Annotated in this window: 58 protein-coding genes, 1 tRNA gene and 1 pseudogene (2 of these 60 running past the window's edge); 39 read left to right on the top strand and 21 right to left on the bottom strand. The window is 74.7% G+C overall.

What is annotated here, in order from left to right:
• Positions 1-1,039 carry the 3' portion of a DNA repair protein RecN gene (gene recN / locus QOZ88_RS12285; protein WP_306000041.1) on the top strand. It extends 737 nt beyond the left edge of the window, so only the last 1,039 of its 1,776 coding nucleotides appear in the window; its start codon lies off the left edge, out of view; its stop codon occupies positions 1,037-1,039.
• A gap of 64 nt (positions 1,040-1,103) precedes the next feature.
• A complete protein-coding gene (locus QOZ88_RS12280) occupies positions 1,104-1,820 on the top strand; it encodes a class I SAM-dependent methyltransferase (protein ID WP_306000040.1) in 717 nt (238 codons plus the stop codon).
• Positions 1,821-1,999: 179 nt separating this feature from the next.
• Here QOZ88_RS12280 and QOZ88_RS12275 read toward each other — a convergent pair whose 3' ends face one another.
• Positions 2,000-2,824 (bottom strand): TetR/AcrR family transcriptional regulator, encoded by an 825-nt coding sequence (locus tag QOZ88_RS12275; RefSeq protein WP_306000039.1) that lies wholly within the window; start codon positions 2,822-2,824, stop codon positions 2,000-2,002.
• Between the two features lie 165 nt (positions 2,825-2,989).
• Between QOZ88_RS12275 and steA the strand changes: the two genes are divergently transcribed.
• Genes steA through QOZ88_RS12235 form a run of 8 tightly spaced genes read left to right on the top strand, consistent with a single transcriptional unit; the run spans position 2,990 to position 13,426 of the window.
• The gene (steA, locus tag QOZ88_RS12270) at positions 2,990-4,177 is read left to right on the top strand and encodes a putative cytokinetic ring protein SteA (RefSeq protein WP_306000038.1); all 1,188 of its coding nucleotides are present in this window, start codon (positions 2,990-2,992) and stop codon (positions 4,175-4,177) included.
• A complete protein-coding gene (locus tag QOZ88_RS12265) occupies positions 4,174-5,121 on the top strand; it encodes a copper transporter (protein WP_306000037.1) in 948 nt (315 codons plus the stop codon). Before steA ends, QOZ88_RS12265 begins: the two co-directional genes overlap by 4 nt.
• Positions 5,118-5,957 carry a hypothetical protein gene (locus QOZ88_RS12260; RefSeq protein WP_306000036.1) on the top strand — a complete coding sequence of 280 codons (840 nt, stop codon included), beginning with the start codon at positions 5,118-5,120 and terminating at the stop codon, positions 5,955-5,957. The genes QOZ88_RS12265 and QOZ88_RS12260 overlap by 4 nt, the downstream gene beginning before the upstream one ends.
• Positions 5,954-7,576: a murein biosynthesis integral membrane protein MurJ gene (gene murJ / locus QOZ88_RS12255; protein ID WP_306000035.1), complete on the top strand. Its 1,623-nt coding sequence runs from the start codon at positions 5,954-5,956 to the stop codon at positions 7,574-7,576. The genes QOZ88_RS12260 and murJ overlap by 4 nt, the downstream gene beginning before the upstream one ends.
• The gene (locus QOZ88_RS12250) at positions 7,569-8,717 is read left to right on the top strand and encodes a glycosyltransferase family 4 protein (RefSeq protein ID WP_306000034.1); all 1,149 of its coding nucleotides are present in this window, start codon (positions 7,569-7,571) and stop codon (positions 8,715-8,717) included. Before murJ ends, QOZ88_RS12250 begins: the two co-directional genes overlap by 8 nt.
• A 41-nt stretch (positions 8,718-8,758) precedes the next feature.
• Positions 8,759-11,113: a hypothetical protein gene (locus QOZ88_RS12245; RefSeq protein ID WP_306000033.1), complete on the top strand. Its 2,355-nt coding sequence runs from the start codon at positions 8,759-8,761 to the stop codon at positions 11,111-11,113.
• Positions 11,088-12,824 (top strand): CTP synthase, encoded by a 1,737-nt coding sequence (locus tag QOZ88_RS12240; RefSeq protein ID WP_306000032.1) that lies wholly within the window; start codon positions 11,088-11,090, stop codon positions 12,822-12,824. Before QOZ88_RS12245 ends, QOZ88_RS12240 begins: the two co-directional genes overlap by 26 nt.
• A complete protein-coding gene (locus tag QOZ88_RS12235; RefSeq protein ID WP_306000031.1) occupies positions 12,824-13,426 on the top strand; it encodes an NUDIX hydrolase in 603 nt (200 codons plus the stop codon). The genes QOZ88_RS12240 and QOZ88_RS12235 overlap by 1 nt, the downstream gene beginning before the upstream one ends.
• An 88-nt stretch (positions 13,427-13,514) precedes the next feature.
• Here QOZ88_RS12235 and QOZ88_RS12230 read toward each other — a convergent pair whose 3' ends face one another.
• Positions 13,515-14,141, bottom strand: a complete 627-nt coding sequence (locus QOZ88_RS12230) for a hypothetical protein (RefSeq protein WP_306000030.1) — start codon at positions 14,139-14,141, stop codon at positions 13,515-13,517.
• A 243-nt stretch (positions 14,142-14,384) separates the two neighbouring features.
• Here QOZ88_RS12230 and ald point away from each other — a divergent pair, with 243 nt between their 5' ends.
• The 7 genes from ald (at position 14,385) to QOZ88_RS12195 (ending at position 21,060) form a co-directional block, all read left to right on the top strand.
• The gene (gene ald / locus QOZ88_RS12225; RefSeq protein ID WP_306000029.1) at positions 14,385-15,500 is read left to right on the top strand and encodes an alanine dehydrogenase; all 1,116 of its coding nucleotides are present in this window, start codon (positions 14,385-14,387) and stop codon (positions 15,498-15,500) included.
• The gene (xerD, locus tag QOZ88_RS12220) at positions 15,497-16,450 is read left to right on the top strand and encodes a site-specific tyrosine recombinase XerD (RefSeq protein WP_319946888.1); all 954 of its coding nucleotides are present in this window, start codon (positions 15,497-15,499) and stop codon (positions 16,448-16,450) included. Before ald ends, xerD begins: the two co-directional genes overlap by 4 nt.
• Before the next feature lie 210 nt (positions 16,451-16,660).
• Positions 16,661-17,566, top strand: coding sequence for a ParA family protein (locus QOZ88_RS12215; protein WP_306000028.1), 906 nt, complete (start codon positions 16,661-16,663; stop codon positions 17,564-17,566).
• Positions 17,567-17,642: 76 nt separating this feature from the next.
• A complete protein-coding gene (locus QOZ88_RS12210) occupies positions 17,643-18,158 on the top strand; it encodes a hypothetical protein (RefSeq protein ID WP_306000027.1) in 516 nt (171 codons plus the stop codon).
• A gap of 73 nt (positions 18,159-18,231) precedes the next feature.
• Positions 18,232-19,074 carry a segregation and condensation protein A gene (locus QOZ88_RS12205; protein WP_306000026.1) on the top strand — a complete coding sequence of 281 codons (843 nt, stop codon included), beginning with the start codon at positions 18,232-18,234 and terminating at the stop codon, positions 19,072-19,074.
• Complete coding sequence (gene scpB, locus QOZ88_RS12200) at positions 19,071-19,904, top strand: SMC-Scp complex subunit ScpB (RefSeq protein WP_306000025.1); 834 nt, start codon at positions 19,071-19,073, stop codon at positions 19,902-19,904. The genes QOZ88_RS12205 and scpB overlap by 4 nt, the downstream gene beginning before the upstream one ends.
• Before the next feature lie 310 nt (positions 19,905-20,214).
• The gene (locus QOZ88_RS12195) at positions 20,215-21,060 is read left to right on the top strand and encodes a pseudouridine synthase (RefSeq protein ID WP_306000024.1); all 846 of its coding nucleotides are present in this window, start codon (positions 20,215-20,217) and stop codon (positions 21,058-21,060) included.
• Between the two features lie 16 nt (positions 21,061-21,076).
• Here QOZ88_RS12195 and QOZ88_RS12190 read toward each other — a convergent pair whose 3' ends face one another.
• Positions 21,077-21,694, bottom strand: a complete 618-nt coding sequence (locus QOZ88_RS12190; protein WP_306000023.1) for a LysE/ArgO family amino acid transporter — start codon at positions 21,692-21,694, stop codon at positions 21,077-21,079.
• A 73-nt stretch (positions 21,695-21,767) separates the two neighbouring features.
• Between QOZ88_RS12190 and QOZ88_RS12185 the strand changes: the two genes are divergently transcribed.
• Positions 21,768-22,658: a LysR family transcriptional regulator ArgP gene (locus QOZ88_RS12185; RefSeq protein ID WP_306000022.1), complete on the top strand. Its 891-nt coding sequence runs from the start codon at positions 21,768-21,770 to the stop codon at positions 22,656-22,658.
• Between the two features lie 12 nt (positions 22,659-22,670).
• Here QOZ88_RS12185 and QOZ88_RS12180 read toward each other — a convergent pair whose 3' ends face one another.
• On the bottom strand, positions 22,671-25,061 hold the full coding sequence (locus tag QOZ88_RS12180) for a beta-xylosidase/alpha-l-arabinosidase (RefSeq protein WP_306000021.1): 2,391 nt from the start codon (positions 25,059-25,061) through the stop codon (positions 22,671-22,673).
• Between the two features lie 30 nt (positions 25,062-25,091).
• Positions 25,092-26,096 (bottom strand): LacI family DNA-binding transcriptional regulator, encoded by a 1,005-nt coding sequence (locus QOZ88_RS12175; protein WP_306000020.1) that lies wholly within the window; start codon positions 26,094-26,096, stop codon positions 25,092-25,094.
• Positions 26,097-26,402: 306 nt separating this feature from the next.
• Between QOZ88_RS12175 and QOZ88_RS12170 the strand changes: the two genes are divergently transcribed.
• The 8 genes from QOZ88_RS12170 (at position 26,403) to QOZ88_RS12135 (ending at position 33,443) form a co-directional block, all read left to right on the top strand.
• Positions 26,403-27,713 (top strand): ABC transporter substrate-binding protein, encoded by a 1,311-nt coding sequence (locus tag QOZ88_RS12170; RefSeq protein WP_306000019.1) that lies wholly within the window; start codon positions 26,403-26,405, stop codon positions 27,711-27,713.
• A 58-nt stretch (positions 27,714-27,771) separates the two neighbouring features.
• Positions 27,772-28,650 carry a carbohydrate ABC transporter permease gene (locus QOZ88_RS12165; RefSeq protein WP_306000018.1) on the top strand — a complete coding sequence of 293 codons (879 nt, stop codon included), beginning with the start codon at positions 27,772-27,774 and terminating at the stop codon, positions 28,648-28,650.
• The gene (locus tag QOZ88_RS12160; RefSeq protein WP_306000017.1) at positions 28,647-29,609 is read left to right on the top strand and encodes a carbohydrate ABC transporter permease; all 963 of its coding nucleotides are present in this window, start codon (positions 28,647-28,649) and stop codon (positions 29,607-29,609) included. Before QOZ88_RS12165 ends, QOZ88_RS12160 begins: the two co-directional genes overlap by 4 nt.
• Positions 29,610-29,635: 26 nt before the next feature.
• A complete protein-coding gene (locus QOZ88_RS12155; protein ID WP_306000016.1) occupies positions 29,636-30,712 on the top strand; it encodes an ABC transporter ATP-binding protein in 1,077 nt (358 codons plus the stop codon).
• A 132-nt stretch (positions 30,713-30,844) separates the two neighbouring features.
• Positions 30,845-31,207, top strand: coding sequence for a chorismate mutase (gene aroH / locus QOZ88_RS12150; protein ID WP_091932722.1), 363 nt, complete (start codon positions 30,845-30,847; stop codon positions 31,205-31,207).
• Between the two features lie 28 nt (positions 31,208-31,235).
• Positions 31,236-31,940, top strand: coding sequence for a (d)CMP kinase (cmk, locus tag QOZ88_RS12145; RefSeq protein ID WP_306000015.1), 705 nt, complete (start codon positions 31,236-31,238; stop codon positions 31,938-31,940).
• Entirely contained in the window at positions 31,937-33,283 is a 1,347-nt protein-coding gene (gene der / locus QOZ88_RS12140; protein WP_306000014.1) for a ribosome biogenesis GTPase Der, read from the top strand. Before cmk ends, der begins: the two co-directional genes overlap by 4 nt.
• Before the next feature lie 86 nt (positions 33,284-33,369).
• Positions 33,370-33,443: transfer RNA gene (locus QOZ88_RS12135), tRNA-Pro, on the top strand.
• Here the strand turns inward: QOZ88_RS12135 and QOZ88_RS12130 are convergent.
• From QOZ88_RS12130 to QOZ88_RS12100, 7 genes are all read right to left on the bottom strand, one after another.
• Positions 33,409-33,861, bottom strand: coding sequence for a phosphotriesterase family protein (locus QOZ88_RS12130; protein ID WP_306000053.1), 453 nt, complete (start codon positions 33,859-33,861; stop codon positions 33,409-33,411). The genes QOZ88_RS12135 and QOZ88_RS12130 overlap by 35 nt on opposite strands.
• 82 nt (positions 33,862-33,943) lie before the next feature.
• On the bottom strand, positions 33,944-34,180 hold the full coding sequence (locus QOZ88_RS12125; RefSeq protein WP_091932710.1) for a hypothetical protein: 237 nt from the start codon (positions 34,178-34,180) through the stop codon (positions 33,944-33,946).
• Positions 34,181-34,214: 34 nt separating this feature from the next.
• A complete protein-coding gene (locus QOZ88_RS12120; protein ID WP_306000013.1) occupies positions 34,215-34,478 on the bottom strand; it encodes a hypothetical protein in 264 nt (87 codons plus the stop codon).
• Positions 34,479-34,597: 119 nt separating this feature from the next.
• Positions 34,598-35,011: a PRC-barrel domain-containing protein gene (locus QOZ88_RS12115; RefSeq protein ID WP_306000012.1), complete on the bottom strand. Its 414-nt coding sequence runs from the start codon at positions 35,009-35,011 to the stop codon at positions 34,598-34,600.
• A gap of 218 nt (positions 35,012-35,229) precedes the next feature.
• Positions 35,230-36,282, bottom strand: a complete 1,053-nt coding sequence (locus QOZ88_RS12110; RefSeq protein ID WP_306000011.1) for a DUF3500 domain-containing protein — start codon at positions 36,280-36,282, stop codon at positions 35,230-35,232.
• Entirely contained in the window at positions 36,282-36,512 is a 231-nt protein-coding gene (locus tag QOZ88_RS12105) for a hypothetical protein (protein ID WP_306000010.1), read from the bottom strand. The genes QOZ88_RS12110 and QOZ88_RS12105 overlap by 1 nt, the downstream gene beginning before the upstream one ends.
• Before the next feature lie 301 nt (positions 36,513-36,813).
• On the bottom strand, positions 36,814-36,948 hold the full coding sequence (locus QOZ88_RS12100; protein ID WP_306000009.1) for a hypothetical protein: 135 nt from the start codon (positions 36,946-36,948) through the stop codon (positions 36,814-36,816).
• Positions 36,949-37,144: 196 nt separating this feature from the next.
• Here QOZ88_RS12100 and QOZ88_RS12095 point away from each other — a divergent pair, with 196 nt between their 5' ends.
• Both QOZ88_RS12095 and QOZ88_RS12090 read left to right on the top strand, forming a co-directional pair.
• On the top strand, positions 37,145-38,428 hold the full coding sequence (locus QOZ88_RS12095; protein ID WP_306000008.1) for an ATP-grasp domain-containing protein: 1,284 nt from the start codon (positions 37,145-37,147) through the stop codon (positions 38,426-38,428).
• Positions 38,421-40,460 (top strand): CocE/NonD family hydrolase, encoded by a 2,040-nt coding sequence (locus QOZ88_RS12090; protein ID WP_306000007.1) that lies wholly within the window; start codon positions 38,421-38,423, stop codon positions 40,458-40,460. The genes QOZ88_RS12095 and QOZ88_RS12090 overlap by 8 nt, the downstream gene beginning before the upstream one ends.
• On the opposite strand, the gene QOZ88_RS23185 is transcribed toward QOZ88_RS12090, so the two are convergent.
• Positions 40,423-40,647, bottom strand: a complete 225-nt coding sequence (locus QOZ88_RS23185; protein WP_406568225.1) for a hypothetical protein — start codon at positions 40,645-40,647, stop codon at positions 40,423-40,425. The two genes, QOZ88_RS12090 and QOZ88_RS23185, sit on opposite strands and share 38 nt — an antisense overlap.
• Before the next feature lie 148 nt (positions 40,648-40,795).
• A pseudogene (locus QOZ88_RS23180) lies at positions 40,796-40,984 on the bottom strand (NADP-dependent phosphogluconate dehydrogenase); the annotation flags it as partial.
• Positions 40,985-41,178: 194 nt separating this feature from the next.
• On the opposite strand from QOZ88_RS23180, the gene QOZ88_RS12085 reads away from it, so the two are divergent.
• Complete coding sequence (locus QOZ88_RS12085) at positions 41,179-41,973, top strand: DUF427 domain-containing protein (protein WP_306000006.1); 795 nt, start codon at positions 41,179-41,181, stop codon at positions 41,971-41,973.
• A gap of 12 nt (positions 41,974-41,985) precedes the next feature.
• Here QOZ88_RS12085 and paaE read toward each other — a convergent pair whose 3' ends face one another.
• From paaE to paaA, 5 genes are all read right to left on the bottom strand, one after another.
• A complete protein-coding gene (paaE, locus tag QOZ88_RS12080) occupies positions 41,986-43,062 on the bottom strand; it encodes a 1,2-phenylacetyl-CoA epoxidase subunit PaaE (protein WP_306000005.1) in 1,077 nt (358 codons plus the stop codon).
• Positions 43,062-43,559, bottom strand: coding sequence for a 1,2-phenylacetyl-CoA epoxidase subunit PaaD (paaD, locus tag QOZ88_RS12075; protein WP_306000004.1), 498 nt, complete (start codon positions 43,557-43,559; stop codon positions 43,062-43,064). Before paaD ends, paaE begins: the two co-directional genes overlap by 1 nt.
• A gap of 5 nt (positions 43,560-43,564) precedes the next feature.
• Positions 43,565-44,473, bottom strand: coding sequence for a 1,2-phenylacetyl-CoA epoxidase subunit PaaC (gene paaC, locus QOZ88_RS12070; RefSeq protein WP_306000003.1), 909 nt, complete (start codon positions 44,471-44,473; stop codon positions 43,565-43,567).
• Between the two features lie 77 nt (positions 44,474-44,550).
• On the bottom strand, positions 44,551-44,916 hold the full coding sequence (paaB, locus tag QOZ88_RS12065) for a 1,2-phenylacetyl-CoA epoxidase subunit PaaB (RefSeq protein WP_091932680.1): 366 nt from the start codon (positions 44,914-44,916) through the stop codon (positions 44,551-44,553).
• The gene (paaA, locus tag QOZ88_RS12060; protein WP_306000002.1) at positions 44,913-45,887 is read right to left on the bottom strand and encodes a 1,2-phenylacetyl-CoA epoxidase subunit PaaA; all 975 of its coding nucleotides are present in this window, start codon (positions 45,885-45,887) and stop codon (positions 44,913-44,915) included. The genes paaB and paaA overlap by 4 nt, the downstream gene beginning before the upstream one ends.
• A 114-nt stretch (positions 45,888-46,001) precedes the next feature.
• Here paaA and paaK point away from each other — a divergent pair, with 114 nt between their 5' ends.
• Positions 46,002-47,351: a phenylacetate--CoA ligase PaaK gene (gene paaK, locus QOZ88_RS12055; protein WP_306000001.1), complete on the top strand. Its 1,350-nt coding sequence runs from the start codon at positions 46,002-46,004 to the stop codon at positions 47,349-47,351.
• Positions 47,348-47,968, top strand: coding sequence for a TetR/AcrR family transcriptional regulator (locus QOZ88_RS12050; RefSeq protein WP_306000000.1), 621 nt, complete (start codon positions 47,348-47,350; stop codon positions 47,966-47,968). The genes paaK and QOZ88_RS12050 overlap by 4 nt, the downstream gene beginning before the upstream one ends.
• A gap of 13 nt (positions 47,969-47,981) precedes the next feature.
• Here QOZ88_RS12050 and paaI read toward each other — a convergent pair whose 3' ends face one another.
• Together paaI and QOZ88_RS12040 are read right to left on the bottom strand one after the other, a co-directional pair.
• Positions 47,982-48,404 carry a hydroxyphenylacetyl-CoA thioesterase PaaI gene (gene paaI, locus QOZ88_RS12045; RefSeq protein ID WP_091932672.1) on the bottom strand — a complete coding sequence of 141 codons (423 nt, stop codon included), beginning with the start codon at positions 48,402-48,404 and terminating at the stop codon, positions 47,982-47,984.
• On the bottom strand, positions 48,401-48,604 hold the full coding sequence (locus QOZ88_RS12040; RefSeq protein ID WP_305999999.1) for a hypothetical protein: 204 nt from the start codon (positions 48,602-48,604) through the stop codon (positions 48,401-48,403). The genes paaI and QOZ88_RS12040 overlap by 4 nt, the downstream gene beginning before the upstream one ends.
• A 165-nt stretch (positions 48,605-48,769) precedes the next feature.
• On the opposite strand from QOZ88_RS12040, the gene QOZ88_RS12035 reads away from it, so the two are divergent.
• The 8 genes from QOZ88_RS12035 to ftsR form a co-directional block, all read left to right on the top strand.
• Complete coding sequence (locus QOZ88_RS12035) at positions 48,770-50,851, top strand: elongation factor G-like protein EF-G2 (RefSeq protein WP_305999998.1); 2,082 nt, start codon at positions 48,770-48,772, stop codon at positions 50,849-50,851.
• A 182-nt stretch (positions 50,852-51,033) separates the two neighbouring features.
• A complete protein-coding gene (locus QOZ88_RS12030; RefSeq protein WP_305999997.1) occupies positions 51,034-51,702 on the top strand; it encodes a CDP-alcohol phosphatidyltransferase family protein in 669 nt (222 codons plus the stop codon).
• Positions 51,699-52,598 carry a DUF881 domain-containing protein gene (locus QOZ88_RS12025; RefSeq protein WP_305999996.1) on the top strand — a complete coding sequence of 300 codons (900 nt, stop codon included), beginning with the start codon at positions 51,699-51,701 and terminating at the stop codon, positions 52,596-52,598. The genes QOZ88_RS12030 and QOZ88_RS12025 overlap by 4 nt, the downstream gene beginning before the upstream one ends.
• 4 nt (positions 52,599-52,602) lie before the next feature.
• Positions 52,603-52,935, top strand: coding sequence for a small basic family protein (locus QOZ88_RS12020; protein WP_091932660.1), 333 nt, complete (start codon positions 52,603-52,605; stop codon positions 52,933-52,935).
• Positions 52,932-53,693 (top strand): DUF881 domain-containing protein, encoded by a 762-nt coding sequence (locus QOZ88_RS12015; RefSeq protein ID WP_305999995.1) that lies wholly within the window; start codon positions 52,932-52,934, stop codon positions 53,691-53,693. The genes QOZ88_RS12020 and QOZ88_RS12015 overlap by 4 nt, the downstream gene beginning before the upstream one ends.
• Positions 53,694-53,747: 54 nt before the next feature.
• Positions 53,748-54,152: a glycine cleavage system protein GcvH gene (gcvH, locus tag QOZ88_RS12010; RefSeq protein WP_305999994.1), complete on the top strand. Its 405-nt coding sequence runs from the start codon at positions 53,748-53,750 to the stop codon at positions 54,150-54,152.
• Positions 54,153-54,413: 261 nt separating this feature from the next.
• Positions 54,414-54,929 carry an oxoglutarate dehydrogenase inhibitor Odhl gene (gene odhI, locus QOZ88_RS12005; RefSeq protein ID WP_091932657.1) on the top strand — a complete coding sequence of 172 codons (516 nt, stop codon included), beginning with the start codon at positions 54,414-54,416 and terminating at the stop codon, positions 54,927-54,929.
• A gap of 76 nt (positions 54,930-55,005) precedes the next feature.
• Positions 55,006-55,725, top strand: the 5' portion of a protein-coding gene (ftsR, locus tag QOZ88_RS12000) for a transcriptional regulator FtsR (protein WP_305999993.1). It continues 15 nt past the right edge of the window; the window shows 720 of its 735 coding nt (coding positions 1-720); its start codon is at positions 55,006-55,008; the stop codon falls past the right edge of the window.

The following is a 55,725-nucleotide window of genomic DNA, read 5'->3' as shown; positions in this document are numbered from 1 at the left end:
CGCGGCCGACGAGGCGCGGATGGCCCTGGTCGGCGACGTGACCGGCGACCTGGGCGCCGGCGAGGTGCCGCAGGATGCCACCGCGGCGCTGGCCATCGCCGAGCGCGCCCTGGCCGGCTCCGACGACCCGACGCTGGTCATGCTGGCCCAGGATCTCGCGGACGCCGTCGCCGTGGTCTCCGACGTCGCGGGCCAGCTCGCCGGCTACGTGGCCGACCTCGACGCCGACCCCGCCCGCCTGGCCGAGGTGCTCGACCGGCGGGCCGCCCTGACGGCGCTCGTGCGCAAGTACGCCGACCCCGGTGCAGGTGTCGCCGGCGTGCTGGTCTGGGCCGAGGACGCCGCGCGCCGGCTCTCCGAGCTCGACGTCTCCGACGAGGCGCTCGAGGCGTTGGCGACCGAGCGGGACGCCGCCCGCGCGGAGGTCGATCGGCTGGGCGCCGGGATCTCGGCGGGGCGGCGCGCGGCCGCGGAGGGATTCGCCACCGAGGTCGGCGACGAGCTGGCGGGCCTGGCGATGAAGAGCGCCCAGGTCTCCTTCAGCATCGACAGCCACCCCGACGACCCGGGCCCCGAGGGCATCGACGAGGTCGCGCTGCTGCTGGCCGCCCACCCGGGGGCGCCGCCGCGGCCGGTGCACAAGGGCGCCTCCGGCGGTGAGCTCTCCCGCGTCATGCTCGCCATCGAGGTCGTCTTCGCCGGCGCCGACCCGGTGCCGGTCATGGTCTTCGACGAGGTCGACGCCGGGGTCGGCGGCCAGGCCGCCGGGGAGATCGGGCGGCGGCTGGCCCGGCTGGCCCGCGACCACCAGGTCGTCGTCGTCACCCATCTCGCCCAGGTCGCCGCCTTCGCCGACACCCACCTGGTCGTCGACAAGGCGCCGGACACCGGCGCCGGGGTCACCGCCACCGACATCCGGTCCGTCGACGGCGAGGACCGCGTGCGGGAACTGGCCCGGATGCTCTCCGGCCTCGCCGACAGCGACACCGGGCAGGCGCACGCGCGGGAGCTGCTGGCCGTGGCGGCCGCCGCCCGCTGACCGGCGTTCCCCGGAGCGGGTGAGCGGGGGAGTGCCGCGCGATCCACCGGGGTAGGGGGCGTCGGTGACGTGCTTCTCCTCGACCGACGAGTCCGCGCACTACGGCTTCTCGGTGTGCATGCTGCTCAGCCAGTACCGCGACCAGCTCGGATGGGTCGAGGAGGGGGTCGACGAACTCGGGACCGGTGACGCCACGGCCATCTCCGACGTCGTCCGCGCGCTGCCCGGACTCCGGGTGCGCAGCTACGACATCAGCGCCCCGTCGGTGGCGCAGGCCCGCGCGAACATCGCCGCGCGGGGCGTCGCCGACCGGTACACCGTCGAGCTCGGCGACTTCTTCGACCAGGCCGATTCCGCGGGAGGCCGTCCGGCCCGGACCGTGATCGCCAACCCGCCCTACATCCCCGCGCCCGACCGCGACATCCTGATGCCCGAGCTGTGGGGCGGGGTGCGCGGCAACGACCTGGTGCTCCAGCTGCTCAAGGTCGGCTACACCGACGTGATCACCGCCGTCGCCAGCTACTCCGACCCCGAGACGACGGTGCGCACGGCCGAGGAGCTCGGCTACCGGGTGGCCAACTTCCTGGCCATGGGGCTGGACTACGGCCCCTACAGCAGCGAGCCCAAGGTCCGCGAGCACATCCACCGGCTCTGCGCGGACGGGCACGGCTGGGCCGGCGACGACGGCTACATGGTCGCCATCGCGCTGTTCACCCGCGACCAGGCGCTCCCCGGCGACCGCGGCGACCAGCTGCTGTGCTCACTGCAGATCGCTGCGTGATCTGGACCGCGGCTGTGACCTGGTGATCCTCCGGATCACACCGCGGCCAGGTGCCGTGCCCGACCTGCCTTGAGCCGATCCCTGCGCCGGCTCGGGGAGCCTCCGGCTCCCGCTCGCCGGCTTGCCTCGCAGGGGCGGCTCTGTGGCCACCTCGGGGACCCTCCGGGCCCCCTCGTCGGTCACCTCCGCTTGGCGTAGCCGGCGAGGCCGAACTGCAGCAGGGCCAGGCCGCGCCGGCCCTGGTGGCGCAGCTCGGCCGCCAGCTCGGGGCCGCTCACCCCGGCGAGGACCCGGTCGCGCGCGAGCTCCAGCAACGAGGCGTACAGGCCCAGCACAGCGTGCGCGGCCAGCCACGGCTCGATCTGGCCCAACCGCGCAGCGGTCTCCTCGGCGATCAGGTCGGCCAGCGAGGTGGTGAGCTCGCCCAGGATCTCCCGCTCGCGCACCTGCAGCGTGCGGCTGCCCCGGATCACCCGCGCCATGCGGGCCACCCCGTCGGCGGCCTCGGGCGTGCCCAGCAGGCTCACCGCGGCGACGACGAAGCTCCCGGCGGCCGCGGCCACCGACTCACCGGCCGGCCGCCGGCGCACCGCGTCCAGCAGAGCCGCGCGCATCGGCGGGTCGGCGTCGAAGACCAGCCCCTCCTTGACCGGGAAGTGGTTGAAGACGGTCTTCTCCACCACACCGGCGCGCTGGGCGATCTCCACCACGCTGACCGCGTCGAACCCCCGCGCGTCGAACAGGTCCGTGGCGGCGTCGACGATGCGCGCCCGGGTCTGCTGCCGGCGGTGCTCGCGGATGCCCTGCCCCCGCGGCTTCCGGCGACCGCGGGGCCGGTCCCCGGCGTCCCCCTCGGCGGGCTGCCCACGCGGGGGAGCGGGGGGCGCGACCGGCTCGGGCGCCGGCACGGCCCGGATCACCGCCGCACCGGCAGGCGCGGGAGCGCTCTCCTCGACCTGCGGGAGGGACGCTGCGGTCGTCAGGGCTCCGGCCACTCCAGTCACACGCGCAACGCTAGTCACGACTCGGTAACGGTTCCGCGCAAGCGGCCGACCCGGCGCGCCCGGCGTGTCGGGCAGAGGTGGTGTCGGACACGTTGCGTGACCAGGGGGTTGCCGAGGCGCGTCGGAGGATCGGCCCGTCCGCCGAGCGTGGCAGCATGCGATGTCATGCGCATCGGCACCGTTCGCCGCGGCCGGGCTCAGGAGGCGGGTCCCGGCACCGCCGGCACCGTCCGCCTGGACCGGCGCACCAAGAACCTGACGAAGCGGTTGCGCCCCGGCGACATCGCCGTCATCGACCACGTCGACATCGACCGCGTGAGCGCCGACGCGCTGGTGGGCTGCAAGGTCGCCGCCGTGGTCAACGCCGCGCCCAGCATCTCCGGCCGCTACCCGAACCTGGGCCCGGAGATCCTGATCAACGCCGGCATCCCCCTGCTCGACGACGTCGGCAAGGACGTCTTCGCGAAGGTCAAGGAGGGCGCCGAAGTCCGCGTCGAGGACGGCCGCCTGCTCGACGCCGAGGGCGCGGTCCTCGCCGAAGGCGCCGAGCACGACGCCGACACCGTCGCCGCCGCGATGGCCGACGCGAAGGCCGGTCTCTCGGTGCAGCTGGAGGCGTTCGCCGCCAACACCATGGAGTACATGAAACGCGAGCGCGCGCTCCTGCTCGACGGCGTCGGCGTCCCGGACGTGGCGACGACGATCGAAGGCCGGCACGTGCTCGTGGTCGTCCGCGGCTACGACTACAAGGAGGACCTGCACGCCCTCCGCTCCTACATCCGCGACTACCGCCCGGTCCTCATCGGCGTGGACGGCGGCGCCGACGCGCTGGTCGAGGCGGGCTACTCGCCGGACATGATCATCGGCGACATGGACTCGGTCAGCGACGACGTGCTGCGCTCCGGCGCCGAGGTGGTCGTGCACGCCTACGCCGACGGCCGCGCCCCCGGGCTGGCCCGCGTGCAGGACCTCGGCGTCGACGCCATCACCTTCCCCGCGGCCGCCACCAGCGAGGACATCGCGATGCTCCTGGCCGACGAGAAGGGCGCCACGCTCATCGTCGCCGTCGGCACGCACGCCACGCTCGTGGAGTTCCTGGACAAGGGGCGCGGGGGCATGGCGTCGACATTCCTCACCCGCCTGCGGCTGGGCGGCAAGCTGGTCGACGCCAAGGGCGTCAGCCGGCTCTACCGCAGCCGCATCTCGACGACCGCACTCGTGGTCCTGGTGATCGCCGCCTTCGTCGCGATCGGGTCGGCGCTGGCCCTGTCCGCGGCCGGGCGCGTCTACCTGGACCTGCTGCTCGACCAATGGAACAGCTTCATGTTCTGGCTGGAGAACCTCATCGCGTGATCGACTTCCGTTACCACCTGGTCTCTCTGATCGCGGTCTTCCTCGCGGTCGCCCTGGGCATCGTCATCGGGACGACGGCGCTCAACGAGCCGATCCTCGCCGACATCGAGAACCAGGTGGCCGACCTCGAGCAGGACAAGCGGGACCTCGAGGACCGCACGCAGGAGCTCGAGGCGCAGCTGGACACCTCCGCGGAGTTCGAGGAGGCCGTGGACGACGCGCTGGTCCAAGGCACGCTCACCGACCGCTCGGTGCTCCTCGTCCCGACCAACGACACCGTCACCCCCGAGACGGTCGAGGCGGTCACCGCCCTCATCGGCGAAGCGGGCGGGTCGGTCAGCGGTGTGGTGCGGCTCCAGCCGGAGTACAGCGACCCGGCCACCGGGGCCGCGCTGCAGAGCTTCGTGACCGGCCCGGGACGGCCGGCCGGCCTGCAGCTGCCCGAGAGCGGTGACACCGGCGTCCTGGTGGGCTCGCTGCTGGCGCAGGTGCTCATGATCCCGCCGGACGGGCCGGCGCCCGACACCGCCGCGGTCTCCTCCGTGCTGGCCGGCCTGGCCTCCCTGGACGTGCTCGTCCCCGAGGGCGCCTCGGTCACGCCCGCCGACCACGCCGTGCTGCTCACCGGCAGCGGGTTCACCGGTGACGACGCCGACGCCCGCAACGCCGCCCTGATCGCGCTGGCCAGCGCCCTGGACGAACAGGGCCGGGGCGCGGTGATCGCCGGCGACGCCCCGTCGGCCCGCCCCAACGGGCTGATCGGCGCGGTGCGCGCGGACCCGGCGCTCGCCTCCGCCATCTCCACGGTCGACAACGTCGGCACCGTCGTCGGCCGGATCAGCACCGTGCTCGCGCTCGGGCAGGAGTCGCAGGGCACCTCGGGCATGTACGGGACCGGCGAGGACACCCAGCCGGTGCCGCCGCTGCCCGCCGCCGCCCAGTGAGCGCGCGGCGCACCGCGCTGCTCGCCGTCGCCGGGGCCGGAGCGGCCCGCGGCGCCCTGGCGGCGGCCGCCCGGCTGGCGGCCCGCCCCGCGGGTGCGCCGTGGCGGCGCACCAACTACGCCGGCCGCCCGGTCAGCCTCCTCGGCGGGCCGGCGCTCGCGGCCGCTGCGACGGCGTCCGCCGCGCTCGGTGCTCCGCCCGGCACCCGGGCCGCCGCGGTGGTGGTCGGCGCCGCGTCCGGCCTCGTCGGCGGCTACGACGACCTCGCCGGCGCCCGGCCGGAGCAGGCCCGCGACAAGGGGCTCGCCGGCCACCTGCGGGCGCTGCGCGAGGGCCGGGTGTCCGCCGGCGCGGTGAAGGTCGCCGGGATCGGGGCCGCCGCCGCGACGGCGGCCCTGCTGACCCGCGGGAGCGGTCGCGGCGCCGGTGCGCTCGTCGACGGCGTGCTCACCACCGGTCTCGTGGCCGGGACGGCGAACCTGCTCAACCTGCTCGACCTGCGGCCGGGGCGCGCGGCCAAGGTGGGCGTCCTGGCCGCGGCCGCCGGCCTCGGCGGGCCCGCCGGGAGGCTGGCCGCCGGGCCGCTCGGGGCGACTCTCGCCGTGCTGCCCGAGGACCTCGGCGAGCGGGTCATGCTCGGTGACAGCGGGGCCAACGCCCTCGGCGCGCTGCTGGGGCTGCGGCTCGCCGCCGTCGGCTCGCGCGCCGTCCGGGCCGGCGCGCTGGTCGCGGTCAGCGGCCTCACCCTCGCCAGCGAGCGGGTCAGCTTCACCCGCGTCATCGAGGCCACGCCGGGCCTGCGCGAACTGGACCGCCTCGGCCGCCGTCCCTCGTGACCGGGCGGCAGGTGGCCCGCGGGGTGGCCGGCGCCGCCGCGCTGATCGCGGCGCTCACCGTCCTGTCCCGGCTGGCCGGCTTCGGGCGCACGCTGGTCTTCACCAACACGGTCGGCCCGGGCAGCACCGGCGACACCTACCTCGCGGCCAACAACGTCCCGAACATCGTCTTCGAGGTGGTGGCCGGTGGTGCGCTGGCCAGCCTCGTCGTCCCCATGCTCGCCGGCGGCATCGCCGCCGGGGACCGCGAGCAGGTGCGGCGCACGGCGTCGGCCCTGCTGGGCTGGACGCTGCTGCTGCTCGTGCCGCTGTCGGTGCTGGTGGCGGTGCTGGCCGAGCCGATCGCGCGGCTGCTGCTCGGCGCCGAGGATCCCGAGCAGGTGGAGCTCGCCGCCCGCTTCCTGCTGGTCTTCGCCCCGCAGGTCCTCCTGTACGGCATCGGCATCGTCCTCACCGGCGTGCTGCAGGCCCACCGGCGCTTCGCCGGCCCGGCGCTCGCGCCGCTGCTGTCCAGCGTCGTCGTGGCGGCGGCCTACCTCGCGTTCGCGGCCATGGGCGGCGGGACGGAGGTGGCGGGGTTGTCCACCCCGGCCGAGCTCGTGCTCGGCGTGGGGACGACGCTCGGCGTGGTGGCGCTCAGCCTGAGCCTGCTGGTGCCGCTGCGGGGGCTGCGGCTCGGGCTCCGACCGTCGCTGCGCTTCCCGGTCGGCGCCGCCCCGCGGGTCCGCCGGCTCGCCCTCGCCGGCGTCCTCACCCTCGCCGGCCAGCAGCTGGTGGCCGCCGTCGCCATCCGGCTGGCCAACAGCGGGGCGCCCGAAGGCACCCAGGTGGTGTACGTCGCCGGCCTGACCGTCTTCCTCCTGCCGTGGGCGGCGCTCGCCGTGCCGCTGGCCACCTCGGCCTACCCGGGTCTGGCCGAGCGCGCCGAGGTCGGTGACGAGACCGGATACCGCCGCGCGCTGGCGCCGGTCGTCCTGCTCACCGTCGCCGCCTCCGCCGTCGCCACCGCGGCGCTGGTCGCCGCGGCCGGCCCGGTGGCGCGGGTGTTCTTCGCCGGCGGCACCGATCGCGAGGTGGCGGCGCTGCGGGACACCGTGGTGGCCTTCGCGCCCGGCCTGCTCGGCTACGCGCTGGTGGCCGTCCTCACCCGTGCGCTCTACGCCCGTGGGCTGTGGAAGGCACCGACCGTGTGCGTCCTCGGCGGCTGGCTGCTCGCCGTCGCCGCCGACGTCGTCCTGGCCGCCGTGCTGCCCCCGGCGGACCGGGCCGCGGCGCTGGCCCTCGGCCACACGCTGGGGGTCACCGTCGCCGGTGCCGGGCTGCTGGTCGTGGTGCTGCGGGTGGCCGGCCGGCCGGCGCTGCACGGCCTGTCCCGGGGCGGCCCGTCCGCGGTGGCGGCGGCGGTCCTGGCGGGTGGGGCCGGTCTGTGGCTGGCCCGCGTCCTCGGTGCGGACCCCGTGCCCGACGGGGTGCTGGCCGCGCTGGGCGCCGGCGTCGTCGTCGGGGGCGTCGTGCTGGTCGTGGCGCTGGCCGTCATGATGGGCACGGCCCGCGCGCAGCTGGTGGGGGCGCTCCGGGAGTTGCGGTCGACGGGTGAGCAGGAGGTGCGCAGTGGCTGAGACGCCCCTGCGGGACCGCTGCATCACCGAGGTGCTGGCCACCAGCACCGGAGGCGTGGGCACCCACGTCCGCTCGCTCGTGGCGCCGCTGCGGGCATCGGGTGCCGAGGTCGACGTGTGCGGCCCGGCCGCCACCGACGTGCTGTTCGGCTTCAGCGGCCGCGGCGCCCGGTTCACCCCCGTGGAGATCTCCGCCGGGCTGGCGCCGGCCGCCGACGCGCGCGCCGTGCAGTCGCTCCGCCGGGCGCTGGCCGGCAGCGACCTGGTGCACGCCCACGGCCTGCGCGCCGGGCTGGTCGCCGCGGCCGCGCGCCGGCTGGCCGACGGCACGGTGCCGCTGGTGCTCACCCTGCACAACGCCCTCCCCGAGGGCGGCGGGCTGCGGCGCCGGGTGCTCGAGCGCGCCGAACGGGCCACCGTGCGAGCCGCCGACGTGGTCCTCGCCGCCTCGGCCGACCTCGCCGAGAACGCCCGCCGGCTGGGCGCCCGCGACGTGCGGGTCGCGCCCGTCTCCGCACCGCCGCTGCCCGCGGCCACGCGCACCCCGGCGGAGGTCCGCGCCGGCCTCGGGCTCGACGACGACCGTGCGCTGGTCGTCGCCGTCGGCCGCCTGCACCCGCAGAAGGGCTACGACGTCCTGCTCGACGCGGTGGCGCGCTGGTCGGCCGACGAGCGGGTGCGCCCGGTGCCCTCGGTGGTCATCGCCGGCGACGGGCCGCTGCAGGACGAGCTGGCCCGGCGCATCCGCGCCGAGGCGCTGCCGGTCACGCTGCTGGGCCGCCGGGACGACGTCGCCGACCTGCTGGGCGCCGCCGATCTCTGCGTGCTCCCCTCGCGCTGGGAGGCGCGGTCGCTCACCGCGCAGGAGGCCCTCCGCGCCGGGGTGCCCCTGGTGGCCACCCGCACCGGCGGGCTGCCGGAGCTCCTAGGCGACGCCGCCGAGCTCGTCCCGGTCGGGGATGCCGTGGCCTTCGCCGAGGCCGTGGTGCGGGTGCTCTGCGACAGCGCGCACGCCGCGGACCTCGTCGCGGCCGGGCTGCGGCAGGCCGCCGGCTGGCCCGACGAGGCGGGCACCGCCGCGCAGCTGGTCGGGGTCTACCGGGAGCTGCTCGGCACGCCACCGGCCCGGCCGGCGACATGAGCGGGCCGGCCGCGCGGGGGGGCCGCTGCGCAGCGGCGCTCGTGGCCCTGGTCCTGCTGCTGCTGGTCGGTCTCCCGTCCGCCGCGGGGGCGGCGGCCGGTCCGGAGGGTCACGCCGCCGACCGCGTCGTCGTCGTGGGCGTGCCGGGGCTGACCTGGGCCGACGTGGACCCCTCGTCGACGCCGCAGCTGTGGGCGCTGGCGGAGGAGTCGGCGATCGGGGCGACGTCGGTGCGCGCGGCCCGGTCCACCAGCTGCCTGCTGGACGGCTGGGCCACGCTCGGGGCCGGCAACCGGGCCCGGTTCCCGGGCACCGACGAGGGGCTGCCCCCGGTGCCCCTGCCGACGCTGCCCGACCCCGAGGCCCCCGACGGGGACACGGCTCCCGAGGAGGAGGCGCCCCAGGAGCCCCGGCTGGACACCTCCCTCACCCGCTGCGGTCTCCAGGAGCGGGTGGCGGCGGTGGCGCTGGGCGACCCGCAGGCCACCGTCGCCCGGACCGCCGAGGACGAGGGCACCGTCCGCTTCGGCGCGGAGCCCGGCGCGCTGGGCGAGGCCGTCGGCTGCGCCTCGGTGTCCGGTCGGGCCGCAGCCCTGGCGGTGGCCGCGGACGGGGTGCCCCTCACCACGGTGCCCGTGCTGCCGGCGGACCCCGGCGAGCTGGTGGAGCTGCTGACCGCCTGCCCGCTGACCCTGGTCTCCCTCGACCAGCTCGCCGACGCCGGCGCGCCCGGTGCCGAGCCGACCGACGACGGCACCCGGCCCGAGCCGCGGGCCTCCGCGCTGACCCGGATCGACGACGCGCTGGGCCGGCTGCGCGCGGGCCTCGACGCGCTGCCCGGCGACACCCTGCTCCTGCTGGCCGGCATCTCGGAGGTCAACGACGGCCGGCCGCAGCTGCACGTCGGCATGGCCGCAGGGCCGGGGTTCGACGTGGGCTGGCTGACCTCGGCGAGCACGGGCCGGGTGCCGTTCGTGCAGCTCATCGACGTGGCCCCGACCGTGCTGCGCGCACTGGGCCTCGACCCGCCGGCGTCGATGAACGGCCAGCCGTGGCGGAGCACGGGCGAGCGGCCGCCGCTGCCCGAGGCCGTGGCCGAGCTGGAGCGGGTCAACGTCGCGGCGATCACCCACTACCGCAACACCGGGGTCTTCTTCTGGACCTTCGTGGTCGTCGGTGCGGCCGTCGTCGGGCTGGGCGTGCTGGTGGTCGGTAGCGGACGGTGGGGCGCCCGCCCGGGCAGCTGGCCGCCGATCCGGCGGGCCCTGCGCCTGCTGTGCCTCGCCGCCGCCGGGCTGCCCGTGGCCACCTTCCTGGCGGGGGCGGTGTCCTGGGAGCGGGCCCCGGCGCCGCTGGCCGCCCTGGTCACCGCCGTGGTCGTCGCCGACCTGGGAGTGCTCGCGGTCGCCGCCCTGGGCCCCTGGCGCCGGCGCCGGCTCGGCCCCGCGCTGGCGGTCCTCGCCCTCACCCTGGTCACCCTCGTCGGCGACGTGCTCACCGGCTCGCCGCTCGAGCTGAACGGGCCGCTGGGGTACGACGCGATCGTCGCCGGGCGGTTCACCGGCTACGGGAACCTCACCTTCGGGCTGCTGTCGGTGAGCGCGCTGACGGTCACTGCGGCGCTGGCCGCCGCCGTCGGGCGCCGGTCACCGGCCGGGCGGGCACGCCGCCGCACCGCCGCCGTGGTGCTGGGTGCCGGGCTGCTGACCGTCGCCGTCATCGGGGCCCCGCCGCTGGGCCGCGACTTCGGCGGCGTCCTCGCGGCCCTGCCCGGGTTCCTGCTGCTGGCGATGCTGCTCGCGCGCGTGCGGGTCACCGTCGTCCGGCTCGGGGCGATCCTCGCTGCGGCGGTGGTCGCCGTCAGCACGGTCGCGGTGCTGGACTGGGTCCGCCCGCCGACGGAGCGCACCCACCTGGGCAGGTTCGTCGAGCAGGTGCTCACCGGGGAGGCGTGGACCGTCGTCAGCCGGAAGGCGCAGGCCAACATCGGCATCCTGCTGGGCAGCCCGCTGGCCTGGATGCTGCCGGTCGCGCTGGTCGCCGCCGTCTGGTTGCTGCGGCCCGGCGGTCCGCTGCGCAGCGTGCCGGCGGGGCCGGGGCGCGCACCGCGGGGCCCGGCCGGCCTGCCGCTCGAGGACGCCGCCGTGTTGCGCGCCGCGCTGGTGTCGGTCGCGCTGAGCCTGACGATCGGGGCGGTGGTCAACGACTCCGGCGTCGCCCTGCCCGCGACCGCGGCGGCCCTGCTGGTGCCGCTGCTGGTGTGGCTGGCGGTCGGGCCGGACCCCGGCTCCACCGGGGCGGGCGAGTCCGCGGGTGGCGCTCCGCACTCCGGCCGGGCCGACGGCCCCGACCGTGTTACGGTCGTCTCCCGTGGGTCGACCGTCGGGAACACGTGATCACTCGGGTAGCAGCCTCCTGCTCCACAACAACCAGCCGACGAAGTTCGTCTTCGTCACCGGCGGGGTCGTCTCCTCGCTCGGCAAGGGGCTGACCGCCAGCTCGCTCGGCACGCTGCTGGCCAGCCGTGGCCTCCGCGTCACGATGCAGAAGCTCGACCCCTACCTCAACGTGGACCCGGGCACGATGAACCCGTTCCAGCACGGCGAGGTGTTCGTCACCGAGGACGGCGCGGAGACCGACCTGGACATCGGTCACTACGAGCGCTTCCTCGACACCGACCTCTCCGGCCGGGCGAACGTCACGACCGGGCAGGTCTACTCCGACGTGATCGCCAAGGAGCGGCGCGGGGAGTACCTGGGCGACACCGTGCAGGTCATCCCGCACATCACCAACGAGATCAAGGCCCGCATCCTCGCCGGCGCCGACTCCGCCGAGCGGGTGGACGTCGTCATCACCGAGATCGGCGGCACCGTCGGCGACATCGAGTCGCTGCCCTTCCTCGAGGCCGCCCGCCAGGTGCGCCACGAGATCGGCCGGGACAACTGCTTCTTCCTGCACATCTCGCTGATCCCGTTCATCGCCCCCTCGGGTGAGCTGAAGACCAAGCCGACGCAGCACTCGGTCGCCGCCCTGCGCAGCATCGGCATCCAGCCCGACGCGCTGGTGTGCCGGTCGGACCGGGACATCAACGAGGGCCTCAAGCGCAAGATCAGCCTGATGTGCGACACCGACGCCGAGGGGGTCATCTCCTGCCCCGACGCGCCGTCGATCTACGACATCCCGAAGGTGCTGCACCGCGAGGGTCTCGACGCCTACGTCGTCCGCCGGCTGGGCCTGCCCTTCCGCGACGTCGACTGGACGGTGTGGGGCGACCTGCTCGACCGGGTCCACGCGCCCAAGCAGACCGTCACGATCGCGCTCGTCGGCAAGTACATCGACCTGCCCGATGCCTACCTGTCGGTCACCGAGGCGTTGCGGGCCGGCGGTTTCGCCCACCGCAGCCGGGTGCAGATCCGCTGGGTGCCCTCCGACGACTGCGAGACGCCCGAGGGCGCGGAGAAGGCGCTGGCCGGCGTCGACGGCGTCTGCATCCCCGGCGGCTTCGGGGTGCGCGGCATCGAGGGCAAGCTCGGTGCCATCCGGCACACCCGCACCAACGGCATCCCGACCCTGGGGCTGTGCCTGGGGCTGCAGTGCATGGTCATCGAGACCGCCCGCAACCTGGCCGGCATCGAGGGCGCGAACTCCACCGAGTTCGACCCCGAGACGCCGGCCCCGGTCATCTCCACCATGGCCACCCAGCTCGACGTCGTCGCGGGCCGGGGCGACATGGGCGGCACCATGCGGCTGGGCAGCTACCCGGCCAGCCTGCAGCACGGCTCGGTGGTGGCCGCCGCGTACGGATCGACCGAGATCACCGAGCGGCACCGGCACCGGTACGAGGTCGCCAACGCCTACCGCGACCGCCTCACCGAGGCCGGCCTGGTGTTCTCCGGTACCTCGCCCGACGGCACGCTGGTGGAGTTCGCCGAGCTGCCCCGCGAGGCGCACCCGTTCTTCGTCGGCACCCAGGCCCACCCGGAGCTGAAGAGCCGCCCGACCCGGCCGCACCCGCTGTTCGCGGCGTTCGTGCAGGCCGCCGTCGACTACCAGGAGTCCGCGCGCCTCCCGGTGCCGGTGGACGAGGCGGAGAAGGTCGGCATCTGATGGGCGCGGGGGAGCCGGACGCCCACGAGTACCACGTCCTGGCCTCCGAGCCGGTGTACGAGGGCCGGGTCATCAGCCTGGTCAAGGACACCGTGGCGATGCCGGGCGGCGGGGACAGCGTCCGCGAGGTGGTCCACCACCCGGGGGCGGTGGCGGTCGTGGCCCTCACCGACGCCGGCGAGGTCGTCCTCCTGCGGCAGTACCGGCACCCGGTCGGCGGCTACCTGTGGGAGTTGCCGGCCGGGCTGCGGGACGCCGACGGCGAGCCGCCGCTGGAGACGGCCAAGCGGGAGCTCGCCGAGGAGGTGCGGCTCTCGGCGGCCCGCTGGTCGCTGCTGACCACGCACTACAGCTCGCCCGGCTTCTGCGACGAGCAGGTGCTGGTGTACCTGGCCGAGGAGCTCACCGACGTCGACCGCCCCGAGGGCTTCACCGTGGAGCACGAGGAGCTGGACATGACCGTGGAGCGGGTGCCGCTGGCCGACGCGGTCCAGCGGGTGTTCGACGGCGGCATCCGCAACGTCGCGGCCGTCGTCGGGCTGCTGGCCGCCGCCCAGGTGCGGGCCGCCGGCCCGCGGCTGCGCCCGGTCGACGCCGGCTGAGCCCCCGGCCCGAGGGTTTAGCCGGACCACCTGACGTGCAGCCTCGCCGTGGTCCGGCTGCACGTCGGGCGACGCGGGTGGACCTCCCTCAGCGCGGGCTTCCCGGGTCCACGGGCGGCAGGCGCAGGCCGAGCCGGGCCAGCTCGAGCCCGGCCAGGGCGCGCACGGCGGCCGGGTCGCCGCGGCGCCACGCGGCACCGGTGCCGCCCGGGAGGGCGGCCAGGTCCGGCAGGGGGGCGGTGGCGAGTGCGCGCGCCCCGAGCAGCTCCAGGTCGCCGGGGGCCGCGAGCATCCCGCGCACCGCCCCGGCGTCGCGGGCATAGCGCAGCCGCCAGGGCAGCCAGCGCAGCAGCATCCAGCCCACGGGCAGCAGGACGAGGACGACGGCGAGGATCGTCGCCAGCGTGCCGACGGCGTCCTGCGCCGACTGCCCGGCGCCCCGCACCGAGCCGCTCGCACCCGAGAGGGCGTCGAAGGGGGCGGCCAGCTCCCCACCGACCAGCGGGACGCCCTCGGCCGCCGACGCGGCCGAGTCCATGGAGCCGGCGACCGACCGGCCGAGGTCCTCGACCGCCCGGCCTGGGCCGGCGAGCAGCAGGACGGCGCCGTGCGCGGCCCGGGCCACCAGCACCCAGACCACCGTCCACGCCAGGAAGCCCAGGTCGGCGGCCAGCTGGCGCGCCCGGAGGGCGGGGTGCTCGGCGTAGAAGCGCATGGGGTGGCGTCCTCCGGGAGGGGCGGGCGGGCCCCGCCATCGTCGGCCAGTCGGCCGGTCGCGGCAGCCCGGCACCGGCCGCGACGGCGGGGACGGAGGGTCACGAAACGGCTTCCGGCCCGGGACGGAACCGGTCGGCGTGCCTACACTCCGCGGCGAGGCCCGCCCCGACCGGGCGGCCCACGACGTGGTGGGCCGGCCCGTCACCCTCGGGAGCGGCCGCCGGGACCAGGAGAGCCAGCGATGCGGGTCGGAGTTCCCCGAGAGGTCAAGAACCGGGAGTACCGGGTGGCGCTCACGCCGGCCGGCGTGACGGAGCTGACGCGCGCCGGGCACGAGGTGCTGGTGGAGCAGGGCGCGGGGGAGGGCTCCTCCATCCCCGACGCCGACTTCACCGCCGCCGGTGCCCGCATCGTCGCCGAGGCCGACGACGTCTGGGCCGACGCCGACCTGCTGCTGAAGGTCAAGGAGCCGATCGCCGAGGAGTACGGCCGCCTCCGCGCCGGCCAGACGCTCTTCACCTACCTGCACCTGGCGGCGTCGAAGGAGTGCACCGACGCGCTGGTCACCTCCGGGACGACGGCGATCGCCTACGAGACCGTGCAGAAGGCAGACGGCACGCTGCCCCTGCTGGCCCCCATGTCGGAGGTGGCCGGGCGGATGGCGCCGCAGGTGGGCGCGCACTGCCTGGAGCGGGCGCACGGCGGGCGCGGGGTGCTGCTCGGCGGGGTCTCCGGGGTCTACGCCGCCAAGGTCGTGGTGATCGGCGCCGGCGTCTCGGGCATGAACGCGGCGGCGATCGCCCTCGGCATGCAGGCTGAGGTCGTCGTCATGGACCGCGACATCGACAAGCTGCGGGCCGCCGACCGGATCTACCAGGGGCACCTGCAGACCGTGGCCTCCAACGCCTACGAGGTCGAGCGCGCCGTGCTGGACGCCGACCTGGTGATCGGCGCCGTGCTGGTGGCCGGGGCCAAGGCGCCCGTGCTGGTCAGCAACGAGCTGGTGTCCCGGATGAAGCCGGGGTCGGTGCTGGTGGACATCGCCGTCGACCAGGGCGGCTGCTTCGAGGACACCCGGCCCACCACGCACGACGACCCGACCTTCCGCGTGCACGACTCCGTCTTCTACTGCGTGGCGAACATGCCGGGCGCGGTGCCCAACACCTCCACGCACGCGCTCACCAACGTCACGCTGCCCTACGTCATGGCGCTGGCCGCCGAGGGTACGACCGCCGCCGTCCACCGCGACCCGGCGCTCGCCCACGGGGTGAACGTCGTCTCGGGCAGCGTGGTGCTGCCCGAGGTCGCCGAGGCCCACGGCATGGCCGCGGTCCCGCTCCAGGAGGTGCTCCGCTGACCAGCACGCTGTCCGCCGGCCCCGACGTCGACCGGGTCGTCACCGGCTACCTGGACCACCTCACCGTGGAACGGGGGCTGGCGGCCAACACCATCGCCTCCTACCGCCGCGACCTCCGCCGCTACTGCGAGTACCTGGCTGCGGCCGGGGTCCGCGGCGTGCGGGAGGTGGCGGAGTCCGACGTCGCCGGTTTCCTCGCCGCGCTGCGCCGGGGCGACGACGACCACCCGCCGCTGTCGGCGACCTCGGCCGCCCGCGCGGTGGTGGCGGTGCGCGGCCTGCACCGGTTCGCGCTCCTGGACGGCCTGGTGCCCGACGACGTCGCCCACGAGGTGCGGCCGCCCACCCCGGCGCGGCGCCTGCCCAAGGCGGTGCCGGTGGAGTCGGTCGTCGCGCTGATCGAGGCGGCCGGCTCGCTGGAGGGGCCGCGCGGGCTGCGCGACCGGGCGCTGCTGGAGGTGCTGTACGGCACCGGGGCCCGCATCTCCGAGGCGGTCGGGCTGGCCGTCGACGACCTCGACCGCGGGCAGAGCACCGTGCGGCTGGCGGGCAAGGGCGGCAAGGAGCGCGTCGTCCCGGTCGGCAGCTACGCCCTGCGGGCCGTCGAGGAGTACCTCGTGCGGGCGCGGCCGGCGCTGGCCGCGAACGGCCGCGCGGGGGTGCGGGGCGGCGCGCTCTTCCTCAACGTGCGCGGCGGCCCGCTGTCCCGGCAGAGCGCCTGGTCGATCCTCCGGACGGCGGCCGAACGCGCCGGGCTGGACGGGGAGATCTCGCCGCACACCCTGCGGCACTGCTTCGCCACCCACCTGCTCGACGGCGGCGCCGACGTGCGCGTGGTGCAGGAACTGCTCGGCCACGCCTCGGTGACGACCACCCAGGTCTACACGCTGGTCACCGTAGAGCGCCTGCGCGAGGTCTACGCGACCAGCCACCCCCGCGCGCTGACCTGACATCCGGAACCCGCTCAGTCTGTCAGTAGTTGCGTCTAGCTCGGCTTGAGCGGTCACACTGGTTGGCATTCGTCGCCATGTCGACACGTCGACGGCGTGCCGCCTTGGGAACCTTCCTCCATCTCCCTAGCGTCCTCATCACCCGAGCGGACAGGACGGCTGGCCGCACCCGGAACGTCCGGACGGGCACCGAGCTGGAGGCGACAACCCATGGCGATCCGAGCGGACGCGGCCTCTGCCGTCGCGCGCCCGCACGACACCGACCCCGAGATGGGGGCGGCCGCGCTGCGACAGGACCCGGCCCGGGCGCGCCAGCGGCGCCTCCCGGACCCCAAGCCCCTGACCGAGCACGGGCCCGCCCGCGTCATCGCGATGTGCAACCAGAAGGGGGGCGTCGGCAAGACGACGTCCACCATCAACCTCGGTGCCGCGCTGGTGGAGTTCGGCCGGAAGGTGCTACTCGTCGACCTCGACCCGCAGGGGGCGCTGTCGGTGGGGCTGGGCGTCCCGGCGCAGAACCTGGACCGGACGATCTACAACGCCCTCATGGAGCGGCAGACCAGCCTGCGCGACGTGCGGGTGGCCACCGACATCCCGGGCCTGGACCTGGTGCCGAGCAACATCGACCTCTCCGCCGCAGAGGTGCAGCTGGTCAGCGAGGTCGCGCGGGAACAGACGCTGCTGCGCGTGCTCGCCGACGTCGTCGACGAGTACGACTACATCCTCATCGACTGCCAGCCCTCGCTCGGCCTGCTCACGGTCAACGCGCTCACCGCCGCCCAGGGCGTGGTGATCCCGCTGGAGTGCGAGTTCTTCTCCCTGCGCGGGGTGGCCCTGCTCGTCGACACGATCGACAAGGTCAAGGAGCGGCTCAACCCGTCGCTGGAGATCAACGGCATCCTCGCCACCATGTACGACTCCCGGACCGTGCACTGCCGGGAGGTGTTCAGCCGCGTCGTCGAGGCGTTCGGCGACACCGTGTTCCAGACCGTCATCCAACGCACCGTGCGGTTCCCGGAGACCACCGTCGCCGGCCAGCCGATCACCACGTGGGCGCCCACGTCGACGGGCGCCTCGGCGTACCGCGACCTCGCCAAGGAGGTGCTGGCACTGTGATCGAGCGTGCGAGATCACACGGGTACGCAGCGACGTGGGTCATGCTGCCGACGAGCGCCAGCGAGGAGGTGTCGGCATGACGCGGAGGCCCGTCCTGCCCGGTGCCTCGGAGCTGTTCCGCCGCACCGACACCGCCTCGGGGCCCGAGGTCCCCGAGCGCCCCCGCCCCCCCCCCCCGGCGCGCGCGCCGGCGCGGCGCAGCGCCGCCCGCCGGGTGGGGGAGTCCGCCGCCGAGGCGGCCGCGTCGCTCACCCTCGTGCCCGGCGGTGCCCAGCCGGCCGACGACGACCTCGCCGCGTTCCGAGCCGCCCCCGCCGAGCCCGCGCCGGCCCCGGTGCTGCAGCCCCGGGTCGCGACCCGCGGCCGGCCGGCCCGCCGCACGGACCGGACCAAGCACGACGAGAAGATCACCGTCTACATCTCCGCGGACGAGCTGCTGGCCCTGGAGTCCGCGCGGCTGACGCTGCGCGCCCACCACGGGCTGGCCGCCGACCGGGGTCGCATCGTCCGCGAGGCGGTGTCGGTGCTGCTCGCCGACCTGGCCGAGCGCGGCGAGGACGCGATCCTGGTCCGCCGGCTCAAGGAGAAGTAGGAGGACCCCCCTGCCCCCCACCGCTCGCATGCTCGCGGCGGGTCCCTGCACGGGGGCCTTACCCTCGGCGTCCGTGAGCGGGAGCACCGGAGCGGTTCCGCCGGCCGACCAGGCCGGCGGGGCCGCTCCTGCCCGTTTCACCGTGCGACTGACCAACTTCGAGGGCCCGTTCGACCTCCTGCTGCAGCTGATCGGCAAGCACAAGCTCGACGTCACCGAGATCGCGCTGTCGCAGGTCACCGACGAGTTCATCGCCCACCTGCGGGCGCTCGGCGACGAGCTGGACCTCGACCAGGCCAGCGAGTTCCTCGTCGTCGCCTCCACGCTGCTGGACCTCAAGGCGGCCCGCCTGCTGCCGGCGGCGGAGGTCGACGACGAGGACGACCTGGAGCTGCTCGAGGCGCGCGACCTGCTGTTCGCCCGGCTGCTGCAGTACAAGGCCTACAAGCAGGCCGCGGCGTTCCTGCGCGAGCGCGAGGCCGACGCCGTCCGCCGCTTCCCGCGCGAGGCGGCGCTGGAACCGCGCTTCGCCGAGCTCGTCCCCGAGGTGCGGCTGGACATCACGCCGCAGCAGTTCGCGGCCCTCGCCGCGCGGGCGCTGGCCCCGAAGGCCCCCGAGACGGTCAGCGTCGCCCACCTGCACGCACCCCCGGTGAGCGTCTCCGAGCAGCTGCTGCTGGTGCGCAACCACCTGGTGCGGTCGGGAACGGCGAGCTTCCGGGCGCTCACCGCCGACTGCGGCCACACCCTCGAGGTGGTGGCCCGCTTCCTCGCGCTGCTGGAGCTGTACCGCCAGCAGCGGGTGGTCTTCGAGCAGCTGACGCCGCTGGGCGAGCTGCACGTGCGGTGGACCGGCGAGTCCGTCCCCGACCCGGCCGGCGCCCCGGCCCCCGACGCCGACGAGGAGTACCGGTGACCGACGACCGTGCCGGCCAGGTCCCCGCCCCGATCTCCTGGGAGGCGCTCGCCGCCGAGCTGGCCGCCACCCGCGAGCAGGCGGCCGAGCGCGGCGACGCCGACCCCGCCGCCTGGGACGCCGTGGCGGCGGAGCTGGCCGCCCGCGTGGCGGAGCGGCCCGTCGACGAGCAGCCGGTGCCGGCGGTGCCCGTCGAGGACGTCGCCGCCGTCCTGGAACCCGCGCCGGAACCGGAGCCCGCACCGGAGCCGGCCCCGGAACCCGAGCCCGCGGTGCTGCTGGACCCGGTGGAGCTGCGCGGCGGCCTGGAGGCCCTGCTCTTCGTGGTCGACGACCCGGTCGACGAGGAGACGCTGGCCGCGGCGCTGCGCTGCCCGCGCGAGCAGGTGCGGCAGGGGCTGGCCGACCTGGCCGCGGGCTACGACGAGCGCTCGGCGGGCATCGCGCTGCGCCGGGTGGGGGAGGGGTGGCGGCTCTACACCCGCGAGGACCACGCCGGTGTCGTCGAGCGGTACCTCGGCGAGGGCCAGCGCAGCAGGCTCACCCAGGCCGCGCTGGAGACGCTCGCCGTCATCGCCTACCGGCAGCCGGTCACCCGGGCCCGGGTGTCGGCGATCCGCGGCGTCGGGGTCGACGGCGTCATGCGGACGCTGATCGGGCGCGGCCTGGTGCGGGAGGTGGGTAGCGACCCCGACAGCGGCGGCGGGCTGTACGCGACCACGCCGCTGTTCCTGGAGCGGCTCGGGCTGGCCAGCCTCGCCGAGCTGCCCGAGCTCGCGCCGCTGCTGCCGGAGACGGCGACCTTCCTCGAGGAGCACCCCGACGCCTGAACGCGTCCGGGAGCGTTGTCCCCTCGAGGAGCTCCCGGACGCGCCTGAACGCGTCCGGGAGCGTTGTCCCCCTGGCGGGCAGTCGAGCGCCCGGGATGTCCGGCAGGGGGACACCGCCCGCCGTCTGCGCCGGGTGCTGGCTCGCCGCCGCCGCCGCCTGTGCCGGGCCCGCCGCCGTCCGCCGGGAGACCGCTGCAGCCGCCGCCCGCGCCGGACGCTGCCGACGGCGGGGTCGCGGGGAACGGGGGCGCCCGACGGATCCCCGCGGGCGGGCGGGCCCCGCCACCGCGGGATGGGACACTGGTCGGCGATGAACACGCCGACCCCGAACGACGAGAGCACCACCGCGGCCGGCGAGGGCTGGTCGGAGGACATGGAGCTGGCCCCGGCGCACCCCGGTGACCGGCCCGCGCCCGACGAGCCGGGCGAGCGGCAGGGGGAGCGGCTGCAGAAGGTGCTGGCACGGGCCGGCGTCGCGTCGCGCCGGGTCGTCGAGGAGATGATCGATGCCGGCCGGATCAGCGTGAACGGCGAGCAGGTGCGCGTGCAGGGCATGCGGATCGACCCCCTCCAGGACAGGATCGCGGTCGACGGCGCCCGCCTGGAGATCCGCGACGACCGCGTCACCTACGCGATCAACAAGCCCGCCGGGGTCATCACCGCGATGAGCGACGACCGCAACCGCCCGACCATCGGTGACATGGTGGGCGACCTGGCCCCCGGTCTGGTGCACGTCGGCCGCCTCGACCAGGACACCGAGGGCCTGCTGCTGGTCACCAACGACGGCGAGCTGGCCCATCGGCTGGCGCACCCCTCCTACGGCGTGCGCAAGACCTACCTGGCGCAGGTCTCGGGCTCGGTGCCCCGGGACATGCACCGCCGGCTGCGCGCCGGGGTGGAGCTCGAGGACGGCCCGGTGACGGTCGACTCGTTCACGGTGGTCGACACCCACGCCGGCCAGTCCGTGGTCGAGGTGGTGCTGCACGAGGGGCGCAAGCACATCGTCCGCCGGCTGCTCGCCCACGTCGGGCTGCCGGTCTCGCGGCTGACCCGCACCGCCGTCGGCCCGGTGCAGCTGCAGCGCATGCGCAGCGGCTCGATCCGGAAGCTGTCCCGCCAGGAGGTCGGCGCGCTGGAGGAGCTCATCGGGCTCTGACCGCGCCGCGACGGGCTCAGAGCGCCGAGGACAGCAGTCCCAGGCCGAGGGCGGCCATCACGACGGCGATGCCGGCGTCCAGGACGCGCCAGGCGGCCGGCCGGGCGAAGAGCGGGCGGAGCAGCCGCGCGCCGTACCCGAGCGCGCCGAACCAGACGAGGCTGCCGACGACGGCGCCCCCGGCGAACCACCACCGCCGGTCCCCGTGGCTCTCGGCGACCGACCCCAGCAGCAGCACCGTGTCCAGGTACACGTGCGGGTTCAGCCAGGTCAGCGCCAGGCAGGTGACGACCGTGGCGGCCAGGCCGGTCCGCCGGCCACCGGTGTCGACGGCGATCGAGGACGGGCGCAGCGCGCGGCGGGCGGCCAGCACGGCGTAGCCCAGCAGGAAGGCGGCGCCCGCCAGGCGGACGACGGTGATCGCGTCGGGGAGGCGCGCGCTCAGCCAGGAGTTGCCCGCGACCCCGGCGAGGATGAGCACCGCGTCGGACACCGCGCACACGGCGACGACGGCCGGCACGTGCTCGACGCGCAGACCCTGCCGCAGCACGAAGGCGTTCTGCGCGCCGATGGCCACGATCAACGAGAGGCCCAGCCCCAGCCCGGCCACCGCGGCCAGCAGTCCTGTCGTCACGTGCAGCCACGCTAGGCAGGGCCGTACCAGCAGTCCAGCTCATGTTTCTCAGGCGCCATTAGCATCGCTGTCCGTGGACGTGGACCTGGCGCAGCTGCGCACCCTGGTCGCGGTGGTCGACGAGGGCACCCTGGAGGCGGCGGCGCGGCGGCTGCACGTGACGCCGTCGGCGGTGTCCCAGCGGCTGCGCGCGCTCGAGGAGGCCACCGGCCGTGTGCTGGTGCGGCGCGGGCGGCCGGCGGCGGTCACGGCCGCCGGTGAGCCGGTGCTGCGCCTGGCCCGCCAGGTCGGCCTGCTCGTCGCCGACACCGGGCGGACCCTCGACCCGGAGGGCGCCGGGCCGCCGGTCGTCCCGCTGGCGCTGAACGCCGACTCGCTGGCCACCTGGGCGCTGCCGGCCCTGGCGCCGCTGGCCGGCGAGTTGCGCCTGGACCTGCACAGCACCGACCAGACCCGCACCAGCGCGCTGCTGCGCGACGGCACGGTGATGGGCGCGGTGACCTCCGACGCCGAGCCGGTGGCCGGCTGCCGGGTGACCCCGCTGGGCACCATGCGCTACCTGCCGTGCGCGGCGCCGGGCTTCCTCGACCGCTGGCTCCCGGACGGGCCCGACCCCGCGGCCCTGGCGCGGGCGCCGGTGGTCGTCTTCGACCGGAGCGACGACCTGCAGCACGCCTACCTGCGCCGCCACCTGCCGACGACGGCGGACGTGCCGGTTCACCACGTGCCCTCGTCGGCGGACTTCCTCACCGCGGTGGCCCTGGGCTTCGGCTGGGGCATGCTGCCGGAGCTCCAGCTCGAGGCCGCGGCGAGCGGGGACCGCGCCGTCCGGCCGTTCGACCCGGCGGGCGCCGTCGACGTGGAACTCCACTGGCAGCAGTGGCGGCTGGAATCCGAGCCGCTGGACCGGGTGGCCGACGCCCTGGTCCGGTCGGCGCGCGCCCGGCTGCGGGGCACGCGCTGACCGGACCGGTGCTCAGCGGACGGGCGCGACCTGCACCGGCGTGGTCAGGACCCGGTCGGGGCCGGCCTCCCGCACCGGCCCGGTCAGCCGCACCCGGGCGCGCAGCGGCAGGTCCTCGCTGGAGGTGCCCACCGAGAGCACCAGCTCGCCGGGCTCGACGACGCGGCGCAGGTCGCGGCCGGTGAACGCGGCCCGGTCGGCGTGCACCCCGAAGGTCAGGCGGGCCGATGCACCGGCCGCGAGCTCGACCCGCGCGAACCCGATCAGCCGGCGGACCGGCTGCACCACGCTCGCCACCGGGTCCGAGAGGTACAGCTGCACCACCTCGGCGCCGTCCCGGTCGCCGGTGTTGGTCACCGTGCACGACAACTCGACGGACCCGTCGGTGGCCACCTCGGCCGGGACCTCCCCGAGGTGCGCCCCGTCCAGCCGGACGTCGTCCACGGCGAAGGTGGTGTAGGACAGCCCGAACCCGAACGGGAACAGCGGCGTGGGGTCGGCGGAGCTGATGCCACCGGCGCGGCCGAGGGCCGGGCCGAGGTAGGTGGCGGGGGAGCCGCCCGGCGTGCGGGCGACCTGGACGGGCAGCTTGCCGGAGGGGTTGACCCGGCCGGAGAGCACACCGGCGACGGCGCCGGAGCCCTCCTCACCCGGGAAGAACGCCTGCACCACGGCGGCCGCGCGCCCCGCCACCTCACCCAGCGCGTACGGGCGGCCGCTCAGCACGACGACCACCACGGGGGTACCGGTGCCCAGCAGGGCGTCGAGCAGCTCCGCCTGCGCCCCGGGCAACCGCAGGTCGTCGGCGTCGCACCCCTCCCCGGAGGTGCCGCGGCCGAAGAGCCCCGAGACGTCGCCGACGACGGCGATGCAGACCTCCGCCGCCGACGCGGTGGCGACCGCCTCGGCGATGCCGCTCCGATCGGGCTCCTGCACCGGGCAGCCCTGCGCGGTGGTGACCGTGGCGCGGGGGTACTCGCTGCGCACGGCCTCGAGCAGGGTGGGCAGCTCGATGCCCAGCGGGACGTCGGGGTGCTGGACGCCGACGTGGTTGGGGAAGGCGTAGCAACCCATCAGCGAGAGGACATCGTCGGCGCACGGACCGACGACCGCCACCGATGACGGGTCGCGCAGCGGGAGCACGCCGCCGCCGTTGTCCAGCAGCACCACCGAGCGCTCGGCCATGGTGCGGGCCAGCGCGCGCAGCTCCGGGGGGTCGAGGTCCAGCCCGCCGTCGCGCAGCGCCGGCGGCTCGGGGTCCCACCCGGCGTCGAGCAGCCCGAGCTCGCCCTTCTGCCGGAGCACCCGCTCCACCGCCCGGTCGACCAGCGCCTCGGGCACCGCACCGGTGCGGACCAGCTCCAGCAGCGGCTCGCCGTAGCAGCGCACCGTGGGCAGTTCGACGTCGACGCCGGCGGCCAGGGCCTGCGCCGCGGCCTCGCCGGGCGAGCCGGCCACGCCCTGCGTCGACTGCAGGAAGGAGACACCGAAGTAGTCGGCGACGACCACGCCGTCGAATCCCAGCGTGCCGCGGAGCAGACCGGTGAGCAGCGCCTCGTCGGCGGCCGGGGGCACGCCGTCGACCGCGGAGTAGGAGTGCATCACCGAGCGGGCGCCGCCCTCGCGCAGCGCCATCTCGAACGGCGGCAGCACGACGTCGGCGAACTCGCGGGGCCCCAGGTGCACGGGGGCGTGGTTGCGGCCGGCGCCGGAGGCCGAGTACCCGGCGAAGTGCTTGAGGGTCGCGACGACGCCGGCGCCCTCCAGCCCGCGGGTGTAGGCGGTGCCCAGGACGGCGACGAGGTAGGGGTCCTCGCCGATGGTCTCCTCCGTGCGCCCCCAGCGGGCGTCGAAGCTGACGTCGAGGACGGGGGAGAGGCCCTGGTGCACCCCGACCGAGCGCAGCTGGGCCCCGATGGCGCCGGCCATCCGGTGCACCGTCGCGGGGTCGAACGAGGCGCCCCACGCGAGCGGGACGGGGAAGACCGTGGCCTGCCAGGCGGTGAACCCGGCCAGGCACTCCTCGTGGGCGATCGCGGGGATGCCGAGCCGGGAGTTCGCGACCAGGTCGCGTTGGGTCTGCGCGAGCACCCGCGCCCCGGTGGCGGGCTCCACCGGACCGGTGCCGAACACGCGGGTGAGCTGGCCCAGGCCCGGCTTGGTCAGCTCCTCCCACGGCGGCAGGGGCTCGCTGAACTCGTGCTGGTTGGGTGCGACGTCCTCGCCCTCGCCGATCGCCGTCCAGATGCCGTAGAGCTGGGCGACCTTCTCCTCGAGCGTCATGAGCGCCATGAGGCAGCGGATGCGCTCGTCGAGCGGGCGGGACGGGTCGGTCCAGTCGGCGGGCGGGGGGCCGGGCAGGGTGGCGGGCTCCGGGACGTCGGCGGCCGGGGGCTCGATCAAGGAGAGGGCTCCAGGGGGTGCGGGGGGAGGTCAGCGCGGGCGCGCTGCGGTCGAGGCGCGGGGGACCAGGGAGGTGGCCAGCTCCATGCGCTGGCTGTCCAGCTGCCCACCGGTGATCAGCTCGTGCAGCATCCGGCCGGCCATCCGCCCCATGTCGGCCAGCGGCTGGCGCACGGTGGTCAGCGGCGGGGAGGACCAGCGGGCCATGGGCAGGTCGTCGAAGCCGACCACGGAGAGGTCCGCGGGCACGGACAGGCCGGCCTGGCGGGCCGCCTCCAGGACGCCGAAGGCCTGCTCGTCGCTGCCGGCGAAGACCGCCGTCGGCGGGTCGGGCAGCTCCAGCAGCAGGCGGGCCTGGTCGTAGCCGCCCTCATGGTGGAAGTTGCCGTGCCGGACGAGCTCGGGGTCGACGCCGATGCCGGCGCGCTCGAGCGCGGCGCGGTAGCCGTCGATGCGGGCGCGGCTGCACAGGAAGTCCTGCGGCCCGCCGATGACCGCGATGCGCCGGTGGCCGAGCTCGACCAGGTGCTCGGTGGCGGCGAGCCCGCCGGCCCAGTTGGTCGCGCCGACGCTCGGCACGTCCTGCCCGGGCATGTCGACCGGGTCGATGACGACGACGGGCAGGTGCGAGCTGCCCAGGCGCCGCTGGTCGGCGGCGGTGATCCGGGAGGTGACGACGAGGGCACCCTGCCGGCCGCCGCTGATGACCGACTGCACCCAGTCTGCGCCGGGGTCGCGGGCGAGGGTGCCGACCACCACGTCCAGCCCGCTCTCGGTGATCCCGCGCAGGATCTCCACCGCCCAGGGGCTGTCGAGCGCGGTGAAGACGACGTCCACCAGCGGGCGGGGCGGCGCCACGGACCGGCGGGTGACGGGGACGTAGTTGTGCTCCTCGAGCAGGGCGAGGACGTGCGCCCGGGTGGCCGGCGAGACGTCCTGGCGGCCGTTGACCACCTTGGAGACGGTGGGGAGCGAGACGCCGGCCGCGGCCGCGATGCTCGCCAGCGTCGGCCGGCCCAGCTGGGGTGTCGCCACTGCCGTCCTCCTGAGGGTGTGCGCCTGCGTCCGATCCCACCGGACCACCGCCGGCGCGGCCCGTCCAGTGGCGCACGTCACCGGACCGGGAGCGGCGATGTTAACGAAACTTTCGGAGGGACGGTAGCCCGTCCGGTCGATCCGGGACGGTAGCCGGGCACCCTAAGATCCCGCTAGAGGTCGATCTCCGTAGCCAGATCAAGGCGCAGGAGCGGCGCCGTTGACACCGATGGTGACCTGCCTTACGTTCTCGCAACTGCTCGAAACTTTCGGTTTTCAACGACGAAACAGGAAGGTGGCGGTGGGATGTCCCTCCGGCGTCTGACCCGCGTGACCACTCAGGCGGGCGCTCTGGTCCTGGCAGGCGCGCTGGTCGCGGCCTGCGGCTCCTCCGGCCCCGCGGGCGGGGGTGGCGAGGGCGGCACCGGGCAGGTGTGGGCCCTCGAGGACGCCGCCCTCAACCCGATCGAGGAGGCCTCGATCGACCGCTTCAACGAGGGTTCGGACTCCGGTGAGCTGGAGCTGGCCACCTTCGGCAACGACCCCTACAAGCAGCGGCTGCGCGTCGCGCTCGGCTCGCCCAACGCGCCCGACCTCTTCTTCAACTGGGGTGGCGGCAACCTCAAGGAGTACGTCGACGCCGGCCAGGTGGAGGACCTCACCGGGCTGCTCGACGAGAACCCGGAGCTCCGCGACGCCTTCCTGCCCAGCGTCCTCGCCGGCGCCGAGCTGGACGGCAAGAACTACGGCCTGCCCATGCGCGGCATGCAGCCGGTGATGCTCTTCTACAACCAGGCGGTCCTCGAGTCCGCCGGCGTCGAGGTCCCGCAGACCTGGGACGAGCTGCTCACCGCCGTCGACACCCTCTCCGCAGCCGGTGTCACGCCGGTCGCGCTGGCCGGGACCCAGGCCTGGACCGAGCTGATGTGGATCGAGTACATCCTCGACCGCGTCGGCGGCCCCGAGGTCTTCCAGGCCATCCGCGACGGCGAGCCGGGCGCCTGGGAGGACCCGGCGGTCCTGGAGTCGCTGGAGATGCTCCGCGAGCTCATCGACCGCGGCGCCTTCGGGGACGACTTCGCCTCCGTCGGCTACGACGTCGGCGGCGCGTCGACGATCCTCGCCCAGGGCGACGCGGCGTTCCACCTTATGGGGTCCTGGGAGTACACCAACCAGCTCAACGACAGCCCCGAGTTCGTCGAGACCGGTGACCTGGGCTGGACCACCTTCCCGGCGATCGAGGGCGGCGCTGGCGACCCGTCGAACCTGGTGGGCAACGTGTCGAACTTCTACTCGCTGACCAGCTCGTCGGAGAACAAGGAGGCGGCGCGCGAATACCTGTCGACCGCGCTCACCGACGACCAGTACATCTCCGACCTCATCGAGGCCGGTGACGTGCCGCCGGTGCAGGGCATCCGCGACCAGCTCGCGGAGACCGAGAACGGCGACTACGCGACGTTCATCTACGACGCGACGGCCGACGCGGAGAACTTCCAGCTCTCCTGGGACCAGGACCTCCCGGCCGACGAGGCCACCGAGATGCTGACCCAGCTGGAGCAGTTCTTCCTCGGCAACCAGACGCCGCAGGGCTTCGTCGAGGCGATGTCCGGCGTCTGACCGGCACCGGCACGGCATGCAGAGCACGGCACAGCGGACCAGGACAGGGGCACCACGCATGGCGGTCACCCGGCAGGACCGGCCCTCGGGCTGGTACCTGGCACCGGCGATCACGTTCTTCGGGGCGTTCGCGGTGCTGCCCATGGTCCTGGTCATCTACCTCAGCTTCACCTCCTGGAACGGCTTCGGGTTCCCCGCGCTGTCCGGGGCGGAGAACTGGACCCGGCTGATCGAGGACGGCCGGGCCTGGGACTCGCTGTGGCTGACCCTGCTGTTCATGGTGCTGACCTGGCTCGTCCAGACCCCGATCGCGATGCTGATCGGGGTCTGGGCGGCCGGGCGCCAGCGCAACCGCGCCGTGCTCAGCTCCTTCTTCTTCCTGCCCCTGCTGCTGTCCACGGCGGCGATCGCGCTGCTGTGGGCCGCGGTGCTCGACCCGAACTTCGGCGCCACCCAGGCGCTGCCGTTCCTGGGCGGCGTCAACTTCCTGGGCGACACCGAGCTCGTCGTCTACACCGTGGTCTGGGTGATCAGCTGGCAGTACATCCCGTTCCACACCCTGCTGTACCAGGCCGCCGCCCGGCAGGTGCCGCAGAGCCTCTACGAGGCCGCCACCCTCGACGGCGCCGGCCGCTACCGGCAGTTCTTCACCATCACGCTGCCGCTGCTCAAGTACACCGTCATCACCTCGACGGTGCTCATGCTCGTCGGCTCGGTGACGACGTTCGACACGATCCTGATCCTGACCGGGGGCGGGCCGGGCACGGCGACGCGCATCCTGCCGCTGCACATGTACATCACCGGCTTCAGCGGCTTCGAGTTCGGCTACGCCAGCGCCATCGCGGTCCTGCTGCTGCTCCTCGGTGCGGGGCTCTCCCTCGCCGTGACCAGCGCGACCGGCTTCCGCAGGATGCAGAGCCAGCAGGAGGGCATGTGACCGACCGGGCACCGCTGGGCATGGACGACGGCCGCACGGGTGGCGTCGGCGTGCGGACGGCGGAGGCGCCGCCCTCGCCGATCGCACCGGTTCCCGAGGTGCCGGAGAACCAGCGCCGGCGGATCTGGCGACGGCGCCGCGCGCACGGCCGCCCGAACGTCCTGGCCGGCGTGCTGGCGACCGTCTGGCTGGCGCTGGTCGCCGTCCCGCTGTACTTCCTGGTGGCGGCGAGCTTCCGCACGCGGTCGGAGTACCTGTCGGACAACCCGCTGGCCCCGCCGCCGAACCCGACGCTGGAGAACTACGCGACCGTCCTCACCGGCGACTTCCCGACCTACCTGCTCAACACGGTGGTCGTCACGGTGGCCACCGTCGCGATCGTCGTGGGGCTGACGCTCCCGGCCGGCTACGCCGTCGCCCGCAACGCCGGACGGGTGGTGCAGCGCGGCTTCTCGCTGATGCTGGTCGGCCTGGCCATCCCGGCGCAGGCGGCGATCATCCCCGTGTACCTGATGATCACCCAGCTGCACCTGTACGACACCCTGCTCGCGGTCATCCTGCCGACGGCGGCGTTCGCGATGCCGGTGGCGCTGCTGGTGATGACCAACAGCCTGCGCGACATCCCCCGGGAGCTGTACGAGGCGCAGACCCTCGACGGCGCCGGGCCCTTCCAGGCGCTGCGCCACCTGGTGCTGCCGCTGGCCAAGCCGGCGATCACCACGGTCGCGGTCTTCACCTCGCTGACCGCGTGGAACGGGTTCCTCTTCCCCCTGGTGCTCACCCAGTCCGTGGACACCCGGGTGCTCACCCTCGGGCTGTGGGACTACCAGGGGCAGTTCGGCACCAACGTCCCGGCGCTGCTGGCGGCGGTCACGCTGTCGGTCGTCCCGATCTTCGTCCTGTACCTCGTCGGCCGCCGGTACCTGCTCAGCGGCCTGACCGCCGGCGCCGGCAAGTAGCCCGGCCCGCTCCCGAGAGGAAACCCATGGCCTCCGTCACCTACGAGGGCACCAGCTGCGTCTACAGCGGCGCGGGACGACCGGCGGTGGACCGGCTGGACCTCGCGATCGAGGACGGCGAGTTCCTCGTCCTCGTCGGCCCGTCGGGCTGCGGCAAGTCGACGTCGCTGCGGATGCTCGCCGGCCTCGAGGACGTCACCGACGGCCGCATCCTGATCGGCGACCGCGACGTCACCGAGGTGGCGCCCAAGGACCGGGACATCGCGATGGTGTTCCAGAACTACGCGCTCTACCCGCACATGACCGTCGCCGACAACATGGGCTTCGCGCTGAAGATGGCGGGGCTGGGCAAGCCGGAGATCGCCCAGCGGGTGCAGGAGGCGGCGAAGCTCCTGGACCTGGAGCCCTACCTGGACCGCCGGCCCAGGGCGCTCTCCGGTGGCCAGCGGCAGCGGGTCGCGATGGGGCGGGCCATCGTGCGCCAGCCGCGCGTCTTCCTCATGGACGAACCGCTGTCCAACCTCGACGCCAAGCTGCGGGTGCAGACCCGCACCCAGATCGCCGCCCTGCAGCGCCGGCTCGGCATCACCACCGTCTACGTGACCCACGACCAGACCGAGGCGATGACGATGGGCGACCGGGTCGCGGTGCTCAAGGACGGCCTGCTGATGCAGGTCGGCCGGCCGCGCGAGCTCTACGACCGGCCGGCGAACGTGTTCGTCGCCGGCTTCATCGGGTCGCCGGCGATGAACCTCTTCACGCTGCCGGTGGCCGAGGGCGGCGTGCGCCTCGGCGACGAGGTGCACCCGGTGCCCCGGGATGTGCTCGGCGGGGCGTCCGAGGCGCTGGTCACCGTGGGCGTCCGCCCGGAGGACCTGGAGCTGGCCGGGCACGGCCTGGCCGTCGAGGTCGACGTCGTCGAGGAGCTCGGGGCCGACGCCTACGTCTACGGCCGCACCACCGCCGGCGGCGAGGAGCACCTGATCACCGCGCGGGTCGACGGCCGCACGCCGCCGCGGAAGGGCGAGCGGGTGCACGTGCGCCCGCGCGCCGGCCACGTGCACCTGTTCGACGGCCGCAGCGGCGCCCGGCTGGGCGGCTGAGACCCCCGTCCGGCGGCCCGGACGCGGGCCGCCGGGCCGGGCACGGCGCGCGCGGGGGAGAGGGACCGGCGGGGCGCTCCCTAGACTCGTGTGGTCCCCGGGCAGACGGGGCGGCGCGAACGAGGAGTGTGCATGGCCGTCCGAGCCATCCGCGGTGCGACCCAGGTCGACGCCGACGACCGGCAGCAGGTGCTCGAGGCCACCCGCGAGCTCGTGAGCGCGGTGCTGGAGCGCAACGGGCTCGAGCACGACGACGTCATCAGCATCCTCTTCACCGCCACCCCCGACCTGGTCTCGGAGTTCCCGGCGCTGGCCGCCCGCGAGCTCGGCATGGGCGGGGTGCCGCTGATGTGCGCCTCCGAGATCGGCGTGCCGCACGCCCTGCCGCGGGTGCTGCGCCTCATGGCCCATGTCGAGACGCCGCGGTCGCGCGCGGAGATCCAGCACGTCTACCTGCGCGGCGCCGTCGCGCTGCGGCGGGACATCGCGCAGTGACCCGAGAACAGCGAACGAGCAGGAGCACATGAGCACCCCCCAGACCCCCTTCCGCGGGTCGGTGACCCTCGACGGCCCGTCGGGGACCGGCAAGTCCACCGTCGCCCGCGGCGTCGCCGCCCGGCTGGGCGCGGCCTACCTCGACACCGGGGCGATGTACCGCGCGGCCACCGTCGCCGTCCTCGACTCAGGGGTCGACCCCGCGGACGCGGAAGCCGTGGCCCGCACCGTCGCCGAGGCGGGGATCGTCGTCGGCACCGAGGCCGGCACCGAGCGGGTCGAGGTCGGCGGCGCCGACGTCGCCACGCGGATCCGCGGTGCCGAGGTGACCCGTGCCGTCTCCGCGGTCTCGGCCGTCCCCGCCGTCCGTCGCCAGCTCGTCGCCCAACAGCGCGCCCTGGTGGCCGGTGCGGAGGCGGTCGTGGTCGAGGGCCGCGACATCGGCACCGTGGTGCTGCCCGACGCGACGCTGAAGGTCTACCTGACCGCCGCTCCCGAGGTGCGGGCCCAGCGCCGGGCCGGCCAGCTCGGCGTCACCGACGCCGCGGAGATCGCCGCACTCGCCGTCGACCTGCGCCGCCGCGACGAGTACGACAGCAGCCGGGCCGACAGCCCGCTGCGCCCGGCGGCCGACGCCGTCGTCGTCGACAGCAGCGACCTCTCCCAGGCGCAGGTGGTCGACCGCATCGTGCTGCTGGCGGAGACCGCCGTGCCCGCGGGGGACCGGACGTGACCGAGCCGCAGAGCGGGCCGCTGCCCGTCGTCGCCATCGTCGGCCGCCCCAACGTGGGCAAGTCGACGCTGGTCAACCGCTTCCTCGGCCGCCGTGCCGCCGTCGTCCAGGACACGCCGGGCGTGACCCGTGACCGCATCGCCTACGAGGCGCTGTGGAACGGCAAGCGGTTCACCGTCGTCGACACCGGCGGCTGGGACCCGAAGGCCGCCGGCCTGGGCGCCTCCATCACCCGGCAGGCCGAGTACGCCATGAAGACCGCCGACGTCATCGTCTTCGTCGTCGACAGCCAGGTGGGCGCCACCGAGACCGACCTGGCCGCGGCGCGGGTGCTCCGGCGCAGCGACCGGCCGGTGATCCTGGTGGCCAACAAGGTCGACGACGAGCGCAGCGAGGCCAACGCCGCCGAGCTGTGGAGCCTGGGTGTGGGGGAGCCGCACGCGGTGAGCGCGCTGCACGGCCGGGCCAGCGGCGACCTGCTCGACCTCGTCCTCGACGCGATGCCCGAGGCGCCGCGCGAGCAGGAGGAGGAGGGCGGCCCGCGCCGGGTGGCCCTGGTCGGCCGGCCCAACGTGGGCAAGTCCAGCCTGATCAACCGGCTGGCCAAGGAGGAGCGGTCGGTCGTCGACTCGGTCGCCGGCACCACGGTCGACCCCGTGGACTCGCTGGTCACCCTCGGCGGCGAGGAGTGGCGGTTCGTCGACACCGCGGGGCTCCGCCGGAAGGTCAACACCGCCAGCGGGATGGAGTACTACGCCAGCCTGCGCACCGAGGCCGCCATCCAGGCCGCCGAGGTCTGCGTCGTCCTGCTCGCCGCCGACGAGGTGATCAGCGAGCAGGACCAGCGGGTCATCACCCAGGTCGTGGAGGCCGGCCGCGCGCTGGTCCTGGCCTTCAACAAGTGGGACACCCTCGACGAGGACCGGCACCACCAGCTCGAGCGGGAGATCGATCGCGACCTCGCGCACGTGAAGTGGGCGACGCGGGTCAACATCTCGGCGTCCACCGGCCGTGGCGTGGGCAAGCTGGCCGATCACCTCCGCGCCGCGATCGCCTCGTGGGAGACCCGCGTGCCCACGGCCGAGCTGAACACGTTCGTGCGGGCCCTGGTGCAGGAGACGCCGCCGCCGGCCCGCGGTGGGCGTGCGCCGAAGATCAAGTACGTCACGCAGGCCGACGTCCGGCCGCCGCGCTTCGTCGTCTTCTCCACCGGCTTCCTGGAGGCCGGCTACCGCAGGTTCCTGCAGCGCAGGCTGCGCGAGCAGTGGGGCTTCCAGGGCACGCCGATCGAGATCTCGGTGAAGGTCCGCGAGGGGCGGGACAAGGACGGCAAGCGCGGCTGACCACCGTCGAGGCCGGTGACGGCCGTGCGGTAACCTACTCGGGCGGTCGTTCGCGGCCCGGGGAACTCCGGGGCGTCGGCGGCCGGCGGGCTGTAGCGCAGCTTGGTAGCGCACTTGACTGGGGGTCAAGGGGTCGCAGGTTCAAATCCTGTCAGCCCGACAGTGTGATGTCTCAGGACATCGGCATAGCCCGGACCCACGATTCGTGGGTCCGGGCCAGCGCTTTTTCGGGGTGGGGCCGGGTGGTCGGCCGGTGGGCTGGTAGTCGCGGGTGGGGTCGATGGTGAGCTCGCGCAGCAGTTCGCCAGTGGCGGCGTCGATGACGCGGGCGTGCAGGTCCTGCACGAGCAGCAGGGCGTGGGTTCGGCCGATGCCGATGTGGGGGAGTCGGCCGGCCAGGCGCAGGGTGACGCAGCCGGTCGGGTCGACGCGGTCGGGTGCGTGTGCAAAGTGATCGGCACGCCCGTCCGGAGGTGCGCCTTCGCCACGGCACGCAGGACCCGTTCCACCCCGCGGATCATGCCCTGGCGGTCGATGGCGCACGTGGGCATGCCGGCCTTGACGCCGGTCCCGGCGATGCCGTCGGTGATCAGGAGACGGGACGACGTCGTCGGGTCCGGCGGTGCCTGCTCCGAGGCGTCGCCGGACCCGATGGTGCACTCAGCCGCGGAGTCGGCCGGCGAGCATCTTCTTGCCCTCCTCGGCGCCCTTGCGGCTCTCTGCCTGCGCGCGACGGAACAGGTCGACGAGGTCGCTGTCGCCGGCCCGTTCGGCGTCCTGGATGTAGAGGTCGAGCCGCAGGACGTTGCTCAGACACGACTCGGTGAACCAGATGAGGTTGTAGTCCTTGTCCGTGGTACCGGTGACGTCGCCCGTCTCGGACGTGCTCGTGGTCATGACGTTCCCTTCCCTTCGGGTCCAGCCCTACCGGTCAGCGCCCTTCCCCTGGCGCGGTCGGCTGGTCGTGGTCGTGGACGTGTGCCTCGCCGGCGTGCTCGTGCTCGAAGTCGCGGTGCGGCACGTGCGCATGGTGTAGCGGAGCGTGGTCGTGCTCGTGCTCGTGCGCGGAACTCAGGTGCTCGAACCCTCCCGTCATCTCGTTGTGGTTGTGCGTGACGTGGAAGTGCCGGTGCGTGTGCACCAGCCGCTCGTGGTCGTGGTCCTCCCACTCGGCCGTGGGTGCGTTCTCGGTCATCGCGTACCCCTGTTCGATGCGGCGCGGCGGCGGTCGACACGCCGTCCCACGCCTACCCAGCGGCGCCCGTGGTACGCGGCATACCGGGATGCGATGCGAGCCGGTCCGTCGGCGCCCGCTCAGTACCTCGGGTAGGTGGGGTAGCGGTAGCCCGGGCCCCAGAACGGCGCGTAGCCCCACCACCCGTACACGCCGGCGTAGTAGTCCGGCTGGTACTCGAGTTCGGGGTCGTACGGCGGCACCTCGGCCATCCGGTCGCGGTTCCGGCTGATCCGGATCCTGTCTGGCTCGACGGCGACGACGGCGTCGACCGGGATCAGGTAGTGCTGCGCGCCGATGCCGAGGAAGCCGCCTTCCCCGATCCGCAGGAACCGGACTTCGTTCTCCTGGTCGTCGACGAGCAGGTCGTCGACCCTGCCGACGTCGTCGCCGTCGCTGTCCACGACCGCGCGTCCGCGGACGTCGGCAGCGGGATCGGCAACGGTCTGCGCTGTGTCGCCCAGCCGGACGAGCCGGCCGATGTCGTCGGTCATCGTGGTCCTCCTCGAGGTGGACGGGCGGTCGATCGCCACGCTTCCACGCTGCCCGTGAGGCGGCCATCCGAGCGTCGGTGGCGCCCTGCCCAGGGGGAATGCACGGGAGGGCCCGCAGGTGGGGAACCACCGCCCGCCCCAGCTTGCCGCTGCTTCCGGTGACCGCGACCCGCGCCATGGGTCCTCCCGATCCGCTCGACCACCGGGGAACCAGGAGGTCATCCCGCGTGGTGCGTCGCGCGGTGGCCGGCCAGGACGTCGGCGCCGAAATCCGACGCCGGATCGCGCCACACCGAGTGCGCGTGGTTGCCGTCGTTCTGGGTGTTGTCCCACTCGGCGAGCAGGCGCGGGCCGTGGAGGCGGTAGTAGTGCGGCCGGCCGGGCTCGGTGGAGCCCGCCCACGCCAGGTGGACCGCATCGAGGTCGACCGACGGCCTCAGTCCGTCCGGGACGCGACCGGTGTAGGCCGAGACCAGGTCACGCAGCAGCTCGCGCCGGTTCCCTTCGAGCTCGCTGCCGGGCAGCCCGATCGGCCGGGCCGTCAGCGCCAGCGTGCCGTCAGGCCCCGGCTCGACCTCGTCGCCGGTCGGAAGCTGCGGCCGGTTGCGGCTGACGAGGTCCGAGGGAGCACGATCGAGCAGCACCGCCTGTGCGGCCAGGGCCGGCGGCAGTGAACGCACAAGCTCGCGGGCCAGGTCCTCGGTCGCGCCGAGCAGCCGGAGGGACCCGTCGCCCAGCAGCGGGCTCGCGGCCGGATTGGCGCCGAGGAAGCACGGGGTGACGGCGACCACCCGGCCGTCGACCACCAGGTTGTTGAGGGACACGTGATGACCGCCCAGCCGCCAGCCCCACGGTTGCGCGCCGCCCGGCTCCCCGAAGATCCGCAGGTAGTAGCGACCCGGATCCCGGCGGCGGTCGTGCCCGGCGCCCCGCGGGAAGCCCTCCGTGCGGTCGAGCACGTTCTCCAGGCACATGACCCCGGAGACGGTCACGTAGCCGGCGGTGGACAGCCCGGAGGCGACCAGCTGCATGGCCAGCGACTGCTGCGCCGGGTGCTGCTGACCCAGGGTCAGTCCGCCGTGGTCGGTCGGCGTGTAGTGCCAGCGCCGGCGGTCGGCCTCGGCCTCGGGATCGCTGCGCGGACCGTCCCGCTGGGCGAGTCGGTGTTGTCCGCGGTCGAGCGAGGCCAGCCAGGCACTCGCCGCCGCCGCCATGCGCCGGGCGATGGCACGGTCGGCCGGCTCGGGCGATCCGGCAGGGAGATCGCCCATCACGCCCGGCCGGTGGAGGACACGCCGGTCCGAAAGCCGCTCACCGGCACCTCCTGCTCGTCGATTTCGAGTCCGGCGCGGTCGTTCTCTTCGACGTCGGGCCTTGCTCGACCGAACGCCTCGGGACTCCGGCGCGCCACGTTCTTGTTCATGCTCGCCGGCCGGGCTGCGTCCACCACCCAGGATCCAAGGATCAGGACGAGGGCTCTGGCGGCGATCCAGACCCACATGTCGGGGGAACCTCGTCGCGTTCGGTGAACCGAATGGTCCGGTGATGCGGGTGCACACCGGTCGGGTGTGGTCTGCGAGGCCCGGTGTCCGTTCGGCGTCGCGGTACGCCCACCCGGCCGGTCGTCCCCGCGATCCCGCTCATCAGGCCGGTGGCGGACCCTCGGGCGGCGGCGCGAGGGGGTCGGCGGGGCCCGGCTGCGGTACGGGGGCCGGAGCGGGTGGCGACACCGGATCCGTCGGCGAGGGCGAAGGGGAGGGCGGCTGGGGAGCCGGAACCGGGGGCGTCGTCATGGATCGACGCTAGACCCCTGCGGCGAGGACGGCCGGTCGGGGCAGGCGGACGAAGAACTGCTGCTCGTCGGCGGTCGCGGTGGACAGCAGGCCGGTGACGACGGCATCCCGGCGGCTCGCCGAGCCGGCGCTGTCCGGTTCCACCGGCCAGCCGGTCGGTCACGGGCTCCACCTCGTCGGTGCCTGCCCGGTGCAGCAGTCCGGCGATGACGCCGGCCTCGGCGGTGCGCGACCTGTGCCGGCGACCGCGGCAGAGGTGGCGACCATGTCGGAGTGCGCCGCTGCCGCGGGTGTGACGCCGGTGCCGTGTGACCGTCCGTCCCCCGGGTAGGGCGACCGGGTGCCTGCCAACGTCTTCGTCCTGGGCCTGGACCAGTTGAACCTCGACACGCTCGCTCATCTCCCGCAGGAGGATTACGCCTTCCACGAGCTGCTCCACAAGGACGAGCTCATCGGGATCGACGACATCGACATCCCGGCTCTGCTGAATCGCGCCGAGGAGCGGCTCGAGAGCTTCGCGGGGCCGATCGACGCCGTCATCGGGTACTGGGACTTCCCGGTCAGCTCGATGGTGCCGATCCTGTGCCGGCGACGCGGACTCCCGAGCGCTCCGCTCGAGGCCGTCGTGAAGTGCGAGCACAAGTACTGGAGCCGGCTGGAGCAGCGGAAGGTGATCGGCGAGGTTCCCGCGTTCGCGCTGGTGGACCTCGAGGGGGACGGCGAGCTGCCGCCGGATCTGGAGCTCCCCGTCTGGCTCAAGCCGGTGAAGTCGGTGTCGTCGGAGCTCGCGTTCCACGTCGGCGACCGCACGGAACTGGACGAGGCACTCGGCGCGATCCGCGAGGGGATCGACAAGTACGGGGAGCCGTTCGAGTTCGTGCTCGACCAGATCGACCTCCCGCCCGAGATCGCCGCGGTCGGCGCGACCGCCTGTCTCGCCGAGGAGGCCGCCGTCGGGCAGCAGCTCACGGTCGAGGGCTACGCGCAGGCCGGGCGCGCCCACGTGTACGGGATCATCGACTCGCTGACCTATCCCGACTCCTCGAGCTTCCTGCGCTACCAGTACCCCTCCCGCCTGCCCGCACAGGTCCGGGCGCGGCTGGTGGACATCTCGACGAGAGTCATCGAGCACCTGGGCCTGGAGTCGACCACCTTCAACATCGAGTACTTCTGGGACCCCGACCGTGATCGCATCCGGCTGCTCGAGGTGAATCCGCGGCACTCGCAGTCCCACGCGAAGATGTTCGAGGCCGTCGACGGCGTCTCCAACCACGAGGTCATGGTCGAGCTCGCCCTGGGGCGGGCACCCGGCGAGCGGACCGGCGGCGCGTACGGGGTCGCGGCCAAGTGGTTCCTGCGAACCTTCGACGACGGCGTGGTGACCCGGAGCCCGTCGCCGGAGGACGTGGCCCGGGTCGAGCAGGAGCTCGACGGGGTCACCGTGCACGTGGTCGCACAGCAAGGGGGCCGGTTGTCCGAGCTCGCCCAGCAGGACAGCTACAGCTACGAACTGGCCCAGGTGTTCGTCGGGGCACGCGACGAAGCCGAGCTGATCGAGAAGTACGAGCGGGTCGTCCAGCTCCTGCCGATCGAGATCACGGACGGAGACGGCGCCCGTGGCTGACGCGGCGCTGCGGGCGGTGCAGGAACTCCCGCACGACCTCGTGGAGGACGAGCACGTCTGGATCCCGATGGCCGATGGGACCCGGCTGGCCGCCCGCATCTGGCGAGCGAGCGAGTCCGACGACCGGCCCGTCCCGGCCATCCTGGAGTTCATCCCGTACCGCAAGCGCGACCTGACCGCCTATCGCGACTCGATCCACCACCCGTACATGGCCGGGCACGGGTACGCGTGCGTGCGGGTCGACCTACGGGGCAGCGGCGACTCCGAGGGGGTGTTGACCGACGAGTACCTGGAGCAGGAACTGCTCGACGCCGAGACCGTTCTCGCCTGGCTCGGCGAGCAGCCGTGGTGCGACGGGAGCACCGGGATGATGGGCATCTCGTGGGGCGGCTTCAACGCGCTGCAGGTCGCGGCGCGCCGGCCGCCCGGGCTGGGCGCGATCGTGACCGTCTGCTCCACCGACGACCGCTACGCCGACGACGTCCACTACATGGGTGGTTGCCTGCTCAGCGACAACCTGTCGTGGGCCTCCACGATGTTCGCCTACACGTCGAGCCCGCCCGACCCGGAGCTGGTCGGCGACCGCTGGCGGGAGATGTGGCGAGACCGCCTGAACGGCAGCGGGCTCTGGCTGGACGAGTGGCTGCGCCACCAGAGGCGCGACGCGTACTGGGAGCACGGCTCGATCTGCGAGGACTACTCGGACGTCGAGTGTCCCGTGCTGGCGGTGAGCGGCTGGGCGGACGGCTACTCCAACGCCGTCTTCCGCATGGTCGAGCACCTCGACGTCCCGCGGCAGGGCCTGATCGGCCCCTGGTCGCACAAGTACCCGCACCTGGGCCAGCCGGGGCCGGCGATCGGCTTCCTCCAGGAGCTGGTCCGGTGGTGGGACCGCTGGCTGAAGGGCATCGACAACGGCGTCATGGACGCGCCGATGCTGCGGGTCTGGATGCAGGACAGCGTGCCGCCGCTCACCGCCTACCAGGACCGCCCGGGCCGCTGGGTCGGCGAGCCGAGCTGGCCCTCACCGCACGTCGACGCGGTCGCACACCCACTGGCGCGCAACCGGATCGCTGCCCCGGCCGACGCGGTGGCCGAGGAACGGCTGAGCGTGGAGTCGCCGCTGTCGGTGGGCCAGTTCGCCGGCAAGTGGTGCTCGTACAACGCTCCTCCCGATCTGCCCTACGACCAGCGGGAGGAGGACGGCGGGTCGCTGGTGTTCGACAGCGACGTGCTCGTGGAGAAGCACGAGATCCTCGGCGCGCCGATGGTCGAGCTCGAGGTCACCGCCAGCCGGCCCGACGCGATGGTGGCCGTGCGCCTCTCCGACGTCGCGCCGGACGGCCGGGCCACGCGGGTCACCTACGGCCTGCTCAACCTCACCCACCGCGACGGGCACGCGGACCCGCAGCCGCTCGTACCGGGGCAGCGCTACCGCGTCGCCGTCCGCATGAACGGCGTCGCGCACGCCTTCGCGGCCGGACACCGCATCCGGCTCTCGGTCTCCTCGTCGTACTGGCCCTTGGTGTGGCCGTCGCCGGAGCCGGTCCGGATCGAGGTGCTGACCTCGGCCAGCCGGCTGCTCCTGCCGACCCGGCCGCTGCGGGAGTCCGACGAGGTGTCGGCGCAGCCGTTCGGCCCGCCGGAGGGGGCTGAGCCGATCTCTGTGACGCAGGTTCGGCCCGGGGAGCACCGGTGGCGGGTGACCAGGGACCTGATCGGTTACGAATCCGCACTGGAGGTCGTCAACGACCTGGGCGTCGCGCGGATCGACGACATCGGCCTCGAGGTGACACGCAGAGCGGAGGAGCGCTACAGCTCGGTCGCCGACGACTTCGGGTCGATCCGCGGTGAGACGCGCTGGGCCATGGGCTTCCGCCGAGGCGAGTGGAACGTGCGGACGGTGACCCGGACGGTCATGACGTCGACCCCGCGCGACTTCTGCCTGTACGCCGAGCTGGACGCCTACGAGGACGACAAGCGGGTCGTCTCGCTCAACTGGGAGCGCACGATCCCGCGCGATCACGTCTGACCCGTAGGCCGCGTTCCGGGATGCCGAGGCGCAGCAGCGGTTCCCGGGGATCGGCCGCCGTCCCTTCGGCTCGGGCGAGGATCAGCGCAGTTCGACCTCGCTGCGGTCGTCGGACCAGCGGGTGTGAAACCCGCCCCTCGCGGTCGACCCGCTCGTAGCCGTGCGAGCCGAACCGGTGCCGCAGCACCTGCACGAGCGCCGCGGGGAGGCGTTCGGCCCGCAGGCCATCGTAGTAGGCGCGTTCTCCTCAGCGCCCTCGGCGATCTGGTCGAATCCTGGGCGTAGGCGACCACCTTCGACCCGTAGAGCGCCTGCCGGACATCATCGACGGACTGCTGCCGGTGGGGCACCTCCCACGCCGTGCTGGCCCCGGTCAGCACCTTTCGCGCCGCCGACCGCTGCTCGCGGTGGCCCGACAGGGACCGGGCGAAGACCGCCTCGGCGATGCCGCTGGTCGGCACGCCCAGGTCCAGTACCGACTGGACGGTCCACCGTCCGGTGCCCTTCTGCTTCGCCTTGTTCAGGACGACGTCGACGAAACGGGCTTCCGTCGCCGTCGGTGTGCCGCAGGACGTCGGCCGTTATGCCCAACATTCAGCTACTAGCAGCTTGACATTCCAGGAACGCCGTCGACGAGAGGAACCGGAACCGTCGCCGGGGGCGCTCCGGCGGACCGAGTGACCGGGCGGGGACCAGTGACCGCGCCTACCGTCGACCCATGTCGCTGACCCTCGGCACCGGCCCTCTCGCCCGTCCCTCCCAGGGGGAGCTGAACGGCGATCTGTGGTCGGCGCTGCCCGCCCACGCCGTCTACACGCATCCGCTGGAGGAGCGCATCCGCGGCGTGCTGGCCGACCGGACGGTGGTCGACACCACCCGGGCGGTGCTGCTGCACGAGACCGGCCTGCTCCCGCGCTGGTACCTCCCCGAGGACGACGTCACGCCCGGCCTGCTCGTGCCCAGCGAGACGCGCACCACCTGCCCGTTCAAGGGCGAGGCCCGCTACTGGCACCTGGAGGTCGACGGGCGCCGCGTCGAGGACGCCGCCTGGTCCTACCCGGAGCCCGTGGCCGGCTGCCCCCCGCTGGCCGGCCTGCTCTCCTTCTACCCGGAGCGCCTGGACTCCTGGTGGATCGAGGACGAGCAGATGATCGGCCACCCCCGCGACCCGTTCCACCGGGTCGACGCCCGGCGCTCCTCGCGGCACGTGGTCGTCCGCGTCGGCGGTCAGGTGGTGGCCGAGACGCGGTCGCCGGTCGCGGTGTTCGAGACGGGGCTGCCGGTGCGCTGGTACGTGCCCGGGACCGACGTCGCCGACGGCGTCCTGGCGGAGAGCCCGACGACGTCGGTGTGCCCGTACAAGGGTGTGGCGACCTACGAGCACGTCGTCGTCGACGGGCGCCGGTTCGAGGACGCCGCCTGGTGCTACCGCGACCCGCTGCTCGAGGCGCTGCCCGCCGCGGGGCACCGCTCCTTCGACGGCGACGAGGTCGAGGTGCAGGTCGGCGGGTGACCGGCCCGGCGCTCAGGCGTCGAAGTCGACCGTGACCTCGTCGGAGACGGGCAGCGACTGGCAGGTGAGCACGTAGCCGGCCTCCACCTCCGCGGGCTCGAGCGCGTAGTTGCGCCGCATCTCCACCGCACCGGCGGTCACCCGCGCCCGGCAGGTGCCGCACACGCCGCCCTTGCAGGCGAACGGCAGGTCCGACCGCACCCGCTGCGCGGAGTCGAGGACGGCCTCGCCGCGGGGGAGGGCCAGGGTGGTGGAGCGGCCATCGAGGACGACGGTCACCTGGGCGCTGGGCCCCTCGACCGTCTCCTCGTCGCCGCGGACCGGCTCCGGCGGGACGTCGTCGACGTAGAACAGCTCCTGGTGCACCCGCTCCGGCGGCACGCCGAGCTCGGCCAGCAGTGCGCGGGCGTCGGTGACCATCCCGTGCGGGCCGCACAGCCACCAGTGGTCCACGTGCGGGGCGTCGACCAGGTTGCCGACCAGCGCGCGCAGCCGCTCCCCGTCCAGCCGGCCGCTGGTCAGCTCGGCGTCGCGCGGCTCGCGGGAGAGCACGTGCACCAGCTGCAGCCGGGGCCCGTGGCGGTCCTTCAGATCGGCGAGCTCGTCGGCGAACATGACGGTGTTGGTGCGCCGGTTGCCGTAGAACACGGTGACGGTCGACTCGCCGTCCCCCAGGACCGTGCCGGCCAGCGAGAGCGCCGGGGTGATCCCGGAGCCGGCCACGACGAAGACGTGGTCGCCGGGTGTCGACAGGTCGGCGGTGAAGGTGCCCGAGGGCGGCAGCACCTCGATCCGGTCGCCCGGGCGCACCTCGTGCACCAGCCAGGAGGAGAAGAAGCCGCCCGGCACCTCGCGGACGCCGACCCGCGGGGCGGCGCCCACGGGCGCGCAGATCGAGTAGGAGCGACGCTCGTCCCGCTCGCCGTCGACCCGGCGCAGGGTGAGCGCCTGCCCGGGTGAGAAGGCGTAGTCGGGGGCCAGCTCCGGGGGCACGTCGAAGGTGACCGCCACGGCATCGTCGGTGAGCCGCTCGACCCGCGCCACGGTGAGCGGGTGGAACTGCGGCCGGCGACGGGTCGGTGCGTTCACTAGATCTCCTTGACGTGCTCGAACGGCTCGCGGCAGCTGCGGCAGCGGCGCAGCGCCTTGCACGCGGTCGACCCGAACTCCGACAGCTCCTCGGTGTCGGCGGAGCCGCACAGCGGGCAGGCCGCGGTGCGCCGGGGCGGGCCGAGCTGCAGCGGGACGGGCCCGTCCGGGCGCACCGGTGCGCTGCCCGGCGGCGCGATGCCGGCGGCGGCGAGCTTGCGGCGGCCCTCGGCGCTGATCCAGTCGCTGGTCCAGGCGGGGGAGAGGACCGTGCGGACGTCGACGTCGGCGAAGCCGGCCTCGTGCAGCGCCCGCAGCAGGTCGGCGCGCATCACGCCCATCGCGGGGCAGCCGGAGTAGGTGGGCGTGATCTCGACGACGACGGCGCCGTCGTCCCCGGTGCGGACGTCGCGCAGCACGCCCAGGTCGGCCAGCGTCAGCGTGGGCAGCTCGGGATCGGTGACCTGCTCGGCGACGGTGCGCGGATCGGTGGGCACGGCGCTCACCAGGTCGCCGCCGGGTGCTGCCGGGCCAGCCCCTGGAGGATGCCGAGCAGCTCGGCGAGCTCCGGCCCGTGCTCTCCGAGGCGCCCGCGGGGCGGCGCGCCGGCGGGCCACGCGGGCACGGGGAGCGTGGCCCGCTCGAGCACCTGGGTGAGCACGTCCCGCACCTCGTCGCGCACCGCGGCCGGGTCGACGGCGACACCGGCCGCGGCCAGCCGCTGCTCGACGTCGGTGGCGGTGAACAGGTCGGCGAGCAGCGGCCACACCGCCTCGACGGCGGACCGGGCGCGCCGGTGCGACTCCTCGGTGCCGTCGCCCAGGCGCAGCACCCAGCGCGCGGCGTGGTCGCGGTGGTAGGCCAGCTCGTGCACGCCCTTGGCGGCGATCGCGGCGAGCACCGGGTCGCGGGAGGAGCGCAGCCGGGTGAACACCGCGAGCCGCACGGTGGAGGCGGCCACCAGCCGGACGACGGCCTGCGCGAAGTCCGCGTCGGGTGCGGCGACGAGCGCGGTGCTGCGGAACTCGTCGACGTCACGGAAGTAGGCGAGCGCGTCCTCGTCGGGGATGGTGGCGGTGGCCCGCTCGCGGGAGCGGCCGAGCACGCCGACGGAGCCGGCGCGGGCCAGCAGCAGCCGGGCCTGGCCGAGCAGGTCCAGGGCGATGTTGCCGATCGCCACCTCCTCCTCGAGCTCGGGCGCGCAGGTGATCCACTGCGTCAGCCGCTGGGCGAGCACGAGGGCGTCGTCGCCGAGCATCAGGCAGTACGCGCCGAGGTCGGCGGGGTCGATGCCGTCGGGCACGGTGGTGTCTACGCCGGCCAGCGGGTCGTCGAACCCGGTGCCGAACGCCCAGTGCCCCGCTTCCCCGTGCGCGTTGGTCAACGCGTCGTACACGGTCTCCTCGTGCATGGTGACCTCCGTGGGCGGCCCCTCTCAGGGCCCCGCCGCCGCGACGGACGAGCGGTGGTGGGGGAGAGGGGGTCCTCTCAGATGTGCGGGACGCCGTCCGGGATCTCGTAGAACGTCGGGTGGCGGTAGACCTTGTCACCGCTGGGGGCGAACAGCGGGTCCTTCTCGTCGGGGCTCGAGGCGGTGATGTCGACGGCCCGGACCACCCAGATGCTGACGCCCTCGTTGCGCCGGGTGTACAGGTCGCGGGCGGCGTCGATCGCCATCTCGTCGTCGGGCGCGTGCAGCGAGCCCACGTGCACGTGGTTGAGCCCGCGCTTGCCGCGGACGAACACCTCGTACAGCGGCCAGTCCCGCTGCACCGCCCGGGCGCGCGGCTGCACCGGCACCTCCGGCCCCGTCGGGATCGCGCCGTGCCCGCCCTCGGCGGTCACCTCGCTCACGCCGCACCCCGCTCGTGCTTGCGGGCGTAGGCGGTGGCCGCCTCGACCACCCAGGCGTTGTCGTCCCGCGCGGCCCGCCGGCGGGCGATGCGCTCGGCGTTCTTCGGCCCGTCGCCGGCGAGCACGCGGGCGAACTCGGCCCAGTCGATCGCGCCGAACCGCCAGTGGCCGCTGCTCTCGTCCCAGGCCAGGTCCGGGTCGGGCAGCGTGACGCCGAGGGCCTGCGCCTGGGGCACCGTCATGTCCACGAAGCGCTGGCGCAGCTCGTCGTTGGTGTGCCGCTTGATGCCCCACGCCATCGACTGCGCGGTGTTGGGGCTCTCGTCGTCCGGCGGGCCGAACATCATCAGCGAGGGCCACCACCAGCGGTCGACGGCGTCCTGCACCATCGCCCGCTGCTCGTCGGTGCCGCGCATCATCGTCATCAGCAGCTCGTAGCCCTGCCGCTGGTGGAAGGACTCCTCCTTGCAGACCCGGATCATCGCCCGGGCGTAGGGCCCGTAGGAGGAGCGGCACAGCGGCACCTGGTTGCAGATCGCCGCGCCGTCGACCAGCCACCCGATCACCCCGACGTCGGCGTAGGCCGGCGTCGGGTAGTTGAAGATCGAGCTGTACTTCTGCCGCCCCTCGATCAGCTTGTCGGTGAGGTCGGCGCGGTCGGCCCCGAGGGTCTCGGCCGCCGAGTACAGGTAGAGGCCGTGCCCGGCCTCGTCCTGCACCTTGGCCAGCAGCACCGCCTTGCGCCGCAGGCTGGGCGCGGCGAGCAGCCAGTCGCCCTCGGGCTGCATGCCGATGATCTCCGAGTGCGCGTGCTGGGCGACCTGCCGCACGAGCGTCTTCCGGTAGCCCTCGGGCATCCAGTCCCGCGGCTCGATGCGCCGGTCGGCGGCGATCGTCGCGTCGAACTGCTCCTGCAGGGTGGCCTCGTCGGGGCTCCCGGTCGCGGATCGATCCAGGGTGGGCGCGGACATCGGATCTCCTCGAGCTGTTTACTGACCGTCCGGTCAGGAATAGTGTGACCCACGTCGCGGGCGTGCACAAGCGCCGGGCGGGGACCCAGCAGCCGAGGGACGAGGACGGCACGGATGACGACGACCGGACGGCGACGGCTCGGTGAGCCCCCGCACCCCGCGCAGCTCGACCCGGCGGAGCGGATGCCCCTCGAGGAGCTGCGCGCCCTGCAGCTGGACCGGCTGCGGTGGTCGCTGCGGCACGCCTACGAGAATGTGCCGCACTACCGGCAGGCCTTCGACGCGGCCGGCGTGCACCCCGACGACTGCCGCGAGCTCGCCGACCTGGCGCACTTCCCGACGACGAGCAAGGCCGACCTGCGCGACAACTACCCCTTCGGCATGTTCGCCGTCCCGCGGGAGCAGGTGCGCCGGGTGCACGCCTCGTCGGGCACCACCGGCCGGCCCACGGTCGTCGGCTACACCGAGGGCGACCTCGCCACCTGGGCCACCGTCATGGCCCGCTCCATCCGCGCCGCCGGTGGCCGCCCCGGCGACGTGCTGCACAACGCCTACGGGTACGGCCTGTTCACCGGCGGGCTGGGCGCGCACTACGGCGCGGAGGCGCTGGGCTGCACCGTCGTCCCGGTCTCCGGGGGCATGACGCCGCGCCAGGTGCAGCTGATCACCGACTTCCGGCCGCGGGTGGTCATGGTGACGCCCTCCTACATGCTCACCGTCGTCGACGAGTTCGAGCGCCAGGGCATCGACCCGCGCTCGACGAGCCTGGAGATCGGCATCTTCGGCGCCGAGCCGTGGACCGAGCAGATGCGCCGGGAGATGGAGGAGCGGCTCGACATCCAGGCCGTCGACATCTACGGCCTCTCCGAGGTCATGGGGCCGGGCGTCGCCCAGGAGTGCGTCGAGACCAAGGACGGCCTGCACGTGTGGGAGGACCACTTCTACCCCGAGGTGGTCGACCCGCTCACCGGCGAGGTGCTGCCCGAGGGGGAGCAGGGCGAGCTGGTGCTCACCTCGCTGACCAAGGAGGCGATGCCGGTCGTCCGGTACCGCACCCGCGACCTCACCCGGCTGCTGCCCGGCACCGCCCGGCCCGGCATGCGGCGGATCGAGAAGATCACCGGCCGCAGCGACGACATGATCATCCTGCGCGGGGTCAACCTCTTCCCGACCCAGGTCGAGGAGATCGTCCTGCGCACCCCCGGGCTCTCCCCGCACTTCGCCCTGGAGCTGACGACGCGGGGCCGGCTGGACCACCTGACCTGCCGGATCGAGGCCCGCCCGGACACCCCGCCCGATCGCCGCGACCCCGCCGCGGCCGAGGTGGCGCAGGCGGTCAAGGACACCGTCGGCACCAGCATCGACGTCGTGGTCGTCGACCCCGAGTCGCTGCCCCGCTCCGTCGGCAAGCTCAAGCGGCTGCACGACCTGCGGGAACGCCCGGCGACCGGCGACCCCGCGTGACCGCGATCGGGACGGCGACGGGGCGGCGGGGGCGCCCCGGTCACTCGCTGGACTCCCTGCTGCGCACCGCCGTCGCGCTGTTCAACGAGCGCGGCTACGACGCCACGAGCATGGACGAGCTCGCCGTGCGGCTGGGCGTCACCAAGTCGGCGATCTACCACCACGTGCCGAGCAAGGTGGAGCTGCTCCGGCTGGCGCTCGACCGGGCCCTCGATGCCCTCTTCGCCGTCACCGAGGAGCCGGGCGCCATCGCGGGGCCCGCCATCGACCGCCTCGAGCACGTCGTCCGCGGCTCGGTGCGCGTGCTCGCCGCCGAGCTGCCGTTCGTCACCCTGCTGCTGCGCGTGCGCGGCAACTCCGCCGTCGAGCAGGCGGCGCTGGAGCGGCGCCGCCGGTTCGACCGCATCGTCACCGACCTGGTGCGCGCCGCGGAGGGGGAGGGGGACGTCCGCCCGGACGTCGACCCCGCCGTCACCAGCCGGCTGCTGTTCGGCACCGTCAACTCGCTCACCGAGTGGTACCGGCCCGACGGCGGCCTCTCCGCCGACGACCTCGCCGACGCCGTCGTCACCACGGCGTTCGCGGGGCTGCGCACCCGGCCCGCGGCGGGCCCCTGACGGCTCGGCCGGCTCAGGGTGGGAGCAGCCGGCTGTGCCCGCGCATCTCGGCGAGCAGCAGGCCGTCCGCGTCGCGGGTGACGGCGACGTCGTAGATGCCCCCGCGCCCGGCGACCGAGCGCTCGACCGCGGCGGCGGTGACGGCGTCGCCGGACCGGGCCGGCGCGAGGTACTCGATGCCGCACGACCGGGCCACCGCCGCCCGGCCGTGGGAGTTGCAGGCCATCGCGAAGGCGATGTCGGCGACGGCGAACAGCGCGGCCCCGTGCGCGGTGCCGTGGCCGTTGAGCATCTCCGGCCGGATGGTCATGTGCGCCGTGACGACGCCGGGTGCCACGTGGCTCACCGTGACGCCCAGCGCCCGCGCCGCGGCATCGCCGGCCAGGTAGCGGCGGACGGACTCCTCGGCGACGAGCTGGGGAGAGGCGCCGGTCATGAGCCTGAGGTGAGCTGCACGCACTCGGGGCACGGGTCGGCCGACCTCCGGCCCCGCGGGCCGTCCCACACCCCCTGGACGACGCCGACCGACGCCCCGCAGATGCCGGCCCACGGTGCCGGCAGGTCGGCGGTGCTGCGGAGGACGGCGTGCGCGCGGCCGGTGGCCTGGTCGCGGCCGGCCGCGTGGTCGCTGGTCATGCCCCCAGCATGCGTCTTCGGCGGGCCGCGGGCCGCCGGGGGTCTTGTCCGCCGCCCGCTCGCCGGGCAGGCTGTGACGCAGGACACATCCCGGACCAGGAGGCGTCGTGGCAGCCCACCCCGCTCATCCGCCCCGCGCGACCGGCCTCGACGGCTGAGGTCGCCATGGGCAAGGACATCCCACCGGCCCCCGCGCCGCGCCCGGACGCGCAGGTGCGCAACGTGGCCCTCGTCGGCCGGGCCGGGGCCGGCAAGACGACGCTCGCCGAGGCGCTGCTGGTGGCCACGGGGGCGGTACCCCGCGCCGGCCGCGTCGAGGAGGGCACCACCTGCCTCGACGCCGAGGAGGTGGAGATCCGCCAGCAGCGCTCGGTCGCCCTGGGCGTGGCGACCGTCGAGCACGACGGCCACCGGATCACCGTACTCGACACCCCGGGCTCCCCGGACTTCGTCGGCGAGCTGCGGGCCGGTCTGCGCGCGGCGGACTCGGCGCTGTTCGTCGTCTCGGCCGTCAGCGGCGTGGACGCCGCCACCGTGCAGCTCTGGGAGGAGTGCGCCGCGGTGGGGATGCCGCGCGCCGTCGTGCTCACCCAGATCGACCGGCCGCGCGCCGACGTCGACGAGGCGGTGCGCCTCTGCCAGCTGATGCTGGGGGAGGGGGTGTACCCCATGCACCTGGTGGAGCGCGGCCCGGACGGGGCGGCCCGCGGCCTGGTGTCGCTGCTGGAGCCGCACCTCGATCCCGCCCGGGTCGGCGACCACGACGCCGACCGCCTCCGCGCCGAGCTGATCGAGGGCATCATCGGCGAGAGCGAGGACGAGACGCTGATGGAGCGCTACCTCGCCGGTGACGAGCTCGCCGTCCCCGACCTGGTCTCCGACCTGGAGACCGCGGTCGCCCGCGGGCACTTCCACCCCGTCGTCTGCGTCGCCCCGCTGACCGGGGTCGGCACCGGCGAGCTGCTGCAGCTCGTCGTCGCCGCGCTGCCCTCGCCGGCCGAGCACGGGTGCCCGCCGGTCACCCGGCCCGACGGGTCCCCGGCGCCCGCGCTCGGCTGCGACCCCGACGGTCCGCTCGTCGCCGAGGTGGTCCGCACCACCACCGACCCCTACGTCGGCCGGATCTCCCTGGTCCGGGTCTTCTCCGGCACGCTGCGGCCGGACGTGGCGGTGCACGTCTCCGGTCACGGCATGGCCGAGCGCGGCCACCCCGACCACGACGCCGACGAGCGGATCGGAGTGCTGACCGCCCCGCTGGGCGCCGCCCTCCGGCCGGTGGCGGCGTGCCCGGCCGGCGACGTCTGCGCGGTCGCCCGGCTGGCGACGGCGGAGACCGGCGACACGCTGAGCTCGCCGGAGGAACCGCGGCTGGTCCCGCCCTGGGAGCTGCCGGTGCCGCAGCTGCCGGTGGCGGTGGAGGCCGCCTCCCGCGGCGACGAGGACCGGATGGCCACCGCGCTGGCCCGCCTCGTCGCCGAGGACCCCACCGTCCGGCTGGAGCGGCGGGCCGACACCGGGCAGCTGCTGCTCTGGTGCGTCGGCGACGCGCACGCCGAGGTGCTGCTGGAGCGGCTCCGCAGCAGGCACGGCGTCGCCGTCGCCACGGTGCCGGTGCGGGTCCCGCTGGTCGAGACGCTCCGCGCGCCGGCCCGGGTGACCGGCCGGCACGTCAAGCAGTCCGGCGGGCACGGCCAGTACGCCGTCGTCGTCGTCGAGGGGGAGCCGGGGGAGCCCGGCTCGGGGATCGTCTTCGAGCAGCGCATCGTCGGGGGCACCGTGCCCGGCCAGTTCCACGCCAGCGTGGAGAAGGGGATCCGCGCCCAGGCAGCCCGGGGGGTCAACGGGGACCGCCCGCTCGTGGACGTCCGGGTCACGCTCGTCGACGGCAAGGCGCACTCGGTCGACTCCTCCGATGCCGCGTTCCAGGCCGCCGGTGCCCTGGCCATGCGGGAGCTCGCGGCCGCGGCGGGCACCCAGGTGCTGGAACCGTGGTGCGAGGTCGAGGTGCGGGCGCCGGCCGAGCACGTCGGCGCGGTGATGAGCGACCTGTCCTCCCGGCGGGCGCGGGTGACCGGCAGCGAGGCCGACCCGGGCCGCGACCGCGCCACCGTGCGCGCCGAGGTGCCCGAGGTGGAGCTGCTCGTGTACCCCGGTGTCCTGCGCTCGGTGACGCACGGGACGGGCAGCTTCGATCGCCGGCCGCTCGGGTACGAGCCGGCGCCCGCCGCGGTGGCCGTGCCGGTCTGAGCGACACCGTCCCGGCGAGCACCGGGGACGGCGGTCCGCCCCTGGCCGGACCCGCCGGGCACCCGCGGGCGGCGGGCCCCGCGGCTGCCCCGCCCGAGGGCTCGCCGCGAGCCCGCGGGCGACGGGGGAGACGGGGCCCGTCGGCTAGCCTCGGGCACGGCTTTGCTGGGACTGGAGGGAACGTGACGTCGTCGAACGGGCCGTCGGCTGCCGCACCCGTCCCCCCGCCCCGGACGACGGGATCGGTGCTGCCCGACCGCGAGGCCCTGCCGGACCGCGTCTGGACCCTGCCGAACGCTCTCTCGGTGCTGCGGCTGCTCGGCGTGCCGCTGTTCCTGTGGCTGCTCCTCGGGCCGGAGGAGGACGGGTGGGCGCTCGTCGTCCTCATGGTGTCGGGGTTCACCGACTGGCTCGACGGCAAGCTCGCCCGCTGGCTGGACCAGGGCAGCCGCCTCGGCGCGCTGCTGGACCCCGCCGCGGACCGGCTCTACATCGTCTCCGCCCTGATCGCCCTGGCGCTGCGCGAGGTGGTGCCCGTCTGGCTGGTGGCGCTGCTGGTCGGGCGGGAGCTCCTGCTGGGCGTGCTGCTGCTCGTCCTGCGGGCGCACGGCTACCCGCCGCTGCAGGTGCACTACCTCGGCAAGGCGGCGACCCTCCTGCTGCTCTACGCCTTCCCCGCGCTGCTGATCGCCGACGGGGACGGCACGCTGGCCACCGTCACCGCGCCGTTCGCGTGGGCCCTCACCATCTGGGGCACGGCGCTCTACCTGCTGGCCGCCCTCTTCTACGTGGTCCAGGTGGTGGGCCTGGTGGCCGCGGAGCGCTCCGCCGGACGCCAGGGCCCGCCGTGACCGGTGCGCACCCGCCCGGCCGCATCCGCTCGCTGGGCGCCTCGCTGCTCGACGACGTGCTCGCCGAGACCCTCGACCCGGCGTACGCGGAGGCTGCCGCGCGCCGGGCCGGGGGAGAGCCGCCCCGCCGGGGCCGCGGCCGGGTGCTGGTCGCGCTCACCATGGCCGCCGCGGGCCTGCTGGCCGCGGTGACCTACGACCAGGCGGCCGCCCGGGCCGAGGGCCGGCAGGAGATCCGCGAGGCGCTGGTCAGCGACATCCAGGACGAATCGGCGCTCAGCGACGAGCTGGCCGCCCGCCTCGAGGAACTGCGCGCCGAGGTCAGCCGGACGAGCGACGAGCTGCTCGCCGCCACCGCCGTGGGCCAGCGCGCGCTCGACGCCCTCGCCCGGGCCGAGCAGGGCACCGCCGCCGTCGCCGTCACCGGGCCGGGGCTGCTGGTCACGCTGGCCAACGCCGAGGCCGACGCCGACGACGATCCGATCGGCACCGGTGCGGCCGGTACCGACGCGGTGCAGGTGGCCGATGGCGACCTGCAGCTGGTCGTCAACGCGCTCTGGGGCGCCGGCGCGGAGGCGATCAGCATCAACGGCCAGCGGCTGGGCCCCACCAGCGCCATCCGGTTCGCCGGCGAGGCGGTGCTGGTCAACTTCCGCCCGGTCACCAGCCCGTACCGGATCAGCGCCGTCGGCGACCCCGACGCGCTGTCCCAGAACTTCCTGCTCGACCCCCAGGTCCGCGACCTCGCCGAGTTCGCGGCGGCCACCGGCCTGCAGTTCGTGTTCGCCGAGGAGGAGGACCTGTCCCTGCCGGCCGCCAACCCGCCGGAGCTCCGCTCTGCCGAGGTCGTCAGTCCCCGCCGGGTCCCCGGCACCGAGCCCGGCCCCGGAGGCTGACGTCGTGATCCCGATCCTCGGCCTCGCGGCCGGTGTGCTGCTCGGCCTGGTCTTCGACCCCACCGTCCCGCTGTGGCTCCAGCCCTACCTGCCGATCGCCGTCGTCGCCGCCCTCGACGCCGTCTTCGGCGGGTTCCGCGCCCGGCTCGACGGCATCTTCGACGCGAAGGTGTTCGTCATCTCCTTCGTGTCCAACGTCGTGGTCGCCGCGCTCATCGTCTTCCTGGGCGACCAGCTCGGCGTCGGGGCGCAGCTGTCGACGGCGGTCGTCGTCGTCCTCGGCATCCGCATCTTCGGCAACGCCGCCGCCATCCGCCGGCACGTCTTCCGCGCATGACCGGTGCGGGACGGCCCGATCCTCCGGGCGCCGGCGCCGACCCGGCGGGGGCGCCCACCCCGGCGCGGCGCCGGCGGCGGGACCCCCTCGCGGCCGCCCTCATCGGCGTCCTGACCCTCCTGCTCGGGTTCGCGCTCGCCGTCCAGGTGCGCAACGCCGACGAGGCCCAGGTGCTCGCCGGGGCGCGCGAGGAGGACCTGGTGCGCATCCTCGACGAGCTCGACAGCCGCGAGGAGCGGCTGAGGTCGCAGCTGAGCGAGCAGCGGGCGGCGCTGCGGGAACTCAACGGCTCCGGCAGCCGGACCGGTGCGGCCCTGGAGGAGGCTCGCGAACGCGCCGAGTCCCTCGGCATCCTGGGCGGCACGCTGGCGGCCCAGGGCCCGGGGCTCACCCTCACCGTCCGCGACCCGGCCGGGGCCGTGCAGGTGTCCGACCTGCTCGACGTGGTCCAGGAGCTGCGCGGGGCCGGCGCGGAGACCATGCAGGTCGACGCCGTCCGGATCGGGCTCTCCACCGCCGTCACCGGCACCGCCGGCGACCTCGTGGTCGACGGCACGCCGCTGCGCTCGCCGTACGAGTTCGTCGTGCTCGGCGACCCGCAGGGCATGGAGACGGCGATGAACATCCCGGGCGGGGTGGTGCAGCGGATCGAGCGGCGCGGCGGGTCGGTCGAGATCGTCCGGTCGCCCGAGCTCGTCGTGGACGCGTTGCGGCCGCTGGACCGCCCTCAATACGCTTCGCCCGAGACCGGTGGCTGACCCCGCCGTGCACGACCGCCAGCCGACCGCGCCAGCCAGGGAGACGACCGCCGCATGAGCACACCCGACGACCGCCGCTACACCGACCAGCACGAGTGGGCGCTGGTGCAGGGGACGGACGGCACGTCGACCGTCGTCCGGGTCGGCATCACCGACCACGCCCAGGACGCGCTCGGGGACATCGTCTTCGTGCAGCTGCCCGACGTCGGGGCCGAGGTGGCCCCGGGCACGCCGATCGGGGAGGTGGAGTCCACGAAGAGCGTCTCCGACGTGTACGCGCCCGTCGCCGGCGTCGTGGCGGCGGTCAACGCGCGCCTGGCCGACGCGCCGGAGACGATCAACGCCGACCCGTACGGGGAGGGCTGGCTGGTCGACATCGCCGTGCCGGGGGAGGGCGGCGACCCGATCGGGCAGCTGCTGGACGCCGACGCCTACCAGGCCGTGGTCGAGGGCTCGTGACCGGCCCGCCGGGAGGCTGACTCCGGCCATCGCTCACTATGATCGTCGCGGGGCGCAGAACAGGGGGGACCTGCGGCGAAGCCGCCCCCCAGCCCTGCACGTCCGGTTGACCCTCGGGCCGACCGGCTGGTTCCATGACCCACGGTCCGCCGCCCACCCGCGGCGGCCGACCCACGGAGGGCCGCCCGGCCCACCGTCCGCCGGCCGCCCGCGGCCAGTTGAAGGTCCGCGGCGGGCCCCTCGTACCGGAGGAGACGCAACGTGCACTGCACTCGATGTGGCCACGAGAACCCCGAGGGCAGTCGCTTCTGCGCGCAGTGCGGTGCGGCGCTCTCCCCGGAGCGCGTGGGCGAGGCCACGAGCGTGATCCCGAAGGTCGGCGGCGAGGACACCGGCGACCAGCCGGAGGCCGTGGAGGCCGCCGACGCGCACGCGGGTGCGGTGGAGTCCCTGCCGGCCGGCTCGGCGCTGCTGGTGGTCAAGCGCGGCCCCAACGCCGGGAGCCGGTTCCTGCTCGACCAGGACGTCACCACGGCCGGCCGGCACCCCGACAGCGACATCTTCCTCGACGACGTGACGGTCAGCCGCCGGCACGTCGAGTTCCACCGCGAGGGCGGCGGCTTCTCGGTGCACGACGTGGGCAGCCTCAACGGCACCTACGTCAACCGGGAGCCGGTCGACGTCGCCACCCTCGCCGGTGGCGACGAGGTGCAGATCGGGAAGTTCCGCCTGGTGTACCTGACCGGACCGCGCACGGGCGAGCCGGCCGCTCGCTAGTGCACCGACCGGCGATCGTCCGCACGTGGGGACCGCGGAGCGGGAGCCCGGGACGGGGTCCCGGGGAGAGAGGGGCGTGACCGCCGTGCCCGAGCGCGAGGGTGCGCTCGGGGACGCCGGCGACCAGCACGCGCCGCGCCTGACCATCGGCGAGGTGCTGGCGGTGCTGCGCGACGACTTCCCCGACGTGACGATCAGCAAGATCCGCTACCTCGAGTCCGAGGACCTGGTGCACCCGCAGCGCACGCCGTCGGGGTACCGGAAGTTCTCGCGGGCCGACGTCAGCCGGCTGCGGTACGTGCTCACCGCCCAGCGGGACCACTACCTGCCGCTGCGGGTGATCAAGGACCACCTCGACGCGCTCGACCGCGGGGAGCCGTTGCCTGGCACCGGCAGCGGCTCCGCGCCGCTGCCCCCCGCCTCCACCGAGGAGGGGGCGACGGCCCCGCTGACCGCGGAGCAGTTCGCGCGGGCCGCCGGGCTGGAGCCCGGGCAGCTGGCCGACTGCGTGCAGTTCGGGCTGCTGACCACCGACGCCGAGGGGCGGCACCCCGCGGAGGACCTGCCCATCGGGCGGGCGGCCGCAGGCCTGGCCCGGCACGGCATCGAGCCCCGGCACCTGCGGGTCTACCGCAGCGCCGTGGAGCGGGAGGCGGGGCTCGTCGAGCAGCTCGTCGCCCCGGTGCTGCGGGCACGCTCGGAGGAGGCGCGCACGCGGGCCACCGAGAAGCTGCAGGAGCTGGCGGCGCTCTCCGCGCAGCTGCACACCGCCCTGCTCGAGACGCGCCTGCGGGAC

The organism is Blastococcus carthaginiensis (assembly GCF_030731085.1).
In the GTDB taxonomy this organism is placed as follows: Bacteria; Actinomycetota; Actinomycetes; order Mycobacteriales; family Geodermatophilaceae; genus Blastococcus; species Blastococcus carthaginiensis.
The sequence above is the reverse complement of the archived record's forward strand: the minus strand, read 5'-3'. Positions and strand labels throughout refer to the sequence as shown.

Excerpts from the sequence above, each read along its gene's own strand:
- QOZ88_RS12040 (WP_305999999.1), bottom strand. The coding sequence starts at position 48,604 with ATGACCAGCGACCACGCGGCCGGCCGCGACCAGGCCACCGGCCGCGCG.
- paaA (WP_306000002.1), bottom strand. The coding sequence starts at position 45,887 with ATGTCCGCGCCCACCCTGGATCGATCCGCGACCGGGAGCCCCGACGAG.
- cmk (WP_306000015.1), top strand. The coding sequence starts at position 31,236 with ATGAGCACCCCCCAGACCCCCTTCCGCGGGTCGGTGACCCTCGACGGC.
- QOZ88_RS12155 (WP_306000016.1), top strand. The coding sequence starts at position 29,636 with ATGGCCTCCGTCACCTACGAGGGCACCAGCTGCGTCTACAGCGGCGCG.
- QOZ88_RS12125 (WP_091932710.1), bottom strand. The coding sequence starts at position 34,180 with ATGACCACGAGCACGTCCGAGACGGGCGACGTCACCGGTACCACGGAC.
- QOZ88_RS12120 (WP_306000013.1), bottom strand. The coding sequence starts at position 34,478 with ATGACCGAGAACGCACCCACGGCCGAGTGGGAGGACCACGACCACGAG.
- QOZ88_RS12195 (WP_306000024.1), top strand. The coding sequence starts at position 20,215 with ATGAACACGCCGACCCCGAACGACGAGAGCACCACCGCGGCCGGCGAG.
- paaC (WP_306000003.1), bottom strand. The coding sequence starts at position 44,473 with ATGCACGAGGAGACCGTGTACGACGCGTTGACCAACGCGCACGGGGAA.
- QOZ88_RS12015 (WP_305999995.1), top strand. The coding sequence starts at position 52,932 with ATGACCGGTGCGGGACGGCCCGATCCTCCGGGCGCCGGCGCCGACCCG.
- QOZ88_RS12235 (WP_306000031.1), top strand. The coding sequence starts at position 12,824 with ATGGGCGCGGGGGAGCCGGACGCCCACGAGTACCACGTCCTGGCCTCC.
- QOZ88_RS12230 (WP_306000030.1), bottom strand. The coding sequence starts at position 14,141 with ATGCGCTTCTACGCCGAGCACCCCGCCCTCCGGGCGCGCCAGCTGGCC.
- QOZ88_RS12110 (WP_306000011.1), bottom strand. The coding sequence starts at position 36,282 with ATGGGCGATCTCCCTGCCGGATCGCCCGAGCCGGCCGACCGTGCCATC.
- steA (WP_306000038.1), top strand. The coding sequence starts at position 2,990 with ATGCGCATCGGCACCGTTCGCCGCGGCCGGGCTCAGGAGGCGGGTCCC.
- QOZ88_RS12085 (WP_306000006.1), top strand. The coding sequence starts at position 41,179 with ATGTCGCTGACCCTCGGCACCGGCCCTCTCGCCCGTCCCTCCCAGGGG.
- aroH (WP_091932722.1), top strand. The coding sequence starts at position 30,845 with ATGGCCGTCCGAGCCATCCGCGGTGCGACCCAGGTCGACGCCGACGAC.
- QOZ88_RS12165 (WP_306000018.1), top strand. The coding sequence starts at position 27,772 with ATGGCGGTCACCCGGCAGGACCGGCCCTCGGGCTGGTACCTGGCACCG.
- QOZ88_RS12210 (WP_306000027.1), top strand. The coding sequence starts at position 17,643 with ATGACGCGGAGGCCCGTCCTGCCCGGTGCCTCGGAGCTGTTCCGCCGC.
- paaK (WP_306000001.1), top strand. The coding sequence starts at position 46,002 with ATGACGACGACCGGACGGCGACGGCTCGGTGAGCCCCCGCACCCCGCG.
- paaI (WP_091932672.1), bottom strand. The coding sequence starts at position 48,404 with ATGACCGGCGCCTCTCCCCAGCTCGTCGCCGAGGAGTCCGTCCGCCGC.
- QOZ88_RS12170 (WP_306000019.1), top strand. The coding sequence starts at position 26,403 with ATGTCCCTCCGGCGTCTGACCCGCGTGACCACTCAGGCGGGCGCTCTG.
- ald (WP_306000029.1), top strand. The coding sequence starts at position 14,385 with ATGCGGGTCGGAGTTCCCCGAGAGGTCAAGAACCGGGAGTACCGGGTG.
- gcvH (WP_305999994.1), top strand. The coding sequence starts at position 53,748 with ATGAGCACACCCGACGACCGCCGCTACACCGACCAGCACGAGTGGGCG.
- QOZ88_RS12215 (WP_306000028.1), top strand. The coding sequence starts at position 16,661 with ATGGCGATCCGAGCGGACGCGGCCTCTGCCGTCGCGCGCCCGCACGAC.
- QOZ88_RS12115 (WP_306000012.1), bottom strand. The coding sequence starts at position 35,011 with ATGACCGACGACATCGGCCGGCTCGTCCGGCTGGGCGACACAGCGCAG.
- QOZ88_RS12035 (WP_305999998.1), top strand. The coding sequence starts at position 48,770 with ATGGGCAAGGACATCCCACCGGCCCCCGCGCCGCGCCCGGACGCGCAG.
- QOZ88_RS12105 (WP_306000010.1), bottom strand. The coding sequence starts at position 36,512 with ATGTGGGTCTGGATCGCCGCCAGAGCCCTCGTCCTGATCCTTGGATCC.